Consider the following 56,486-nt stretch of genomic DNA (forward strand, 5'->3'; position numbering starts at 1 on the left):
TCAGCTCGCAGTGGTCGACATCGAGGATCTCGGTCTGACCCTGCCGCTGTTCGACATCTCCACCGGCACGGGCGACTTCATCGCCGACGGCGTGGTCAGTCACAACTGCTTCGCTCGTCACACGCACAGCTATCTCGACCTCGACACCGGCCACGACTTCGACTCCAAGATCGTCGTCAAGGTCAACGCCGGCGAGCTGATCCGCCGAGAGCTGGCGGCGCCACGGTGGTCGGGCGCGCCGGTAGCCATGGGCACCAATGTCGACGTCTATCAGCGCGCCGAGGGCCGTTATCGGCTGATGCCCGAGATCCTGGCGGCGCTGCGCGACCACGCCAACCCGTTCTCGATCCTCACTAAAGGCACGCTCATCCTGCGCGATCTCGAGCTGCTCACCCAGGCGGCCGAGGTGACCCGGGTCGGACTGTCGTTCTCGGTCGGCTTCGTCGACGAGGAGGTCTGGCGCGCGGTCGAGTCGGGCACTCCCAGCCCGCGCCGCCGGCTCGACGCGGTGCGCCGGCTCACCGACGCCGGCTTCGACGTCGGCGTGCTGATGGCTCCGATCCTGCCCGGCCTGACCGACACCGACGAGTCGATCGACGAGACGGTGGCGGCGATCGCGGCGGCCGGCGCCACCAGCGTGACGCCGCTTCCGCTGCACCTGCGCCCCGGCGCCCGGGAGTGGTATGCGGCGTGGCTGACCCGGACCCGTCCCGACCTGGCACCGCGCTATCGCGAGCTCTACGGCAACGGGTCCTACGCGCCTCAGGCCTACCAGCGCGAGGTCACCGCCCGGGTGCGCATCGCGGCCCGGCGGCACGGCCTGCACCGGGCCGAGCCCGGTGAGGCGCGGGCGATCAACCCGGTCCACGAGCGGGAGGCGGCGGAGGGCCCGCAGCGAGAGATGGCGGTGGACCCGCAGCGGGAGGTTGCGGTGGACCAGCAACTGACTCTGCTGTGACTACAGTCGATCGCATGAGGGATGCACAGCAGATCCTGGCCGAGGCGAACGTCATCGCGGTGGTCGGCGCGTCACGAGATCCGTTCAAGCCGGCCCACACGGTTCCGCTCCAGATGCTCCGGCACGGGTGGCGGATCATTCCGATCAACCCGTTCGTCGACGAGGTGTTCGGGGTCAAAACGGTCCCCACGCTGGCCGACCTCGACGAGCCGGTCGACCTGGTCAACGTGTTCCGGCCGTCCAGCGACGCGGTCGACGTGGTGCGGCAGGCGGTCGCCATCAAGGCGCCGGCGGTGTGGCTGCAGAGCGGCATCTTCTCGGCCGAGGCACGGCGCATCGCCGAGGAGGCCGGGCTCGACTATGTCGAAGACCGCTGCCTGGCGGTCGAGCGGGCCGTCGGAAGCCTGACCAAGCTGCCCTGACGATCGGGTCCGGTCGGTCCGATTACCGTCGCAACCTGCGGACACGTGCACCTATCGTGTTCCCTTCGGCTGCCCGGCTAGTACGGTGCCCGGGAACGAGGAGGACTTGATGACGTATCCACCCGGTGGCACACCGGATCCATATCAGCCGCAGCAGCCATATGGGCAGCAGCCGTACGACCCGACCGCGCCTTATTCGGCCGAGCCGTCGAGCGGCCAGCCGTACGGATCGCAGCCGGCCAGCGGCCAGCCTTACGGACAGCCGTATGGCACTCAGCCGTCCACCGGGCAGCCTTATGGCTCTCAGCCGTCCACCGGGCACCCTTATGGCTCTCAGCCGTCGAGTGGCCAGCCCTACGGGCAGCCGCCGCCCTACGGGCAGCAGGACGCGTACAAGCAGCCGTACGGACAGCAGCCGGGCTACGGCCAGCCCTACGCTCCGCCGACGACCAACACGATGGCCATCCTGGCGCTGGTGTTCGCGTTCATCTTCCCGCCCGCCGGGATCGTGATGGGGCACGTCGCCAAGAAGCAGATCCGTCGGACCGGTGAGCAAGGCGAAGGCCTGGCCACCGCCGGCCTGTGGCTGAGTTACATCTTCACCAGCATCTACGTGCTGATCTGCGCGTTCTACATCGTCATCGGGATCGTCGCCGCCGGCGCCTCCAGCACGAGCCCGTAACTCGCACACCGCGCCGGTCGGCCGGGCACCCGGCCGGCCGCGCGACGAAGATCAGCGGAACTCGGCCTCGCGGACACTGTTGCCGCCGTCGACGACCAGCATCTGGCCGGTGATGTAGGAGGCCGCGGGCGAGCAGAGGAATGCGATCGCCGCGGCGACCTCGTCCGGGGCACCGGGACGGCCGATCGGCGTACCCAGGCCCTGCTTGATCTCGGACACCGTGGAAGCGGCCGTGTAGATCGTGCCGGGGGCCACGCAGTTGACGTTCACGCCGTCGGCCACCAGCTCCATCGCGAGCGCGCGGGTCAGGCCGACGACACCGGCCTTGGCCGCCGCGTACGCCGCCTCGGTGGGCAGAGCGTTGACCGCGCCGGCCGTGGCGGCGAGGTTGACGATGCGACCCCAGCCCCGCTCGGCCATGCCGCCCTGGAAGGCCCGGCTGCACAGGAACGCCGTGCTCAGGTTGCGGTCGATCTCGGATTTCCACTCGTCGTACGTCAGCTGGGAGACCGGCCGCAGGATCTCGGGGCTGGCCCGGCTGGTGAGGCCGGCGTTGTTGACCAGCACCTCGACGTCGCCCAGCTGGTCGGTGATGGCGTCGGCCAGCGCGCCCACCTCGGCCTCGTCGGTCAGGTCGGCCACGAAGCCGGTGATGCCGAGCTCGGCCGCCCGCTCGTGAATGCGCCGGGTGGTGGACACGATCGCCACCCGCGCCCCGAGGTCGCGTAGCCGGCGCGCCGTCGCGTAACCGATCCCGTCCGGACTTCCGGCCCCCGTGACCAGGGCGACCTTTCCGTCCAGCCGTAACGTGACCGGCGCTTCCTGCGCTTCCTCAGCCTCCACCTGGACCTCCACCTCTGTCGCGACCCGGGTCCGTCTGCCGCCGCGGTGGTCGCTCCCGGCGCGGTGACCGGGGCCGACGTCGCAGCCGACGTGGCGCATCCCGGACCATCCTCTCAGCCCGGTTCCACCCGGGTTGCCCCAGGGACACCTTTCCCGTCGTGGGGCGAACCGCGGGAAACGGCGGTCAGTCGTTGCGCGGGGTCGCGGTGGGGTTGGTCAGCGGACGGACCGGGGCTTCCTGGATGAAGAGCAGCGGAGCCTCGGGGCCGTAGCGGGCGGGCAGCTCGGTGCGGGCCCGATCGAGGTCCTGGGTGCCGATCTCGACGCCGGCGCCGTCGTGGCGGGCACCGACCGAGACGATGCGGACGCCGGTGTGGGTCCAATAGTCCAGGTCGGCCAGCACCCGGTCGTGCCAGACGGCCAGGTCGGCGGCGGTGTGGGCGGCGTCGCGGACCACGATGCAGGTGTCCTCGGCGGTCTGCCGGATGAACTCGTCGAAGGCGGCCGAGGGCACCCGGTGCACGATCGCGCGGGTGTTCTCCTGATCGACCTCCAGGCCCGCGTAGCTGACGCCGAAGCGCTCGTGGCCGACGTGGTCGATCCGGTCGATGGCGGCCTGCAGTTTGGCCGGGGTCACCGGCATGGCCACCCCGGCGACGGCCATCCGCTCCGGCAGGCGCAGGAACTCGCAGCCCGCGGTGCTCCAGCCGCCGGTCAGACCGGGGTCGTCGGCGGGCTGGTCGCCGATCGCGTCGCCACAGCCGCCGATCACGAGGACCGCCGCGAGCACAGCCAGACAGCCGATTCGGAATCGAGACCCATACATCGCATTCCCCCTCTCTACCCGGCACCGGCTCGTGCCGCCAGGCGCGCGCCCGCCAAGGCTCAACGACCGAAAGGCGCGAACAGAACAAATGGGTACGAGATAGATGAGCCGCCCGCGCTCGGATGATCGGCCCGCGGGGGCACCGGGCGAGCGCGGGTATGGGGACGAGCGCGGGCATCGGGACGAGCGCGGGTGTCGGAGCGCGCACGGGTGTCAGGGCGCGCGGGGTGTCGGGGCACCCCGGGGTCAGCGGGTCAATCAGTCCGGGAGGGTGGGGTCGACCGCGGGGCTGGTCGAACGGGTGGCGCCGAGGATGAAGACGGCCACGCCGGCCAGCAGCAGCGCCAAGCCGGGCAGGGCGGCCGGCCGCGGTTGCTGGCCCAGCCACACCCAGGCCAGCAGGGCGGCGCCCGGCACCTCGAGCAGGATGAGGACGCTGACCGTGGTGGCCGACGTGTGCTCCAGCGCGTAGTTGAACATCGAGTGACCGAGCAGCTGGGCCCCCACGACGAGGCCCAGGACGGCAGCCCACGTGCGGTGGTCGTAGCCGACCAGGTCGAGCCCGGCGGCCAGGCACACCACCAGCAGGATCACCGCGCAGACGCCGTAGCAGATCCACGTGTACGTGGTCGTCCGCAACTCGGTCCGCGCCCGCTCACCCAGGGCGGTGTAGACGGCGGCGAAGACACCACCGAGAAGCGCCAGGACGTCGGCCAGCACCGCCTGGGTGGAGACGCCGATGTCGGCCCCGGTGGCCCAGGCGGCGCCGGCCACGGCCAGGCCGATGCCCACCCACCCGGCCGTCGAGGGGCGCCGCCCCTGAACCGCCGCGATCAGGCCCTGCCACACCGGCTGGGTGGCCACCAGTGCCGCCGAGGTCGCCACCGAGCCGAGCTGGACGCTGGGCATCCAGGTCGCGAAGTGGGCCGCGAGGGCGACGCCGGCGAGCACGCCGAAGACCTTCGCCCGGCGCGAGGCCCCGAGCATCTCGGCGCGCCGGGGCCCGTACGTGATGGGGGTGAGCGCCAGGGTGGCCAGCGCGTTCCGCCAGAACGCGAGGGCCAGGGCCGGAGCGGCCGCGAAGGCGATCAGCGGGGCCGAGGACGAGACGGCGAGGACCGCGACGATCAGCGCCAGAACAGTCGGCAAACGCGCCGATGAGCGCTCATTCATCCCTGGCAGTCGCTTCTTGCAGACGGATGCACCACAGTTTGCCGACCCCTATTGAACGGAGAGTGATGCTGTAGCTACTCTCACCGAGGTTTCCCGCCCCTTTCACCCCCCTCTATGTTTCCGGGAGGCGTTTCGCCATGTCCGCATACCGTGCGGTCGTGTTCGACTTTTTCGGCACCCTCACCCGATCTGTCCAACGGGGTCCCCAACATGCCGAGATCGCCCGGTCGCTCGGCGCCGACCCCGAGGCCGTCAAAGGGGTGCTCGACCGCACGTTCCGGGCCCGAGCCCGCGGACGGTACGGGTCCGCCGAGGCCACCCTACGGTGGGTGATCGAGCAGGCCGGTGGACGCCCCCGCACCGAGCAGTTGCGGGCGGGCGTGCCGGCCCGGGTCGACGCTCTCAAGGCCGACACCCGGCTGCGGGACGACGCGGTGAGCGCGCTCGGCGCGATCAAGCGGCGGGGTCTGGCCACCGCGCTGATCAGTGACTGCACGCATGAGCTGCCGGCCTTCCTGCCCAGTCTGCCGGTGGCGCCGCTGCTGGATGCCACCGTCTATTCCGTACGCCTGGGCGTCTGCAAGCCCGACGCCCGCATCTACCTCGCGGCGTGCGAGCAACTCGGCGTGCTGCCCCGCGAGTGCATCTACGTCGGCGACGGCGGCAGCCACGAGCTGACCGGCGCCGCCGCGGTCGGCATGACCCCGGTCCGGCTGGCCGCGCCCGACCTGGCCAACCACCTCGTCTTCGACGCCGACACCAACTTCGCCGGCCGTACGGTCCGCTCGCTCACCGAGGTCGTCGGCCTGGTCGACCGCTCCCGTATCGCCGACCGCCAGCACGCGGCAACCTGACCGCGCGGCGTGCGAGGATGGCGCGGTGACGTCCGCGGTGCTCGAAGAGGCGCTCAAGAAGGCCGCGCTGGCCTGGATCTCGGTCGGCGACGGCCCGGCCCTGGCGCTGTGGGTGATGCCGCTCGACGGCTCACTGATCGTGGTCACCGGCCCGGGCGAGCAGTTCGCCCCGGGCCTGGCCGAGTCGGCCCGGGCCACCGTTCGGCTGCGCGGTGACAACGGCGGCCTCATCGTGATCACCGAGGCCACGGTGACCCGGGTGGCCCCCGGCACCGACGAGTGGGCCGAGACCGCCCCCCAGCTGGCCGCCAAGCGACTGAACGCCTCGGGGACCGCCGATGAGGTGGCGGCGCGCTGGGCCGCCTCCGGCTGCGCGGTCGTCCGGCTGACCCCGGTCGACGACTCGCCGGTGTCCGCACCCGACCTGCCGACCGGCTCGGGAGCCGCCGAGCCGCGCGACACGCCGGCCCGCGTCGAGACTCCTCGCCCGTTCCGCCTGCACCGGGTCAAGCGCCGCTGAGGCATGTCCCAGAAGTGGAGCCGCCGACACGGCTCAGCCGATGAACGGCGGGACGATGATCTCGCCCTTGGCTATCGGGCAGACGTGGCCGGCCACGGTGGCCAGCGTGGCGGCTCCGGCGCTGGCAGTCACGGTGCAGTCGAGCAGGGACGGGCGCTTCATCTCGATGCCCTGGTGCACCCGGTAGGACGACACGCCGTCCGGCGGCAGCAGACCGGCGGCGACCAGCCAGATACCCAGGCCGAGGGCCGCCGAGCCGGTTGCCGGGTCCTCGGGCACCGCGCCGCCGGGCACGAAGACCCGGGAGTGCGCCTCGGCGTCCGACGGCGACCACGAGAACACGCACAAGTCGGTGACCCCGGCCCGCTCCGCCGCCGGCTGGTCGATCCGCACGCCGGCGAGCGCCTCCCGGCGTACGGGAAGGAAGACCCAATCGAGGCCGCACCCGGCCAAGCGGGGCGCACCCTCGGCGGAGTCGCCGGCCGTCAGCCCGGCCAGGGCCAGCAGGGGCGCGGGGTCGAGCGGGTCGCCGAGCCGGGGGACGCCACCGGTGAGCGTCGCCGCGCCCGGCTCGCGGACCGTGATCGGCAGCAGGCCCGCGCCGCACTCCTGCACCACCTCTCCCGGTGGAAAAAGACCGCGGCGCATCGAGGTGACCGCCGCGCCCACGCTGGGGTGGCCGGCGAACGGCAGCTCCGCCTCGGGCGTGAAGATGCGCGCCCGGTAGGTCGCCGCGGGATCGGTCGGCGGGAGGACAAAAACCGTCTCGGCCAGGTTGAACTCGCGGGCCAGGGTGTGCATCTGGTCGGTGGCCAGCTCGGTGGCGCCGTAGACCACCGCGAGCGGGTTGCCCGCGAAGGGCCGATCGGTGAACACGTCGACGATCTCGTACGCCACTCCTGACATGTCCGGACCCTAACCTAGGCTGGACCCGTGACCATGGGGACGAGGGTTTATCTGGCCCGGCTAGCCGGGCTGCCCGTGTTCGACCCCAACGGCGACCGGGTCGGGCGGGTCCGCGACGCCGTCGTGCGGCTGCGGACGACGAACCGGCCGCCACAGGTGGTCGGGCTGGTGGCCGAGATGGCGCTGCGCCGGCGCATCTTCCTGCCGATCGGCCGGGTGACGTCGATGGACGCCGAGGCGGTCGTGCTGGCCACCGGCGTGCTCAACCTGCGCCGCTTCGAGAAGCGGCCGAACGAGCTGCTCGTCGTGGAGGACCTGCTGGACCGCCGGGTCACCGTGACCCCCGAGACCGGCGACGGGCCCGCCCTGCCGAGCACGGTCGTCGACATCAGCATGGAGCTCAACCGCAACAACGAGTGGCTCGTGACCCGGGTCGCCGTGCGGGGGCAGACCGGTCGGCTGGCTCGCCGCGGGCACATCTTCCAGGCCGACTACGACCGGGTTCACGGGCTGATCGGGCCGACCGACACCCAGGGCACGTCCAACCTGCTGGCTCTGCTCGAGCAGATGAAGCCGGCCGACATGGCCAACGCCCTGCAGGACCTGCCGGACGCCCGCCGTAACGAGGTGGCCGCCGCGCTGAGCGACCGCACGCTGGCCGACGTGCTCGAGGAGCTGCCCGAGCACGACCAGGTCGAGATCCTGATCCGGCTCGATCGCGAGCGCGCGGCCGACGTGCTCGAGCGGATGGACCCGGACGACGCCGCCGACCTGCTCGGCGAGCTGCCCAAGGCCGAGCAGGCGGTGCTGCTCGACCTGATGGAGCCGGACGAGGCCGACCCCGTCCGCCAGCTGCTCGACTACCGCCCGGGCACGGCGGGAAGTGTGATGACCTCGGAGCCGGTGATCATGACGCCGGACGCCACGGTGGCCGAGGCACTGGCCCGGATTCGCGAGCCGGAGCTGTCCCCCGTGGTGGCGGCCCAGGTCTTCGTCGCTCGCGCGCCCTCGGCCACGCCGACCGGGAAGTATCTGGGCATGGTGCACTTCCAGCGGCTGCTGCGGGAACCGCCCGCGTCGCTGCTGGGTGGCCTGGTCGACTCCGACCTCGAGCCGTTGCGCCCCGAGACCACCCTGGCCGAGATCACCAAGCGGATGGCCACCTACGACCTGGTCGCCATTCCGGTGGTCGACTCGACCCACCGTCTGGTGGGTGCGGTGACGGTCGACGACGTGCTCGACCACTCGCTGCCGCGCGACTGGCGTGACCGCGACCTGAGCGAGGACGACGAGGTCGTGCTGTGACCGAGCCCCGTCGCGAGCCCCCGGCCCGCCTCGACCAGCCGGTGGAGCCGGGCCGGGTGCGGCTGCCCCGCTTCGACTCCGAGTCGTTCGGCCGGTGGTCCGAGAGCATCGCCCGTTACATGGGCACGGCCCAGTTCATCGTCTGGATGACGATGGTGATCGCCGCCTGGTTCGCGTGGAACACGCTGGCCCCGGCCGGCCTGCGGTTCGACCCGTACACGTTCACGTTCCTGACCTTGATCTTGTCGTTGCAGGCGTCCTACGCCGCGCCGCTCATCCTCCTCGCGCAGAACCGGCAGACCGACCGCGACCGCCTGGCCATGGAGGAGGACCGCCGGCGCGCCGCCATGCAGAAGGCGGACACCGAATACCTCGCCCGCGAGATCGCCTCGCTGCGGATCGCGATGGGCGAGGTCGCCACCCGCGATTTCCTGCGCTCCGAGCTGTCCCGCCTGGCCGACGAGCTGGACGAGGCGGCCCACCGGCGGGAGATAAGAGCACGGTCGGATCGCGACGACGAACGTAAGGACTGGGAAGAGGACCACTGACCGCCCCGACGTAGCATGGGCCTCATGTCCGCTCCCGCCTCCACCATCGAGGACGCGATCCAGGCCGCACTGGCCACCGTCGACGACCCCGAGATCCGCCGCCCCATCACCGACCTCGGCATGGTCAAGGGTTTCACCGTCTCCGCGAGCACGGTCCGGGTCGAGCTGCTGCTCACCGTGGCCGGCTGCCCGCTGCGTGACAAACTCAACAACGACATCACCGCCGCACTCACCACGATCCCCGGCATCACGTCGGTGACCGTCGACTTCGGGGTGATGGACGAGGAGCAGCGCAAGGCTCTGCAGGTCACCCTGCGCGGCGGCGGCCCGGCGGCGGCCGAGCCGGTCATCCCCTTCGCCCAGCCGGGCTCGCGCACCCGGGTCTACGCGGTGGCCAGCGGCAAGGGTGGCGTCGGCAAGTCCAGCGTCACCGTCAACCTGGCCGCGGCCCTGGCCAAGCGGGGCCTCTCGGTCGGCGTCGTCGACGCGGACATCTACGGTCACTCGGTGCCCCGCATGCTCGGCGTCGAGGGCCGCCCGACCCGGGTCGAAGACATGATCATGCCGCCGCAGTCGCACGGCGTGAAGGTGATCTCGATCGGCATGTTCACCGCCGGCAACGCCGCGGTGGTCTGGCGTGGCCCGATGCTGCACCGCGCGCTGCAGCAGTTCCTGGCCGACGTCTATTGGGGCGACCTCGACGTGCTGCTGCTCGACCTGCCCCCAGGCACCGGCGACGTGGCCATCTCGCTGGCCCAGCTCCTGCCCAACGCCGAGATCCTGGTCGTGACCACACCGCAGACGGCCGCGGCCGAGGTGGCTGAGCGGGCCGGCGCGATCGCCATGCAGACCCACCAGCGCCTGGTCGGCGTGGTGGAGAACATGTCGTGGCTGGAGCTGCCGGACGGCTCGCGCATGGAGGTCTTCGGCGCGGGCGGCGGGCAGAAGGTCGCCGATTCGCTGACCACCACCGTGGGCGCCTCGGTGCCGCTGCTCGGTCAGATCCCGCTCGACACCCGGGTGCGCGAGGCGGGCGACGCCGGCAACCCGATCGTGCTGGTCGCGCCCGACGCGCCGGCCGCCCGGGCCCTCGACGCGGTGGCCGACAAGCTCGCCGTCCGCCGCGAGTCCCTGGTCGGCAAGCCGCTCGGCCTGACAGTCAACGCGCGCCACTAGCCCGCTGAGCGAAGCGAAGCCATAAGTTACGTGGCGTCGAGGTCGAACTTCTGACTCGGCGCCACTGCCGTGGAGCTCGAGGTCGTCGACCGGTTGTTCTTGATGTCGGCGGCCTCGGCCACCTCGGTGAGGTCGGAGCGCACGCCGTTGAGGTCCTGCTTCACGTCGTCGAGCAGACCCTGGAGCGGCTTGCGGATCGCCGCCTCGTCCTCCTCGCTCAGCAGGTGCTTGCGGATGAACGCCTTCGGGTGCAGATCCTGCAGCTGAAGGTCGGTGCCCAGCTCCCGGTTGAGGTCGGTGGTCGCGTTCTGCGCCATCGCCCGCAGGCCCCGCAGCATGCGCAGGCCGTCGCCGATGACCTTGGGCAGCCGCTCACCGAAGATCAGCAGCGCCAGCATGAGGAGCGCGCCGATCTCCCACCAGTTCAGGTTCTCGAACATGTGGCCTCCCAGGTTCCCGCGCCCAAGCCTACGCACGCGAGGTGACCGATAGCAGTCCCCTCGGCGATCAGTTGGCGTCGGCGGCCAAGGTCACCGAGGCGGTCTGCGTCTTCGTCCCGCGACGGTACTCCACCGAGATGGTCTTGCCGGGGTCGTACTTGCGCACCAGGGCGATCAGATCGGTGCCGTCCTCGAGGACGTGACCGTCGAGCTTGGTGACGGTGTCACCGGCCTTCAGACCCGCCGCCCCGGCCGGACCGGACGGCTCGACCGAGCGCAGCCGGGCGCCCGTCGTGCTGGTGCCCCCGGTGGCCACCTCGGCGCCGATCACCGTCCGCCGGGCCTTGCCGTGGTCGATGATGTCGCCGGCCACCCGGCGGCCCTGGTTGATCGGGATGGCGAAGGCCAGCCCGATGTTGCCGGCCTCGGTCTCGCTGCCACCGACCGAGCGGATCACCGAATTGACCCCGATCACCTGGCCGGCCGCGTTGACCAGCGGGCCACCGGAGTTGCCCTGGTTGACCGCGGCGTCGGTCTGGATGGCCGCGTAGTAGCGGGGTGAGCCCGACTCGCCGGCCTCGATGGTGCGGTCGACCGCGCTGACGATGCCCGCGGTCACCGTGTTGACCAGGGCCAGCGGCGAGCCGAAGGCGAGCACCGGGTCACCGACGGCGATCGAGTCGGAGTTGCCGAAGGCGACCGGGGTGAGCCCGCGCTTGGCGACTTTGATCACAGCGATGTCGGAGTCGTGGTCGCGGCCGACCAGCTCGGCCTTGGCGGTGGAGCCGTCGGCGAACGACACCGACAGGGTCTCGTCCGCGCCCTCCACCACGTGGTCGTTGGTGATCACGTAGCCCTCGTCGGAGACCACGAAACCGGAGCCGATCGCCCCGGTGACGCGCACGGTCACGACGCTCGGCAGCACCTTCTCGGCGACGCCGGCCAGCGACTCGGGGGCCCGGTTGGCGGCGGCCGGCGGGTCCTCGGCGGTCGCGCCGAGCGCGGTGCCGCCGCCCGTGGCGACGCCCCCGCGGACCGCGAAGACATAGCCCAGCGTGCCGCCCAGACCGCCCGCCAGCAAGGCGGTGACCAGGCAGATGAGCAGGATCGGGGTATACGACCGACGAGGTGCGTCGGGGTCGGTCACGGGCTCGGGCGGCGGACCGCCGGTCGACTGTGCGCTCTGCACCACCACCGCGGTCGGCGCATACGGATCGCGCCAGGGGTCAGCGAGCGCGTCGGACCACCAGGGTGAACCTGGCGGGACGGGCTGACCATTCGCGGGCGGCGGCGTGGGACGCACATTCCAGCCGTCGGTCACGTCGGTGCCTCCACTCGATTCCTCCGGGCTCCCCCTCCAGGATGACACGGATCCTGAACAGCGCCCTGCCCCGGCCGGTTTATGCATCGACGGCCCAAATACTCTTCTATCCGATGTGCGCGGCTGAATCCACGTACGTCCGTCAACCGCCCCGGAGGTCGTCATCGTCCCCTCAGCCCGGCCTGGCCCGTCGACGGGCCAGGCGATGCAGTTCGCCGAGGCCTACGCGAGCGAGGACATCGTCCTGCAGACCGCCCGTAGTCTCGCCCACGAGCTCGGCCTCGACAGCGTCACCCCGGCTGCCGGGTCGGTGCTGCGCCTGCTCGCGGCGGCCGGCAGTGCCAAGGCGGTGGTCGAGATCGGCACCGGGGCCGGGGTCAGCGGCGTCTGGCTGCTGCGGGGGATGCGTCCCGACGGCGTCCTGACCACGATCGACGTCGAGAACGAGCATCAGCGGATCGCCCGCCGCATCTTCGTCGAGGCCGGGTTCGCGCCGTCGCGCACCCGCATCATCACCGGCCGGGCGCTGGACGTGCTGCCCCGGCTGGCCGACGGCGCCTACGATCTGGTCTTCGTCGACGCCGACGTGACCGAGTTCGGGGCCTGCGCCGACGCCGCCCTGGGCCTGCTGCGCCCGGGTGGTGTGCTGCTGGTGAACCACGCGATGGCCGGCGGGCGGATCACCGACCCGTCCGCCCGCGACGTAGACACGCTGACCATCCGCGAGACGCTGCGGGCGGTGCGCGAGTCCGAGGAGTGGATCCCGGCGATCGTGCCGTCCGGCGCGGGCCTACTGGCCGCCGTCAAGCGCTGAGAGGTAGCGGAGCAGCGTCCGCGCGCCCCAGCCGGTGCCGCCACGGGTGAACTCCGGCTCGTCGGTCCGGTCGGTCCAGGCCGGTCCGGCGATGTCGAGGTGGGCCCAGCGGTCCGCGTAGGCCGCGGTGAACTCGCGAAGGAAAAGCGCGGCCATGCCGCCACCGTGGGTGGGCGAGCTGTGCCGGTCGGCCACGTCGCTGCGCAGCAGCTCGCGGTAGTCGCCGGTGAGCGGCATCCGCCACATCCGCTCGCCGGCGCCCGCACCGGCCCGCTGGAGGGCCGCCGCGAGCTCGTCGCTGTCGCTGTAGAGCGCGGCGATGCTGGGCCCGAGGGCGACCGGGGCGGCGCCGGTGAGCGTGGCCAGGTCGATGACGGTGTCCGGTTCCAGCTCGGCCGCGTAGCCGAGTGCGTCGGCCAGCACGAGCCGGCCCTCGGCGTCCGAGTTGGTCGACTCGCTGGTGGTGCCGTCGTAGTGGGTGATCACGTCGCCGGGGCGGTAGGCCGAGCCGCTGACCGCGTTCTCGGCCAGCGGCAGCAGCGCGGTGACGCGGACCGGCAGCCCGAGATCGGCCGCGCCCAGCGTGGCCGCGGCGACCGCGGCCGCGCCGGCCATGTCGTTCTTCATCCGCTTCATACCCTCGCGGGTCTTGATCGAGATGCCGCCGCTGTCGAACGTGATGCCCTTGCCGACCAGCACCACGTGGGTGGTGGCACCGGGCGGCGACCAGGTCAGCTCGACCAGGCAGGGCCGGAACTTCGAGCCGCCGCCGACCGCGCGCAGCCCGCCGAAACGCGCCAGCTCGGCGCCGGACCGGACGCGTACGGCCGTCCCGGGACGATTGGCGGCGGCGCCGCTGATCTCCTCGGCGATCCAGTCGGGGTTCTTGATCGAGGGCGGCGTGTTGGTGAGGTCGCGGGCCAGCCACGTGGCCCGGGCGGCCACCTCGGCCTGGGTGAGGCCTCCGGCGTACGCCTGGGGAGTGCTCGTGACGAGCTCGACCTCAGCCGTCCGCGGCTCCTCACGGCCGTCGCGATAGCGATAGCCGCCGAGCCAGAGGCCTTCGGCCAGACCGCGTACGGCTTCCGGAGCGACCCCCGGGCTCAGCTGCACCTGAGCTGGTGTGTCCCCCGGGATCGCCCGCGCCGCCGCAGCCCCGGCGGCCCGCCAGCCGGCCTCGTCACCGGCCCCGACGTGCACCAGGAAGACCTGGGCCGGGCGCCGCAGCGGGCGGGGGAAGTCCTGCACGGTGCCCGCCGGTTGGCCCGCCGGGGCCAGAGCGGCGATCTCGGCACCGAGGTCGTCATCGGCATGCGACAGTGGACCCGGCGCGCCGATCAGCACGATGCGGGTCCGGTCGTCGTCGAGTCGATCGGTCAGGCGGATCGGATACACGAGAGCGTGACCTTTCTCGAAGACGTGGAAAGCCCGCCGGTCCGGGCGGTACCGTACCGGCGGGCTCGCGTGAAACGTCAGCCGGCGATCGACTTCAACGCGTCACCCAGCGCGCTGGCCTCGTCCGGAGTCATCTCAACGACGAGACGGCCACCACCTTCCAGCGGGACCCGCATGACGATGCCCCGACCCTCCTTGGTGACCTCCAGCGGACCATCGCCCGTCCGCGGCTTCATCGCCGCCATCTTGTCTCCCCTCAGACCTACATCAGGGTGTCGGTGGGTTGATCCCACAGCCACTTCTTACGCCGTGTGCTCAGCCCCACACGGCGTCATACCTCGTATCCGACCGGCGGCCGAGGGCCATTGCGCGTGCTGACGCGACCCGGCCCACCGTGCCGATCAAACATTTTCCCTGATGAACACCGGCGAACCCAAACCCAGCCCGGGCGGATGTGACAGCGTCTAGCATATCGTCTTTCCGGCTGTCACAATGTGCGGTCATGCAGGCGCGGTCGGCACTCTTCGACCTGTACGGCGACTACCTGCGCCCCAGGGGAGGGCGCGCACCCGTCGCGGCCCTGGTCAGACTGCTTGCGCCGATCGGCATAGCGCCGCCGGCGGTGCGCACGGCGATCTCCCGCATGGTGCGACAAGGCTGGCTGCACCCTATGCGCCTGGTCTCCGGACCCGGCTATCTGCTCACTCCCAAGGCGGCCCGCCGGCTCGATGAGGCGGCGGCCCGGATCTACCGCACCGGCCGTTCCGGCTGGGACGGGCGCTTCGACCTGGTCGTCCTGCGCGGTCCGCTGGGCAAGCGGGAGGCCGGGCGGCTCGCCTACCTCGGCTACGGCGCCCTGGGCGAGCACGCCTGGGTCGCGCCCCGGGCCGCCGACGAGGCCGATGCCGTGCTCCGCGAGGCCGGGATCGGGTACGAGCGGTTCAGCGCCAGCCACGCGGCCGGGTCACCGGGCGCGGCCGAGGTGGTGGGGCGGGCCTGGGACCTGCCCGAGCTGGCCCGGTCGTACGAGGAGTTCGTGGCCGACCTGCGGCCGGTGGTCACGGCGGTCAACGCCCGCAGCACCGACGAGGAGGCCTACGCGGCCCGCTTCCAGCTGGTCCACGCGTGGCGCTCGTTCCTGTTCCGCGATCCGCAGCTGCCCGCTTCGTTGCTGCCGCCGCGCTGGCCAGGTGCTTCGGCGGCCAGTTTCTTCGATCGCCACGCGACCCGGCTGCGCCCGGCCGCGGACCGCTACGTCGACCGATGCCTGCAGTCCGTGAGTCGTACCCGTATGGGATTCTCAGAGCCATGACGGCCATCCGACCACCCCACCCGCCGCCCTCAGACGGACTGAAGACTGAGTCCCTGCTCGTAGACCGCACCGGTGCGGTCGTCACGCTCACGCTCAACCGCCCCGAGGCCATGAACGCGCTCGACGTCGACCTCAAGGAGGCGCTGCGCGACACGCTGGCCTCGCTCGAGTCCGACCGGTCGTGCCGGGCGATCGTGCTGGCCGGGGCGGGCAAGGCGTTCTGCGTCGGGCAGGATCTGCGCGAGCACGAAGCTCAGCTGGAGTCGGGCCGCACCGACCTCGACACCGTGCGGCAGCACTACAACCCGATCGCCCAGCGCCTGGCCAGCATGCCCAAGCCGGTGGTGGCGGCGGTGCGCGGCACGGCGGCCGGGGCCGGTGCGTCGTTCGCGCTGCTGGCCGACTTCCGCATCGGCGGGCCGAAGACGACCTTCCTGATGGCCTTCGCCAACGTGGGGCTGGCCGGCGACAGCGGCGTCTCATGGTCGCTGCCGCGGATCGTCGGGCACGCCCGGGCGGTCGAGCTGCTGCTGCTGGCCGAGCCGGTGCGGGCCGAGCGGGCGTACGAGATCGGTCTGCTCTCGCAGCTGGCCGAGGACGACGAGCAGGTGCTGCCCCGGGCCCACGAGCTGGCCGAGCGGCTCGCGGCGGGGCCGACGGTGGCTTACGGAGCGATCAAGCGGGAACTCTCCATCGGTGACGCCGGGACACTGTCCGACGCGCTCGCGGCCGAGGCCCAGGCGCAGGCCATCTGTGGCGCCACGGCCGACCACAAGGCGGCCGTCTCGGCGTTCGTGGCCAAGCGGAAGCCGGTCTTCGAGGGCAAGTGATATGACCGCTTCGGGATCGTCACATCCATAGGGTTCGATGCCTACGCTCCTCCCCTACGCGTCCTACCGGGCGCGCTCGTTGGTGGGGAGGACCGGATGGTCAAGTGGCGGATCTTCGTGGGCACGGCGGTGGCCGCGCTCACCGTGGCGGCCTGGGGTGCGACCGCATCACCGGCCGTGGCGGCTCCGGCCGCGCCGGGCGACGGCGTGGCCGGCCCGTCGGTGGTCGGCGGCAGCCGGGCCGCGCAGGGGGAGTTCCCGTTCATGGTGCGGCTGTCCATGGGCTGCGGCGGCGCCCTCTACAGCCCCACCCTTGTGCTCACGGCCGCGCACTGCGTGAGCCGCACCGGCACCAACACGTCGATCACGGCCACGCTCGGGAACGTCGACCTGCAGTCGAGCAGCCGGGTCACCCGGACCTCGAACTACGTCTACCGGGCGCCGGGTTACAACGGCAACGGTGACGACTGGGCCTTCATCCGGCTCTCCAGCCCGGTGACGACGCTGGCCACCCTGCCCATCGCGACCAGCACGGCCACCGACTCGGGCACGTTCACGATCGCCGGCTGGGGTGCCGCCCGGGAGGGTGGGGGGCAGCAGCGCTACCTGCTCAAAGCCACCGTGCCGTTCGTCAGCGACAGCACCTGCAACTCGTCGTCCATGTACGGCGGTGAGGTGATCGCGGCCGAGGAGATCTGCGCCGGATACACCTCGGGCGGGGTCGACACCTGCCAGGGCGACTCGGGCGGCCCGATGTTCCGCCGCAACGCGAGCAACGCCTGGGTCCAGGTCGGCATCGTGAGCTGGGGCGACGGATGCGCCCGCCCCAACAAGCCGGGCGTCTACACCCAGGTCAGCTACTTCTCCTCAGCCATCCGCAGCGCGGCCACCTCGCTGGGCGGTTGATGCTCCGGCGGGCGCGGGTAGGCCTGATCGCTATCTGAGCCGCAGCGCTCGCCGGTTGCTCCGGGCGCCGGGACGAACACCGTCCCGGCGCCCGGCCCTGCCCTGCTCGGCGCGGGCGGGATCAGTCCTCGTCCTCTTCCTCCGGGTCCTGGTTGGCCTCCTGGCCGAGGACGAAGGCCTGCATGGCCAGCTCGTCGCCGGAGGGCCAGACGTAGGTCGGCAGCTCGGCCGGGCCCAGCTCGAGCACGTGGGACCAGAACTGGCGGACCGCCTCGGCCGGGGTCGCGGCCTCGATCGGGAGCGCGACGCTGACCAGCCAGGTCTTCTTCTCGGCGACGGCGGCCGGACCAGCGGCGGCGCTCGCCCGGCCGATGGCCCCGGCGAGCCGGTGGAACGCCTCGGGGCCGACCGGCGCGATGCGCACCTCGGTCTCGTCGAGGCCCAGCTCGGTGGCGGGCACCGGCTCGTCGAAGGCCCGCCGCTGGTAGGCCAGCACGAGGTCGTCGCCGTCGGCCTTGACCGCGTGGGCCAGGGCCACCACCTCACCGCCGACGACGAGCAGCACCTCGTCGTCGGGGTCGACCGGACCGGCGCCACCCGACACCGTCACCGTGTCGTGGTGGAAGAGCCGCTCGGTCGCCCACCGGTCCGCCGGAATGATCACCGCCCACTGCGCCATGCGGTCCATCTCATCACGCGGCCGGATCGGCCCCGAGCGGTGGGACCCAGCAGCCGGCCAGGTGATCGTCGACCATGCCGGTGGCCTGCATCAACGCATATGCCGTGGTGGGGCCGACGAAGCGGAAGCCGCGTTTCTTGAGGTCTTTGGCCATCGCCGTGGACTCGGCGGTCACGGCCGGCACGCCGGCCCGGGTGGCCGGGCGGGGCGGGCGCGGCGCGGGCGCATAGGACCACAGCAGGGCGGACAGTCCGTCGGGCAGGTCGGCCGCGACGCGGGCGTTGTGGAGCGCGGCGTCGATCTTCATCCGGTTGCGCACGATGCCGGTGTCGGTCATCAGGCGGGTCGCGTCGCTTTCGCCGAAGGCGGCCACCTTGTCGATCGAGAAGCCCGCGAAGGCGGCCCGGAACGCCGGGCGCTTGCGCAGGATGGTGATCCAGGCGAGGCCGGACTGGAACGCCTCGAGGGTCATCCGCTCGAACAGCCGGTCGTCACCGTGGACGGGACGGCCCCACTCGTCGTCGTGGTAGGAGACGTAGTCGGGCGTGCTGCCGCCCCAGAAGCAGCGGACCCGGCCGTCGTCGCCGACCACCAGGCCGGCCTCGAGCAGGTCGGCCGGGGACACACCGGGCTGTGCGGCCCCGAACGCCGAGGTGTCTGTCATGGCGACCACCGTAGAGGCGGCCTCCGACAGAAATCAGGGCAGGCGGCCCTCCTCGACCAACCGGCCGAACCGCTTCAGCGCGCCGGTGAAGCCCAGCTTCGATCCCGGCCAGACCACCGGCCAGGCCAGCTTGCCGACCGGGCCGGCCGGCAGGTGGAACCACTCGTGCAGCACAACCTGGGTGCGGTCGCCGGACATCGCCGTGCAGCGCATCGTGCCGGGCCCCCGCAGTACCGTGCCGCAGTGCACGACGCGTACCTCGTACGGTGGGTTGACCTTGACCACCCGCAGTTCGTCGCGGAGCGTCGCGGGACCCAGCGCGGTCACCGCCTCGACCAGACTGCCCTCACCGCCGTCACCCTCGACGACCCGGACCTTGGTCAGCGGGATCCAGTCGCCCTGCTTCTCCCAGCTGAGGAAGGCGGCGAAAACCCGCTCGGCGGGCGCGTTGACGATCACCGTGGCGGTGACCTCGCCGGAGCCGGGCCGGGCGGCGTCGTCACCGAACCCGTCGGCCGGTTCGGCCCCGCTCACCGCGGCTCCACCGGTTCACTCCGCGAGGCCGGCTCGCTGAGCGGAGCCGACTCGCCCCGCGCAGCCGACTCGCCCCGCGCAGCCGACTCGCCCCGCGCAGCCGACTCGCCCCGCGCAGCCGACTCGCCCCGCGGAACCGACTCGCCCCGCGGAACCGGCGTGTCGGAGGAGGAGGAGACGACGTCGGCCGGCGTGCCGTTGACCTCGATCTCCAGCTCACCCGGGGCGGGCACCACGGGATCGGCCGGGGCGATCGCGGCCTCGCGGGCCTTGCGGAGCACGTCGGCGTCCGCCGTCCGCCCCTCACGCAACGCGATGACCTCGGCCTCGAGCACGCCGATGAGCTCGCCCTTGTAACCGATGTCATAGGCGGCGCGCTGCAGAGCCTGGTCGACCTGGGCCATCCGGTAGCCGCGCCAGGCGGTGTCGAACTTCGTGCGGGAGATGTCCTCCTCGCCCAGCGGCCGGTCGCTGGGCAGGGGCACGGCGGCCCCGTCCGGCTCGACGGGCGTCAATGCGTTGTCGCCGCCGCCGATCATGACGGTCACGCCGAACACGATCGCGGCCACGACCAATGCCACGACGATGAAGAGGAGAAGCTGGCCCATGCGCTGAATGTTGGCATGTCGGACAGCGCGTGGCGAGCCCGCCACCCCGACACGCCCGGGGACGCGAACTCAGGTCCAGGTCAGGATCTTTTTGCGCCAGGCATAGAGGATGCCGAGCGCGAGGACGGCCACGAACACGCCCATCTCGGCCACGGTGGCCAAGCCGAACCCGGGCAGGTCGAAAACCACCGCCCACGGGAAGAGAAAAACGGCTTCCACGGCGAACAGCACATAGAGGTACGCGTAGACGTAGTAGCGGATCTGCGCCTGGGCCCAGTCGCCGCCGACCGGGTCGACACCGCTCTCGTACGACACATACTTGCCCGCGGGCTGCGCCGGAGACGCCGGACGCAGCAGCTTGTTGGCCCCGAAGGCACCCACGAAGACAAGCACGCCGGCCGCCGCCACCAGGCCCAGCGTCGCGTACGAACCCAGATACCCGTCCACGACCGGTCAGCCTAGCCGGATAGTGGACTCCTGTGGTTCAGGACAGCCTTACCTGGCTACTGTGGTCAACGGCCTGTCCCGGTCCGTAAGGAGCGGCGACGTAGGCTGGAAGTGACGACAGCGGGCCGGCCCATCGATGTGCTCCCCGCCGGCCGGCGCCCTTGGGAGGTTGCGAACGTGTCCGCTGGAGCGAAGCGAGTCGAACAGCTGGACCGGGTGGTCATCCGGTTCGCCGGTGACTCGGGCGACGGCATGCAGCTGACCGGTGACCGATTCACGTCGGAGACCGCACAGCTCGGCAACGACATCTCCACCTTGCCCAACTTCCCGGCCGAGATCCGCGCCCCCGCCGGCACCCTGCCCGGTGTGTCGAGCTTTCAGGTGCATTTCGCCGACTACGACATTCTGACGCCCGGCGACGCGCCCAACGTGCTGGTCGCGATGAACCCGGCCGCGCTCAAGGCCAACCTGGCCGACCTGCCGTCCGGTGCCGACATCATCGTCAACACCGACGAGTTCACCAAGCGCAACCTGGCCAAGGTCGGCTACGCGGTCAGCCCGCTCGAGGACGGCTCGCTGGCCGGCTTCGCGGTGCACCCGGTCGCCCTCACCTCAATGACCGTGGGCGCCCTGGCCGAGCTCGGCGTGGCCAAGAAGGACGGCGAGCGCGCCAAGAACATGTTCGCGCTGGGCCTGCTCAGCTGGATGTATTCGCGGCCCTTCGAGTCGACGCTGCGCTTCCTCGAGACCAAGTTCGCCAAGCGCCCCGACCTGGTCGCGGCCAACAAGGCCGCCTTCCAGGCGGGGTGGAACTTCGGCGAGACGACGGAGAGCTTCACCGTCCGGTACGAGGTCAAGCCGGCCAAGATGAAGCCGGGTACCTACCGCAACATCACCGGCAATCAGGCGCTCGCGCTGGGCCTGGTGGCGGCGAGTGTCCGCTCCAAGCTGCCGCTCTTCCTGGGCGCCTACCCGATCACCCCCGCCTCGGACATCCTGCACGAGCTGTCCAAGCACAAGAAGTTCGGCATCACCACGGTGCAGGCCGAGGACGAGATCGCCGCGATCGGCGCGGCGGTCGGTGCCTCGTACGGCGGAGCGCTCGGCGTCACCACGACGTCCGGCCCCGGCGTGGCGCTCAAGGGCGAGACCATCTCGCTGGCCATCGCGCTCGAGCTGCCGCTGGTCATCGTCGACGTGCAGCGGGCCGGCCCGTCCACCGGCATGCCGACCAAGACCGAGCAGGCCGACCTCAACATGGCGCTGTTCGGCCGGCACGGCGAGGCGCCGCTCGCGGTGATCGCCCCCAAGTCGCCGTCCGACTGCTTCCACGCGGCGATCGAGGCGGCCCGCATCGCGCTGAAATACCGCACGCCGGTCATCCTGCTGTCGGACAACTACGTGGCCAACGGCTCCGAGCCCTGGCTGCTGCCGTCGGCCGACGAGCTGCCGGACATCTCGGTCGAGTTCACCACCGAGCCCAACGGCGAGGACGGGCGATTCCTGCCCTACCTGCGCGACCCCGAGACGCTGGCCCGGCCGTGGGCCATCCCGGGCACGGCCGGGCTCGAGCACCGCATCGGCGGGCTGGAGAAGGCCGACAAGACCGGCGACATCTCCTACGACCCGGCCAACCACGAGTTCATGGTGCGGACCCGGGCGCAGCGCATCGAGACGATCGAGGTGCCCGACGTCGAGGTCGAGGACGCCGACGAGAACGCGCGCGTGCTGGTGCTGGGCTGGGGCTCGACGTATGGGCCGATCGGTGCGGCGTGCCGGGCGCTGCGGCAGCGCGGGCTCCCGATCGCGCAGGCCCACCTGCGGCACCTCTCGCCGCTGCCGCCCAACCTCGGTGAGGTGCTCGCGGCGTACGAAAAGGTTGTGATCCCGGAAATGAACCTGGGCCAGCTGGCCCACGTGATCCGCGCCCGGTTCCTGGTCGACGCGGTCCCCTTCAACCAGGTCAGCGGTCTGCCCTTCACGGCCGCAACGCTGGAGAACATGCTCGAGGACGTGGTCAAGAATGGCTAGCTCTACGATTCCGCTGACTCCGGTCAAGCTGACCGCCAAGGACTTCAAGAGCGATCAAGAGGTCCGCTGGTGCCCCGGCTGCGGTGACTACGCGATCCTGGCCGCCGTCCAGGGCTTCATGCCTGAGCTGGGCATCCCGCGGGAGAACATCGTCTTTGTCTCCGGCATCGGGTGCTCCTCGCGCTTCCCGTACTACATGAACACGTACGGGATGCACTCGATCCACGGACGGGCGCCGGCCATCGCCACCGGGCTGTCGGTCTCCCGCCCCGATCTGTCGGTCTGGGTCGTCACCGGCGACGGCGACGCGCTCTCGATCGGCGGCAACCACCTGATCCACGCGCTGCGCCGCAACGTCAACCTCAAGATCCTGCTGTTCAACAACCGGATCTACGGCCTGACCAAGGGGCAGTACTCGCCGACCTCGGAGCTCGGCAAGATCACGAAGTCGACGCCGGCCGGGTCGGCCGACTCGCCGTTCAACCCGATCTCGCTCGCGCTCGGCGCCGAGGCGACCTTCGTCGCCCGCACGATCGACTCGGACCGCAAGCACCTGCAGTCGGTGCTGCGCGCGGCGGCCGAGCACGAGGGTTCCGCGTTCGTCGAGATCTACCAGAACTGCAACATCTTCAACGACGGCGCGTTCGAGCTGATCAAGGATTCGACCACCCGGGAGGATCACCTGATCCGCCTCGAGCAGGATCAGCCGATCACCTTCGGCGCCGAGCAGCAGTTCTCGGTGACCCACCCGGCCGGCAGCTTCGGCCTCAAGGTGGAGGAGGGCGGCGAGGCGCTCGTCCACGACGCCACGGTGGACGACCCGGCGTACGCGTTCGCTCTTTCGCGCCTGTCCGGTTCCGACCTCGGGACCACGCCGATCGGTGTGTTCCGCAACGTGCGGCGGCCGTCCTACGACGAGCTGATCACCAAGCAGCTGGTCGACGCCAAGGCCCAGGCCGACGGCACCCCCGAGCAGATGCTCGACGGGCTGCTCGGCAAGGCCGACACCTGGACGATCCTCTAAGGACCTTCTGTCGCGGCACGACCCTCGGTAGGATGCACTCCTCATCGAGGCCGGGGGTCTGCCGTGACCGATCCAGCGCTCAACACCGAGGTCGCTCATTCGGCCCGGTTGTGGAATTACCTGCTCGGGGGCAAGGACAACTTCGCCGCCGACCGCGAGGCCGCGGAGTACGCACTGGCCCTGATGCCCGAGCTGGTCCAGTCGGCCCGGGCCAACCGCGAGTTCCTCGGCCGCGCGGTCCGTCACCTGGCCGTCGAGGCGGGCATCCGCCAGTTCCTCGACATCGGCACCGGCCTGCCCACCGCCGGCAACACCCACGAGGTGGCCCAGGCGGTCGCTCCCGACAGCCGTGTCGTCTATGTCGACAACGACCCCATGGTGCTGGTGCACGCCCGCGCCCTGCTGACCAGCACTCCCGAGGGCGCCACCGACTACATCGACGCCGACCTGCGCAACCCGGCGACCATCCTCGAGAGCGCGGCCCGGACGCTCGACTTCGACCAGCCGGTCGCGATCATGCTGCTGGGCATCGTCAACTTCGTGGTCGACGACGCCGAGGCGTACGCCGTGGTCCGCCGCCTGGTCGAGGCGGTGCCGGCCGGCAGCTATCTGGTCATGTCGCACCCGACCACCGAGGTCAACGGGCCCGCGGTGGAGGAGTCGATGCGCCAGTGGAACGAGAGCGGCGCGGCGCCGATCACCGCGCGCACGCGGGATGAGATCGCCGCCTTCTTCGACGGTCTCGATCTGCTGGAGCCGGGCGTGGTGACGTGCTCGGCGTGGCGGCCCGATCCGGCCCGCCCCGGCATCACCGACAAGGTCTCGGAGTTCGCCGGAGTCGGCCGGAAGCCTGCCTAGACGCTGACGTTGACGTCGCTGGTCTCGTCGCGGATGTAGACGATCATGTCGCCGGTCTCGATGGTGACGATCTGCTCGCCGCCGAGCGGGAGCACCTTGCCCCGGCGGATCAGGGCGACGACCAGCGTCCGCAGCTGACGGGGATTCTGACCCACCTCGGCCCGCTCGGCGCTGCGCATCGCCAGCGCCATGCCCTGACCGGGAGTCAGCAGATCTTCCACCACGTCGATCAGCGGCGGTGCGGTGGTCGTGAGACCCAGCAGCCGGCCGGCCGTGGCCGACGAGACGATCACGTGGTGGGCGCCGCTCTGCTTGAGCAGGGCGGCATTCTCCTGCTCGCGGACCGAGGCGATGATCCGCACCTGCCCGGCGGTCAGCTGGCGGACGGTCAGCGAGATCAGCACCGAGGCCTCGTCGGTGTCGGTCGCGATGATGACCGACTTGCAGTTCTTGACGTCGGCCTCGAGCAGCACCGCCGACCGGGTCGCGTTGCCCTCGATGGTGACCAGGCCGTTGGACTGGGCCTGGCGCACGCCGTCGGGACGGCTCTCGATGACGACGATCCGGTTCTTGGTGTAACCGGCCTCGAGCAGCGCGGCGACCGCGGCCCGGCCCTTGGTGCCGTAACCGCAGATGACGATGTGGTCCTTCAACTGTCGCCTCCACCGGCTGACAAGCAGGCTGTTGCGATATTGGTCGGTGAGCACCTCGAGGGTGGTGCCGACCAGGATGATCAGGAAGAGCACGCGGGCCGGGGTGATGAACAGGACGTTCACCAGCCGGGCGTGCGGGGTGAAGGGCGTGATGTCGCCGTACCCGGTGGTGGAGAGCGACACGACCGCGTAGTAGAAGCAGTCGAGCAGCGTCAGCCCGTCCTCGTTGACGTCCCGGTAACCGTCGCGGTCGAGGTAGATGACGGTCACCGTGGCCAGGACGAGCGCCAGCGCGAGCGCCAGCCGGATGCTCAGCGCACGAAGAGGGCCCTTCCGGACCCTCGGCAGATGGATCATGTGATGCCCCGCACGGTGACACCATAGCGATCGAGCCTGGGGCGACTATCCAGGACATCACATTAATCATCGTTCAGGAACATCAAGTTCGCGGTTCGGCACACTTCGGAAAAGCGGGATAGACGACCTTGTATGGGTCCGAACCGGGTTCGAAAACTGCTGAGATGACCCGACGCATCGCTCTCATCCTCGCCCTGGCGCTGGCCCTCGTGGCCCCCGCCGGGAGCGCCTGGGCCACCGCCACCGCCAAGCCGGACGTCCTGCTCAGCTGGACGCAGCCCACGGCGGCCAGCTACGCCTCCTGGAACGCGGCCCGGCTCGACCGTGGCCCCTGGCAGGAGTACGGCTTCGACTGGTCGACCGACGACTGCTCGGCCAGCCCCGAACGCCCCCTGGGCTTCAATTTCACCGTCGCCTGCCGGCACCACGACTTCGGCTACCGCAACTACAAGGAGCTGGGGACGTTCCGGGCCAACAAGGCTCGCGTCGACGACACTTTCTATGCGGACATGAAGAGGGTCTGCGCGCGGCACCACATCGCCGTGCGGGCGGCCTGCTACACCGTGGCCTGGACCTACTACCAGGCCGTCCGCGTTTTCGGCTCGGTCGGCTCGGTGCGTCAGGCCGAGCTCGACCGGGCGGCCGCGATGATCCGGGAGAATTAGCCGCGCAGGGTCTGGGCGAAGCGGGCGGCGCCGTCCTGGAGGTCGGGGTGCTCGACGGCCAGCGCCATCGCGACGATCCGGTCGAACCCCAGACCGACCCCGTCGGCGTACGCGACGTCGAAGGCGGCATCGCCCAGAGCCGTACGCAGGGAGAGCTGCTGGGCCGACCAGAAGCGCCCGAACATCTCCGTCCGGCGGGCTCCGCGCGCCGCCTCGGCCCCGCCGAACAGCACCGCGGCGGTGGCCGGGTCGCCGCCCATCGCGCAGCGCACCGCGATGGCCGCCACCGCGTCGGCTGCGGCACCGCTGAAACCGTGCCGCAGCCGCGAGCGCAGCGCCACCACGAGGTGGTCGTGCGCGGCCACCAGGTCACCGCGACGCAGCGCGACCATGCCGAGCAGCCAGTCGACCGTGCGCCGGCCACGGTGCTCGGGGCAGCTCGCCTCGGCCTGCCGGGCCCCGCCGAGCAACTCGGCCGCCCCGGTCAGCTCATCGCGATGCCAGAGCAGCTCGGCCAGCGCGATCACGGCCGGCAGCGCCGACTCGGCCACCCCGCAGCGCTCGGCCTCGGCGATCACCTCACGGCACAGGCGCTCGGCCTCGTCGTACCGCCCGGCCTCGATCAACGTGCTGCGGTGCCCGGCCAGTGAGCGCACCAGCAACGCGTGGTCCTCCTCGGCGCGGGCGATCCGCTCGGCCCGGTCGAGGAAACGGGTGCGCTCGGTGCGGTCGTCGGCCAGACCGGCGTGCACCAGGTGGGCGTAGGCCAGCATGACCGGCTCGACATGCACCCCGTCGAGCCGCTGGTAAAGACGGGAGAGCAGGTCACGTCCTTCGGCGGCGCCGCCGTGCTCACGCCACCACGGGTCGAGGGCCAGAGCCAGGCGCAGACCGGAGCGGACACTCCCCCGGTCGGCGGCCCAGCGCAGGGCGGTCTCCCACTCGGCCACGTACGGGGCCAGCTCGGTCAGTGAGGTCGTCCGGGGCTGGCCGTCGGTGTCCACCACCACGGTGTCCAAGGTGTGCAGCGACCAGGCGACATGCCGGTCCCGGGCGGCGCGTTCGTCACCGGCCGCGGTGAGACGCCGGGATGCGTACGCCCGCACCTGACCCGAAAGGCGGTAACGGGGCCCCGGCACGAGCTCGATGAGCGACTTGTCGGTCAGCTCGGAGAGCGCGCCGATGGCCTCGACCCCGCACCACTCGACCGTGCCGAGGTCAACCGTGCTCGCGAAGACGGCGAGGCGGCGCAGCAGACCGGCGGCCGGGTTGCTGAGTGTCCGATAAGACCAGTCCAAGTTGGCGGTCAGGCTCTCGTGCCGGTCGCCCGATCCGTCCCCGATGGGGTCGAGGGCCGCGAGCGGGTCGTCGAGGCGGGCCGCCAACTGCGCCGCCGAGAGCGAGCGCAGCCGGATCGCGGCCAGCTCCACCGCCAGCGGCGAGCCCTCCAACCGGGCGGCGACCTTGGCCAGGTCGGCGTGGTCCTCGATCGGGGCCGCCCGGCCGCCGCGCGCCTCGGCGGTGCGCTCGGAGAGCAGAGCGAAGACGTCCGCGGGCGACAGCGACGGGATGTTCCAGACGAGTTCGCCGGGCACGTTGAGCGGCACCCGGCTGGTCACCAGCACGTCGAGACGGGGGCAGCGGGCGAGCAGCCGGCGGATGAGGGTCGCGCACGCCGCCGGCGCGGCGTCCGCGGTCTGCAGGACAAGGAGCATCTGCCGCTGCCCGCAGTGCTCGAGCAAGGTGTCGAACACGGGACGGCCGGGCTCGGTCCGCACGCCCACGGCCGCGGCCATCGCGGCGGCCAGGTCAGCCGGGGCGGCTTCCGCGTCGAGGGTCCAGACCCCGTGCGGGTACGCGTCCAGGAGCTGCTCGGCCGCGGCGAGCGCCAGCCGCGTCTTGCCGGACCCGCCGGGCCCCGCCACGGTGACGACCCGGCGGTTGCGCATCAGGGTGGTGAGGTCGGCCAGCTCGGTCCGGCGGCCCAGGAAGGCGGTCAGCGGGACCGGAAGGTTGTGGACGGCGGCGCCCGGGGCGCGCGGCGCGGGAAAGTCGCGTTCCAGGCCGGAGGCGAGGATCTGGAAGAGACGCTCGTCGTCGTCGAACCCGCGCAGGCGATGCGGACCCAGGTCGAGCAGCTCGACATCGGAACCCGGCGTCGGTGGCGCGGGCTCGCCCAGACGCGGCCGCGGCACGGTCAGCGCGAACGGGACAGGCGCGCCGGAGGTGAGGACGGCCAGCATCGTCGCGCCGGAGCAAAGGATCTGTCCGCCATGCGCAGCCGAGGCGACCCGCGAGGCCCGGTGGACCTCGGCGCTGGCGTACTCGCCCCCGACCGGCCGGGCCGGGCCGGTGTGCATGCCCATGCGGACCTTCGGCGCGACCTCCACGCTGGGCCAGTCATGTGCGGACAGTTGCCGTTGAGCCTCCACACAGGCCGCGATCGCGTCAACCGGGTCCGAGAAGGCGATGAAAAAGCTGTCACCCTCGGTGAAGAGTTCGACACCGCCGAAGTCACTCAACGCGGATCTCATCACGGAGCGGTGATCACCGAGAATCGAGCCGTAGTCGTCACCGAGCATCCGGGCCAAGCGAGTCGAGCCTTCAATGTCGGTGAACACAAAGGTCACCAGGCCACTCGGTAGCACGGTCGGTCCCGACACGGTTGAACCTCCGCCCCCTTTGGGAAGTCGCGTATCATGCTGACGTATCACAGCGTCACCGGCCATCGTAGGAACGGACAGTGACCGTCGACCCGCCACGGCCGACCCCGGACGAAGGAACTGTCCGGTTGCGTACAGCACTACGCGTGACGTAACGAAATGGATCGAGCTGAGTCACGCCGCAGTCGGCCAGTTCCGGCCACCCTTTCGGCGGTCCCCGCAGGGGGCCACCTGTGCGACGCCCCGGACCGGTAGACCGAGTCGCTTGTCTAGCCGTTTCGCGCAGCTAGATCATCATATTTCCGACGGTCCTGCCGGAGGTCGCACCAGCGGTCCGCCAAAGGAGAAAGATCAGCCTCGCGATGACGTCATCCCACGATCCGGGAGACCGCGCGCGAGTCCCCTGGCGTCGGCCCGGGCGGTGGCCGTCCGGGCTGGGTGTCAGGGCATGCGCCGCCGGACAATGGGGGACGTCGGGCCGGCTGACCCTCCCGCGGGTGACCCGGCGAAGCTGTGGGTGCGGCTTGCCGGGTGCGTGAGGGACGGGGTGCCCGGGCGGCTTGATCGGTCCGTGACCGGGCGGCTCACCGGGTGCGTGCCGATCTGGTCGGCCGGGTGCGTGACCGAATAGGTCGGCCGCGTGCCTGCCAAGCAGCTCAGTTAGATGCGTGACTAAGCAGGTCGGGGCGGGTGCGATGACCGAGCAATTGGGTCAGGGACGATCACCGAGCAGGCTGTCAGTGGCGTGACCGAGCAGTCCGGCCAGAAGCGATCACCCAGCAGTCCGGCCAGAAGCGATCGCCCAGCAGCCCGACCGGTGGCGTGACCGGCAGTCCGGCCAGAGGCGCCACCAGCAACTCACCCTGGAGCGTGACCGAGCAACTCAGACGCGTGCGTGAGCGAGCATTTTGGGTGGGTGCGCTCAACCGAAAGAGCCGGCCAGATGCGTGACCGAGCACTGTGCCGATGCGATGACCGAGCAGTCCGGCCGGATGCGTGACCAAGCGGCATGCCGGGTCAGCAGCAGGCGCCACCGCCACAACAACCGCCGCCCGCGGCCGGGGCGGCCGGGCCGGACGCGGCGGCACCGCCGCGACCGGTCACAGAGACGGCCGACAGCAGCTTCACCGTGTCGGCATGACCCTGAGGGCACGCCGAAGGGGCGGAAGCCTCGCTCATCGGCCGGTTGACCTCGAACGTGTCGCCGCACGCGCGGCAGCGGAACTCGTAACGCGGCATGGGAGCAGCGTAGGGCCTCCGACCGGCGGTGGGACAACCAGCCGGTGCGTTCATGCGCCAGTTATCCACAGGCGTCAACACGGGCCCCTCCTCGCGGGCCCCGGTTGGGTAGTGTCGTCCGCGTGGTGGAGCGGCAGGAGAAACCGGTGGCAGGGCCCGAGCTGAGAGCTGCGGCCCCACATGAGGGCGGCCCGCTGGCGAGCTCAGGCGCGGCTCCTCTCGAAAGCGCAGCACCACCGCCCGACGCCGACAAAAAGCCTGCCGCGCTAGCTGGTGACACCAAAGAATCAGCCACGTCGCCGACCGACAGCAAACAGCCAGCCGCGTCTCCGACCGACAGCAACAAGTCGAGCGCGTCGCCGACCAACAGCGACCAGTCGAGCGCGTCGCCGACGTACGGCAGAGAACCAGCCGCATCCCCGGCCGTGCCGGCGGCTGACGGTGAAGAGCCGGCACTTCCTGCTGCCGACGGTCACGAGAAGGAAGCCGCGGAATCGCCCGCCAAGGCCGCTGACAGTGCGAGCGACTCAACGAACAAGCAGGCCGCGATTCCACCGGTCGCCACTCCCGCAAACGCGACCCCCACGAACGCGAACCCTGCGAACTCAACTCCCACGAACGCGAGCCCTACGAACGCGAACCCTGCGAGCTCAACTCTCACGGGCGCGCCCCCTACGAACGCAAATCCTGCGAGCTCAACTCCCACGGGCGCGCCCCCTACGAACGCAAATCCTGCGAACTCAACCCTCACGGAGGCGAGCCCTGCGAACTCACCTCAGACGGGCACGGCGGCTTCTGGCGCTGACTCGAGCAGCAGCAAGTCGCTGCATGACCCGGCACAAAGGACCGGCGACAGCCTGACGTCCACCAATGCAACACCGGGAACTCAGACGGGCCCGCCGCCAAGCGGGCCGGCGAAGCTTGGCGCGGCCGGATCTGATGCGACGGCGGCGGCGGGAACGACGGCGGCCGGGACAGCACCGGCGGGAACGACGGCGGCCGGGACAGCACCGGCGGCGGGAACGACGGCGCCTGGGACAGCTGCGGCGGGAACGACGGCAGCCGGGACAGCGGCGGCGGGAACGTCGGCGCCCGGGACAGCGGCAGCAGGAACGACGGCGGCCGGGACAGCGGCGGCTACTGCTGTGGCTGTGCGGAGGCCGGGGCGGTTGCGGCGGGCTGCGCCGGTTCGGGCGGTGGGGCGTGTGGGGCGCAGCACTGCGGCCTGGGCCAAGCGCCCGAGTGGGCGGCTCATCGTCCCCGCGGTCATCGCCGTTTTGTTGCTGGGGGCGGCGGGCACGGCCGGGGCCTATCTCGTGCCGGAGGCCCTTCAGTCGGCGCCCTCACCGAGTGCCACGCCCGGGTTCCCACTCGATGCCGCCGGTGGCCTGCCCACGGCGGGCCAGTCCGGCGGGGCCCCCGGTGGATTGCCGGGCGGGCTGCCGGGCGGGCTGCCGGGGACCGTGGGCGGCGGGCAGCCAGGCGATCCGGGGGCGGTGCCGGGCGGCGTCACGGGTGGACTGCCGGGCGGCACGGGCGGGGTCACCGGCGGGCTGCCTGGTGCGACCGTTCCCACCGGGGCGGTGGGTGCGACCGGTGGGCCGGCGACCGGGGTGCAGACGGGTGCTCGGCCGGCCGATGCGATGGCCAACTGGGCCGGGCCGATGGGCACCCGGCTCGGTATCCCGGTGGTTGCCATCCAGGCGTACGGCTACGCCGAGCTGGTCCTGCAGCGCACCACCCCCGCCTGCCGCCTGAGCTGGACGACCCTGGCCGCGCTGGCCAAGATCGAGTCGTCGCACGGGGCGGCCAACGGGGCTGTTCTCTCCACCGACGGCACGGCTCTTCCGCCGATCTACGGGCTGCCGCTCGACGGTAAGGGCGGCCGGCAGTTGATCCCGGACACTGATCGGGGCGCGCTCGACCAGGACACCACCTATGACCGGGCCGTGGGGCCGCTGCAGTTCATCCCGGCGACCTGGAACTCCTACAAGGTGGACGCCGACAACAACGGTGTGGCCGACCCCAATGACATCGACGATGCGTCACTGACCGCAGCCACTTATCTGTGCCAGGGCGGGCGCGACCTCACCAAGCCCGATGCCTGGTGGGATGCGATCCTCTCGTACAACGCGGTGCGGCCGTACGCTCAGAAGGTGTTCGACGCGGCGAACGACTACGGGCGCCGGTCGCGGAGTTGATACCGATTCATGCACGCAGAGTTACCGATCCTACACATTTACGGTCGGAGCACTTCCCAGACGCTGCGCTTACCGGCAAGCTGTACGGGTGAGGGTGCGTGAATGGGATCCCCGGGCCGCCTCGGCGGCGGAGATCCGGTCGCTCGTGGAGACGGTGAACACCGTGCTCGCCGCCGACCTCCCCGACGACCCCCCGTGGGTGGACGGTCAGGTCCGCGACTATCTCGCCGAGACGATGCCCGGTGAGCGGCGGATCAGCTGGGTGGCCGAGGACGATCGGCTCCCCGAGGGCGAGAGCGAGATCTTCGCTCACATCAGCATGCTGCTGCTCGGTGACATCGGCGTGCTCGAGGTCATCGTGCAGCCCCGCCTGCGACGGCGCGGGCTCGGCCGCCAGCTCATCGCCGTGGCGGCCCGCCGGGCCTACCTGGAGGGTTTCTCCACCATCGGTGTCGAGGCCATCGGCGGCACCCCGGCCATCGCGTTCTACGAGGCGCTCGGGTTCGAGCGGGAGTTCATCGAGACCCGCAGCGTGCTGACGCTGTCCAACGTGGACTGGCCGGCGCTGACCGTCATGTCCACCAGCATCGGCGCCGGCTATCGGGTCGAGTTCCACCCCGGCGGCCCGCCCGAGCACCTGCTCGAGGCCTATGCGCAGGCCAAGCTCGAGGCGCCCGACGACGAGGACGACCTCGACCTGGCCCCTCGCTCGTCCGACCCGCAGCGGCTGCGCGACTCGCTCGACACGCTGCACAAGCGCGGCCTGAAGCCCTACATCGTGCTCGCCCTGCACGACGAGACCCAGGTCGTCGCCGGCCTGACCGAGGTCGTCGTCCCGGCCCATCACCCCGAGCGGGCCGACCAGTACGACACGATCGTCGTGCGCGACCACCGCGGCTACGGCATCGACCGGGCGATCAAGGCCCGCATGCTGTTCGAGCTGCGATCGGCCGAGCCCGGCCTGCGTGAGGTGCAGACCTGGAACGCCCAGCACAACGAGTCGATGCTCAAGGTCAACGCTGAGCTGGGTTATCAGGCCGACCGCGACTGGTACGAGTACGGTGCCGACGTCGCGCAACTGGTTCAAAGCTTGGAGTCCATCGACTAAGCTCAACCTCCTGCGACCGGACGCCCGACCGCCGGTCCGCCGTGGAGGCGCCGTGCTGGGTCACCGGATGTTGCCGCTGCTAGCTGTGGCCGCCCTACTCGTTCCCGGCACCGCCCACGCCGCCGCGGCGGACGACCCGCTCACCGTCGGCGCCGTGCAGGGCCCGACCGCCCGATCCCCGTACGCCCCGGCCACCGGCAACGGCTCGAGCGCCGCGAAATATCAGGTGCGCGGCGTGGTCACCCAGCTCACGCTGGCCCACACCAGCGCCGGCGCCGAGCAGCACGGGTTCTTCCTGCAGAGCCGCCGGAGCCTGACCGACGGCGATCCGGCCAGCTCCGACGGCGTCTTCGTCTTCCTCGGCACCTTCACGACGCTGATCGGCGGCTACACGCCCCGGGTGGGCGACGAGATCGTCGTCAGCGCGCGGGTCGCCGAATACTTCAACCTCACCCAGCTGACCAGTGCCGAGTGGGTGTCGACCATGGCCACCGGCCTCGACGTGGCGGCCGAGGTGCGCATCGACGACGCTGTCCCGCCGGCCGACCGGGCGGCGGCCGACGCCTTCTGGGAGCAGCACGAGGGCGCCCAGCTCCGGGTGCGGGCCGGCGCCGGCGTCGTCTCGAACACCAAGACGTACGCCTCCACCCAGGACGCCGAGGTGTGGCTCGTCGACCGGGACGACCCGTTGCTGAAGCGGGCCGACCCGTACGCCCGGCGGGTCTTCCGCGACGCCCATCCACTCGACGACGTGCCCGGTGCGGCCGACAACGGCAACGGAAACCGGATCATGCTCGGCCCGCTGGGCGTCAAGTCCGCCGGCCGGGCGCTACCGCCGGCGCGCACCTTCGACACGACCACCGGCGACGCGATCGGCGGCGTCTATTACGCCTTCAACAAGTACGGCATCCAGGTCGCCGGCGTCGCCTTCCGGGCCGGCGCCGACCCGGCCGCCAACCAGCCGCCGCGCGCCGCCGACCGCCGGCGCGAGGTGGCGATCTCGACGTTCAACGTGGAAAACCTGTACGACTTCCGCGACGACCCCCACGACGGCTGCGATTTCACCGGCAACAGTGGCTGCCCGGGCGTCAACCCGCCGTTCGACTACGTGCCCGCGAGCCAGGCCGCCTACGACACCCGGCTCGCCCGGCTGGCCCGGCAGGTGACCGCCGACCTGCACAGCCCCGACCTGATCCTGGTGCAGGAGGCCGAGGACCAGGACATCTGCCGGGTGGTGAGCAAGACCCTGACCTGCGGCCCGGCCGACAACGCGGACGGCCGGCCGGACACGTTGCAGGAACTCGCGCTGACCATGAGCAAGACCGGCGGCCCGGCGTACGAAGCGGCGTTCGACCGTAGCGGCGCCGACGCCCGCGGCATCGTGTCGGCGTTCCTCTACCGCACCGACCGCCTGTCCCTCGCCCCGGCCGCCCCGACCGACCCCGTGCTGGGCTCGTCACCGCAGGTCGCCTATCGCGGGACGGCTCTGCCGGGCAACACCGACGTCGCCAATCCGAAGACGCTGAACGCGGTGCTGCCGGCCGACGTCGACCGCTCGACCGGCGTGGACGGCGAGAATGTCTACACCCGAGCGCCGCAGGTCGGTCTGTTCGACGTGCGGGCGGCGCCCGGCGCGTCCGACACCTACCAGCTGTGGGCGGTCAGCAACCACTTCTCCTCGGGTCCCGACACCCGGGTCGGGCAGCGGCGCGAGCAGGCGGCGTACGGGGCGGCGATCACCGACGCGATCGAGGTGGCCCATCCGAACGCGCGGGTGGTGCTCGGCGGCGACCTCAACGTCTTCCCGCGGCCCGACGACCCGACGCCGGCCGAGCCCGGTGATCAGCTCGGCCCGCTCTATGCGACCGGGCTGCACAACCTCTGGGACGACCTGGTCGCCGACGCGCCGTCGTCGGCCTACTCGTATGTCTTCGAGGGGCAGGCTCAGACGCTCGACCAGCTCTTCGTCAACGACGGGCTGCACGGCGACCTGATCGAGATGCGCTCGGCCCACGTCAACGCCGACCACTCGGAGACCGACACGCGGGGGCTGAGCGACCACGACCCGCAGGTGGCGCGGTTCGAGTCGCGAGCCGGGCTGACGGCCGGGGACGCGAGCGTCGTCGAGGGCGACACCGGCCGGGCTCCGCTGATCTTCCCGGTCACGCTCACCCGGCCGCTGACCACGGCGTTGACGGTCTGTGCGGCGACCGTGCCCGGTCCGGCGACCCTGCCCTATGCCGACTACGACCCGTACCTGGGCTGCCGGACCATTCCGGCCGGCGCGACCAGCGTCGGCTTCCCGATCCAGGTGCGCGGCGACCGCCTGCGCGAGCGCGACGAGCAACTCACGCTCGAGGTGGCCGCGCTCTCTCCCGTACGCGTTCTGGACGGCACCGGAACCGGCACCATCAAGAACGACGACTAGAAACGGTTGCGCAGCATCTGAGCCACTTCGGTGGCCCAGTAGGTCAGGGTGATCTGGGCCCCGGCCCGCTTGATCGAGGTCAGCGACTCGATCATGACGCGCTCGCGGTCGATCCAGCCGTTGGCCGCGGCCGCCTCGACCATCGCGTATTCGCCGGAGACCTGGTAGGCCGCGACCGGCACGGTGACCCGCTCGCGGATCGCCGCGATGACGTCCAGATAGGGCAGAGCCGGCTTGACCATGACGATGTCGGCGCCCTCGGCCACGTCGAGGTCGACCTCGCGCAGCGCCTCGCGCAGATTCGGCGGGTCCTGCTGGTATTGCCGGCGGTCGCCCTGCAGGGTCGACTCGACCGCCTCGCGGAACGGGCCGTAGAACGCCCCGGCGTACTTGGCCGAGTAGGCCAGCACCGAGACGTCCTGATAACCGGCCTGGTCGAGGGCCTTGCGGACCACGCCGATCTGGCCGTCCATCATGCCCGACGGCCCGACCATGTGGACGCCCGCGTCGGCCTGGGCGACCGCCATCTGCGCATAGAGCGCAAGGGTGGCGTCGTTGTCGACCGACCCGTCGGCGGCCAGGACACCGCAGTGCCCGTGCGAGGTGAACTCGTCGAGGCACAGGTCGCCCATGACAACCGTGGAGTCGCCCACCTCGGAGATCAGGTCACGGATGCCGACGTTGAGGATGCCGTCCGGGTCGAGACCGCACGAACCGGTCTCGTCCTTGTTCGCGTTCTCCGGCACGCCGAAGAGCATCAGACCACCGACCCCGGCGCTGACCGCCTCGTGGGCGGCCTTGCGCAGCGACTCCCGCGAGTGCTGCACGACGCCGGGGAGCGAGCTGATCGCCCGCGGCTCGGTCAGCCCCTCCTTGAGGAAGAGGGGCAGGACGAGCTCGGCGGGCGCCAGCCTGGTCTCCTCGACCAGGCGGCGCATCGCCGGGCTGCGCCGCAGACGACGCGGACGGACATCCGGGTACGACATGACAATCCCCAAAGGGTCAGCGGAAGCGGAGTGCTGTGGGGCCCTGCACCTTGGAACCGCGACGCTGCTTGGCCGGCATGGCGGCCAGCTTCTCGCGCAGCTCCACCGCGTACGACGCCAGTGCCTCGACCAGATCCGGCACGCTCGCGTGCTGGGGCTGGACGTCGACGCGCAGGCCGAACTCGGTGGCCGTCTCGGCGGTCTTGGGGCCGATCACCGCGACGACCGTGCGGGCGTGCGGCTTGCCGGCGATGCCGACCAGGTTGCGGACCGTCGAGGACGAGGTGAAGAGCACCGCGTCGAAGCCACCCGACTTGATCGCGTCGCGGATCTCGGCCGGCGGCGGCGCGGCCCGCACCGTGCGGTACGCGGTCACGTCGTCCACCTCCCAGCCCCGCTCGATCAGGCCGGCGGCCAGCGTCTCGGTGGCGATGTCGGCCCGCGGCAGCAGCACCCGGCCGACCGGGTCGAGGATCTCGTCGTGCGGCGAGAACTCGGCCAGCAGACCCTCGCTGGACTGCTCACCCTGCGGGAGCAGCTCGGGCTGGATGCCGAACGACCGGACCGCCTCGGCGGTGGCCTCACCGATGCAGGCGATCTTGACGCCACCGAAGTGGCGGGCGTCGAGACCGTGCTCGTCGAATTTCTCCCAGACCGCGCGGACCGCGTTGACCGAGGTGAAGACAACCCAGGCGTAGCGGCCGTCAACCAGGCCCTTGACCGCGCGCTCCATCTGCGCCGGGGTGCGCGGGGGCTCGACCGCAATGGTCGGCACCTCGCACGGGATGGCGCCGTAGGCCCGCAGCCGGGCGCTCATCGCACCGGCCTGCTCCTTGGTCCGGGGCACCAGGACCTTCCAGCCGTAGAGCGGGCGATTTTCCCACCAGCTCATCGTGTCGCGCTCGGAAACCTCGGAGCCGACGGTCAGCACCACGCGGCCGGTGAAGCCGAGCGCGGCGGCGACGAAGCTGTCGACCGTGGACGTCGTCGTGTACTGGGTCTCGCCGGTGCCGTCGCCGGTCACCGCGACCGCGGTGCCGGGCTCGACGCCCGCGGCGAGCAGTCCGTCGCGGACCGCGGCCAGGTCACCGGCGTCGACCGCGACCGCGAACGACCCCTTGAGGGCGGCCGTGGCGAGCGCGTCGAAGTCGAGGGCGGTGATGTCGCCGACGTCGGCCGTGACACGGACGCCGGGCAGCGGCACACCGGCGTAGGTGGCCACCCCCTCGGCCTGGCCCAGACCTGGCACGACCTCGAAGTGCACGGCGGTGCGGGCCACGGCCTGCACCTCCTTGACCACGGACTCGTGACCGAACGGGTCGCCGGCCACCAGGTGGACGGCCGACAGACCCGACTTGGCCGCGGAGAGCAGCACCTTGGCGACGTCGCCCGGAGCGCCCTCGGCCGGGCTGAACTGAGCGTCCTGTTTGGCCTCCGACCGGATGGCGGAAAGCAGGGACTCGGGCACCCCGCGGTCGTAGACCACCTGGTCGGCATCGGTGAGCGCGGCGTGCGCGCGGCGGGTCAGCAGTTCCGGGTCGCCTGGTCCGGCGCCGACGAACGCAATGCGTCCTGCTGGCTTGCGGGCGGTGCGGGTGGTCATTCTGTGCTCCCGATCAGGGTGTCGGCGCCGGCGTCGAGGAGATCGGCGGCGAGCGCCTTGCCGATCTCCGCCGCGTCGGCGGGCGTTCCGGTGCGCGACAGCCGGATGGCTCGAACCCCATCCGGGCTGATCACCGCACCGCGCAGGTAAATCTCGTCGCCTTCCTCGCCCTCGGCGAGTTCGGCGTGTGCCGCGACCGGTGCGGAGCACCCGGCCTCGAGCGTGGCGAGCATCGCCCGTTCCGCCGTGACGGCGGCCCGGGACGGTGCGTGGTCGAGCGCGGCCAGCAATTCGACCAGGTCTGCGTCGTCGGCCCGGCACTCCACGGCCAGCGCGCCCTGGGCGGGGGCCGGCAGCATGAGCATCGGGTCGAGCGTCTCCGCGATCTCGGCGACTCTGCCGATCCGCGCCACCCCGGCCCGGGCCAGAACCACCGCGTCCAGATCGGCCTCGGGTCCGTGAACCCGGGCGATCCGGCTGTCGATGTTCCCGCGGATCGGCGTGACCTGCAACTCTAGGCCCAAAGCACGCAGTTGCGCGATTCGGCGCACCGCGCCGGTGCCGATCACGGAGTGCGGCGGGAGCTCGGCCAGCGTCCGGCCACCCTTGGCGATCAGCACATCGCGCGGGTCCTCACGGACCGGGATGGCGGCGATGTGCAACCCCGGGTGGGTGGCGGTGGGCAGGTCCTTGTACGAGTGCACGGCGAAGTCGATCTCGCCGCCGATCAGCGCGTCGCGCAGCGCCGACACGAAGACACCGACACCGAGCTGGGCCACCGGGGCGGCCGAGCGGTCGCCGGTGGTGACGATGCGCACCAGCTCGACCGGGCGACCGGTGGCCGCGGTCAGCGCGTCGGCGGTCTGCCGGGACTGGGCGAGTGCCAGCGTGCTGCCTCGCGTGCCCAGGCGCAGGGGCGTACTCACGCCTGTCCTCCGATCTCAGGAACCGCATTCGCCGGTGTGGCGTGCGGCACGTCCAGGTCGAACAGCTCGCGCAACAGGGCGGCGTACTGGTCTCCGCCGGGCTCGGCGGCCAGCTGGCGCACCCGTACGGTCGGCGAGTGCAGCAGCTGCTGGACGACGCGATGCAGCGTACGGGAAACGTCGGCTCGTTGCTCCTCGCTGAATTCCGACCGGCGCGAGTAGAGCTTGCGCAGCTCGGCGGCGACCACGTCCTCGGCCCGGCTGCGCAGCGCGGCCACCGTCGGCGCGATGTCGGAGCCGCGCAGCCAGGCCAGGAAGTGATCGACCTCGCCGGCGACGATCTGCTCGACCGCGGCCGTCTCGGCGGCGGCCGGCATCGAGCGACGGGTGGCGGCCAGGCTGTCGATGTCGATCACGGTGACGCCCGGGACGTCGGTCGCGTCCGGGGCCACGTCGCGCGGCACGGCCAGGTCGAGCACGACCAGCGGCGCGGCGGCTTCAAGCCGCTCGCGGGTGAGCACCGGCTCGGTCGAGGCGGTGGCCGAGACCACCAGGTCGGCCTCGCTCAGCGCCTGGTCCAGTTCGTCGTACGGAACGGCGACCGCGCCGTAGGCCTCGGCCAGCCGATCGGCCCGGCCGGCGCTGCGGTTGGTGATCCGCAGCGGGCCGACGCCGGCCCGGGTCAGGGTGGCCACCGACAGGGCGCCCATGGCACCCGCGCCGACGACCAGCGCGCGCCGGCCGGTGAGATCGCCCAGCTCGGCCTCGGCCACGTCGAGCGCGGCGGTCACCACGCTCTGCCCGGCCCGGTCGATCCCGGTCTCGGCGTGCGCGCGCTTGCCGACCCGCAGCGCCTGCTGCATCAGCTCGTGCAGCAGCCGGCCGGCCGAGTCGGCCTCGGTCGCGGCGTGATAGGCGTCGCGCAGCTGGCCGAGGATCTGCGACTCGCCCACGACCATCGAGTCGAGACCGCTGGAGACCTTGAACGAGTGCAGCACCGCTGCCTCGTCGTAGTGCACGTACAGGTGGCCGGCGAGCTCGGTGGCGGGGATGCCGGAGACCTCGGCCAGCACGTTGCAGATGTCGCCGAGGCCGCCGTGGAACGTGCTGACCGCCGCATAGATCTCCACCCGGTTGCAGGTGGAGAGGACGACCGCCTCGCCGACGAACGGCTGCGCGACGAGTTTCTCGAGCAACCCGGGCACCGCGTGATCGGCGATGACGAGTCGTTCGAGCGTGGCGACATCGGCGGTGCGGTAGGACGCACCGACGCTGAGGAGATTCACGACCCGACCGCCTCCTGATTGCCCGCCGCCGCGGCGGACCGGCCGCCCGGCAGCGCCGTCAGCGATGCCTTGCGGTGTTCGTGGAAAGAGAGAATCTGCAGTTCGATGGCCAGATCGACCTTGCGGACGTCGACGCCGCTGGGCACCGAGAGCACGCACGGGGCGAAGTTCAGGATGCTGGTGACCCCCGCGTCGACCAGCACGTCGGCGACCGCCTGGGCGGCGCCGGCCGGGGTGGCGATCACGCCGATGGCGATGTTCTCCTCGACGGCGACCCGCCCCAGGTCCTCGATGTGACGCACGATCAGGCCCTGTATCTCTTCGCCGACCTTGGACGCGTCGGCGTCGAAGAGCGCCACGATCTTGAAGCCGCGGCTGGCGAAGCCGTCATAGCCGGCCAGCGCGTGACCGAGATTACCGAGACCGACCAGGCAGACCGCCCGGCGCTGGTCGAGGCCGAGGACATACTCGATCTGCTCGATCAGCAGCGCCACGTCGTAACCGACGCCACGGGTGCCGTACGACCCCAGATGCGAGAGATCCTTGCGCAGTTTGGCCGAGTTGACCCCGGCGGCGGCCGAGAGACCCTCGCTGGAAACGGTGTCGGCACCCGCCTCACCGAGGTTGTGCAGGGCGCGAAGATACTCGGGCAGTCGCGCGATGGTCGCCTCCGGAAGATCCGGAAAGGCGGTGACGGAACCGGCGCGGTCGCCTGGGGCGTTGCCGGGCGTGCTTCCGTGACGCTGCTGACTCATCTGACTCCGTGCCGACGAGGTGGCTAACCTGCGAACCCTCGGGCGCCTGGCTGAACCGGCTGTGCTATCGGGGTTCTCCGAAACCAAAGAGTAGGCGCTTGTGAAGGCGTGCACAAATCGCGATCTTGGTGATGCGGGTGGACAAAGATCATCGGGCGTGTTAACAGCCCCTATTGGAGTATGCCCGGTTCACGACCGCACCGACCACCTTGCTACAGGGTACGGGCGATCGTGACCGCTTCGACCAGACTGTCCGCGACCGGACGACCCGAGGCGCGCAGGCGGGACGGATCGGTGAAGCCGCCGGTATAGAGGACGATCGCCGCGCCCACCGAGTCGGCCGCCGCGGCGTCGTCGAGCGAGTCGCCGATCAGCACGACCTGGGCACCGGTCAGCCCCAGCTCGGCCAGGTGCTGAGCCAGATGACCGGCCTTGAGGTGCCCGCCCATCTCGGTGCGCAACCCGTCGACCCGGGTGAAGACACCGGCCAGACCGTACGTCTCGACGGCCGGCACCAGCTCGTTGTGGAACCACATCGACAGCAACGACTGCGATCCCGGCCACTCCTTCAGCGCCGCCGAAGCGTCCGCGGCCAGGGCCATGCTGGTCAGACCCATCCGGTACGCGTCGTGGAAGATCCGGTCGAGCCGGCCGAACTCCTCGTCGTCGACCGATCGCTCGAGCATCTCGGCGTAGAACTCGGCCACCGGACGGCGGAACCGGCTGCGGTGCTCGTCGGCGTCGACCGCTCGCCCGCCCACCGCCGCGAAGGCCTCGTTCGTCGACGAGACCACCAGGCTCAAGTCGTCGAGGAGGGTGCCGTTCCAGTCCCAGACCAGGTGAGTGCGTGCCACGGCGAAGAACTTACAGCCGGGGCTCCCCGGGCTGTCGAGCCAGATCGCCCAGCAGCCGGGACTCCTCAACCCGCCAGTAGCCGTGCTCGGCTCCGTCCAGCAGCACGACCGGCACCCGGTCGCCGTAGTCGCGCTCGAGGTCGATCGACGAGTCGACGTCGACCCGCACCCACTGGCCAGGAAGGATCCGGTCGAGGACGGCCTCGGCCTCTTCGCACAGGTGACAGCCGTCCCGGCTGATCAGTGTCACTCGGCTCATGCCGACAAGTCTCTCTTGCGCACCTTGCCGGTGACCGAGTGGGGAAGCTCACGCACCAGCTCGACACTCGGCAGCTTGAACCGGGCGAGCTGGGCCGCGCAATAGACCTGCAGCTCGGCCGGGGTGGGCGGCGGGTCGATGGCGGCCACCACGAAGGCGTGCGGCCGCTGCCCGGACTCCTCGTCGGGCACGCCGACCACGGCCGACTCGGCCACCCCCGGGTGCGAGCCGAGCACCCGCTCGATCTCGGCCGGATAGACGTTGAAGCCGTGCACCAGGATCAGGTCGTCGACCCGGTCGACCAGGTGCAGGTCGCCGTCGCCGTCCGCGTACGCGATGTCGCCGGTGGCCCACCAGCCCTCGGCGTCCGGACCGCCCTGCCCGCCGGGCCAGTAACCGGAGAAGAGGTTGGCCCCGCGCACCACGATCTCGCCCGGGTCGGTGCCGGCCACATCCTCGACGGAGAGGTCGAGCTCGGCCAGGTCCTCCTCCGGTGAGGCGGTGCCGTCCTCCCAGAGCACCTGACCGGCCGGGGAGCGCAGCCGCAGCGATACGCCGGGCAGCGGCCGCCCGATCGAGCCTGGCTTGCCCCGATCACTGACCGCGGTCGTCGTGAGCACCGGCGCGGTCTCGGTCAACCCGTAGCCGACCAGGATGCTCCGGCCGGTCGCCGCACCGAAACGGGCCATCTCGTCCGGCGGCATCGGGGCCGCTCCGCACACGGCCGTACGCACGCCGCGCAGCGCCGGCTCCACGCCGGGCTGCCTCGACCAGGCCGCATACATCCCGGGCACACCGACCACGACGGTCACCCCGCGCTCGGCGATCACGGCGAGGGAGGCGACCGGGTCGAACCGGTCGATCAGCACCCCGGTCGCCGCGTGGTGGGCGACCGAGCCCAGCCCGGTGTTCAACCCGTACGCGTGGAACAGCGGCACCCCGAGCAGCACGGTGTCGTCCGGACCGACCACCGGCGGGTCGATCGCGTCGAGCTGGTCATGGTTGGCGGCGAGCGCGGCGTGGGTGAGCATCGCGCCCTTGGGCCGGCCGCTCGTCCCCGACGTATAGAGCAGCACGGCGAGGCCGGACGCCGCGACCGGCGGCAGCTCGGCGGCCGGCGCGGCCGGATCCGGATCGAAGTCCGGGCGTACGTGATCGGGGCCGCCGTCCTCGGCGATGACCAGGGTCGCACCGGAGTCGGCGATCGCATGGTCGAGCTCGGCGGGCGAATAGCCCGGGTTGAGCGGTACGGCCACCCGCCCGGCCCGCAGGACCCCGAAATAGGTCACCACGAAGTCGGCCGACGTGGCGAGCACGATGGCGACCCGCGCGCCCGGCGGCACCAGCGCCGCGATGCGATGCGCCGCCGCGGTCACCCGCCGATCGACGTCGGACCAGGACAGAGTGATCTCACCGGTGATGATCGCGGGGCTGTCGGGCCGTCGCCGGGCGGCCACGGCGACCGGGTCCCGGGCTGCTTCGTCCACGAGGCACGAGTCTGGCACACCATCCACGGAAGTGGACGGCGGACATCTTGTCCGTCGCGCGGGTACCCGTGTCGGTCATCGTGTCAGACGTTCCTTGTGTCGCCTCTGCGCCACTTCGTACACTTTTCGCGCAGCGCACACATTGTGCGACTCCGCGTATCCGGAGTCCGTGATACTTCGCGTCTGAGTAACGGACTCCAAAACCCTGGGTGAGGTCGGTCGGCAGTATCGCGGGCCACTTCACCCCTTTTGCTATGAGTGATCACCCCTCATCCCGAGGAGGCCGCTGTGCCACAAGCACGAAGAAACTGCGTATCCCTGTCTGGCGGGACGGATCTGCAGTCGGAGCAGAGCCGCCGGGTCGAGGAGGCGCAGTGAGTCATGTTCACGCCGGGGATCCGTACAACAGCTCCCTCTCCGACGGGCTGACCGGCCTGCGCCAGTCGGTCGACGACATGATCGTCAACACCATCCGCGGCGACGGTCCCAAGCGGACCCGCAACCGCCCGCACATCAACGAGTCGCCGGGCCAACGGCTTCCACCGACCGGCAACGCCAAGCCGATGAGCGGAGGCGGCCGGGTGGCCGTACCCGGTCGTCCGCAGATGCCCGCGCAGCCCACCGCGGGCCAGCGCAGCAACCTCCCCGAGGCCTCGGGAGTGGGTGAGCAGACGGTCGTCGTCCCGGCGCAGAGCACCACCGGCCCGCAGCGCGACTCCGAGCCGCCCAAGTATCCGGCCCGCCCCGACCCGGGCGACGCCGCGGCCGAGGTGTGGGCGCTGGTCGAGCGGGCCCAGGCCGGCGAGTCGGAGGCGTTCGGCCTGATCTACGACCGGTACGTCGACACGGTCTTCCGTTTCGTGTATTTCCGGGTCGGCAACCGCCAGCTGGCCGAGGACCTCACCTCGGACACGTTCCTGCGCGCGCTCAAGCGCATCGGCAGCTTCACCTGGCAGGGCCGCGACCTCGGCGCCTGGCTGGTGACGATCGCCCGCAACCTGGTCGCCGACCATTTCAAGTCGGGCCGCTACCGGCTCGAGGTGACCACCGGCGACGTGCTCGACGCCGATCGTGAGGCCCGCGGCCCCGAGGGCAGCCCGGAAGCCTCGGTGGTCGACCACATCACGAACGTCGCCTTGCTGACCGCGGTCAAGCAGCTCAACCCGGAACAGCAGGAGTGCATCGTGCTGCGGTTCCTGCAGGGCTTCTCGGTGGCCGAGACGGCCCAGACGATGGGCAAGAACGAGGGCGCCATCAAGGCGCTCCAGTACCGCGCGGTCCGAGCTTTGGCGAGGCTTCTCCCCGAGGGGTTCCAGGCGTGATCGCCTGCACCGAGTGGCAACCACCCGCCACCAACGGACGGCCTCGCCGACGAGGGCCAGGAGAGCACGCCATGAAATACAGCGTGACCGGATGGGGGCTCAGCGTGACGGGGCTCTCGCCCCATACCCGATGCGGGGCGTCCGTCCCCGTAACCGGGGACGCGTGTCGCGCGTTTGTCCGAGTGCGACCCCGGGCGGCTTCTTCGGCCTCCCGCTTCGTCGCGACCGCCGGCGATGCAGCCGGCGAGACATTCACGAGCGAGGGGAGGTGCCCGCGGTGAACTTCGATCTCTTCGACCGGCGGAGCGCCGAGCGCTTCGCGGAGCTTCTCGACGAGAGCACCGGCGGCCGCCGGCACCATAGCCGAGGCCCGGCCGACGAGCAGCTCGCCGAGCTGGTCGCCATCGGCAGCAGCCTGTCCTCCGCACGTCCGGGGGCCCGGGTCGAGCCCGAGTTCCGCACCGGACTGCGGGCCATGCTGGTCGCCACCGCCGAGCGGGACGGCATCGGCCGCACCGCGACGGCCGTCGAGGAAGCACCCGCCCGATCCGCGGCCGACCGCACCGGCCGGCTGCGGCACAGCATTCTCGGCCACGGCGGCCGCATCCGGGCCCGAGGCGCCATCGTCATCGGAGTCGCGGCCGGCGCGCTCGCCGTCTCCGGGATCTCCGCGGCCAGCGAGAACGCATCACCGGGGGACGCCCTGTACGGGGTGAAGCGCTCGACCGAACGCGCCCAGCTGGCGATGGCCGGCTCGGACGTCACGCGCGGCCAGCTGTCGCTGGACTTCGCGAGCACGAGGCTCGCCGAGGCGGCGGCCATGCCGGGCAACGACGCCAGCTTCGGCGGCGTGCTCGACGACATGGACGCGGACACCCGCAAGGGCGTCAAGCTGCTCACCACTTCGGCGGTGGCCCGCAAGGACATCAAGCCGCTGGCCACGATCGACACCTTCGTCGAGCGGCAGCGCCAGACGTTGTCGCCGGCACTCGACCGGCTGTCCGCCGGAAACCAGGAGCGGGCACAGGCGTCGATGGGCCTGCTCGAGACGGTGAGCAAGCGGGCGGAAAGCCTGCGTACCGGCCTGGCCTGCGACACCGTGGTCTCGGCGGGTTCCGACAAGCTCGGGCCGAAGCTGAAGAACTGCGCCGCGGACGACGACCAAAGCAAGCGGTCCACGCCGTCGCGCCCGTCCGGGCAGGGCAAGCAGGCACCCCGGCCCGGCGGCTCGACAAGCGTGAAGGTGCCGCGCCAGAGCAAGCCGGCCGTCGTGCCGACGATCACGGCCGACGCCCAGGAGCCGGCTCAGCAGCGGATTCCTTCACTCGCGCCCGACCTGCCGCTGGGCGGAACCCCGCTGCGGACATCGCCGTCGGCCGACGAGGTGCCGCAGAACCGTCAGCAGCAGCAGCAGCAGCAACAGCAGCAGCAGCTGGACGAGCCGGAGCCGGCCGAGGGTGAGGACGACGGCATGCTGGACGGTCTGTTCGGCGGGATCTTCGGCAGCGACTGATCCACGGAGCATGGCGAGGGGCGGTGCCGGGATATACCCGGGGCCGCCCCTCACTTTTGACTATAAACGCCCGAGCCGTCACTCAAAAGCACCATTGCCTCAGAGGCCGAACGGGTCGGGCCGCTTCTCCAGCAACTCCAGCAACGTGGCCTGGATGGTCTCGCGCACCTGATCGGCGAGGTTGTAGACGACCATCGGGTCGTCGGCCAGATCGGTCAGGTGCTCGGTCGGGATCGGCGGGCAGAACTGGATCAGCCACTTGCTCGGCAGCGGCACCAGACCCAGCGGGCCCAGCCACGGGAAGGTCGGCGTGACCGGGAAATACGGCATGCCGAGCAGCCGGGCCAGCGGCTTGATGTCGGCCAGGATCGGATAGATCTCCTCGGCGCCGACGATCGCCACCGGGACGATCGGGGTGCCGGTGCGCAGTGCGGCCGAGACGAATCCGCCCCGGCCGAAACGCTGGAGCTTGTAACGGTCGGTGAACCGCTTGCCGATCCCCTTGAACCCCTCGGGGAAGACGCCGACCAGCTCGCCCGTACTCATCAGCCGTTCGGCATCCGGGTTGCAGGCCACGGTCGCGCCGGACTTGCGGGCCAGCTCGCTCACCACCGGCATGCGGAAGACCAGGTCGGCGCCGAGCAGGCGCAGATGCCGTTCCTGCGGGTGCTGGTCGCGGATGGCCACGCCGAGCATCAGCGCATCGAGCGCGAGCGTGCCCGAGTGGTTGGCGACGACCAGGGCGCCGCCGTCCTTGGGCACGTTCTCGATGCCGTACACCTCGGTGCGGAACCAGTCGTGATAGAGCACCCGCAGCAGGGGCTGGAACACGGCGTCGTTGAGCTCGACGTCGAAGCCGAACTCGTCGACCTCGTAGCTGCCGGCGAGACGGCGGCGCAGGAACGCGAGCCCGCGGGCCACGCGCTGATCCCACACGTCGAGCGGATCAGGCTCGACCTCGGGGGCGGGATGGTGGCCGTTCCCGTTCATCGACGGCACCTCCGGAATCGGGCGTCGGCCGTTGACCCGCACCGGCTCGGCCGGGCGGGGCAGGGTGAAGTCGGCGTGCCCCGGCAGCATGCCCCGGAATTCGTCCTGACTCAACGCCGGTCACCTCCCGCCGTGGCTCCGGCCCGCACCCGGCGGATGCCGTCGAGGATGGCGCGCTCGGCCGCGGCGAGGCGATCGGCGGTGATCGACGAACCGTTGGCGTGGCCCTTGATGAAGTCGTCGAAGGCCTCGGCCGTGGTGCGCGGCGTGAAGCCGAACTCGCTCACCAGGCGGGTCGTGTCGACCACCCGGCCGTGCACGAAGAGGTCGATCTGGTCGAAGCCGATCTGGCCGACCCCGACGTTGCGGGCCACCCCGGCGAGGGTGGAGAGCGTGCCCTCGGGCAGCGGCACCGAGATGCGCCCGGCCCGGCGGATCGCCTGGGAAAGCGCGAGGATGCCGGCGCCGGCCACGTTGAAGGTGCCCGCGTGCTCCTCGATGACCGAGCGGTGCAGGATCTCGAGGGCGTCGTCGACGTGGACGAACTGCAGCCGGGCGTCCCGGCCGAGCACGGTCGGCACGACGGGCTGCGCGAAATAGCGGGTCAGCGTCGTGTCGGCGGTCGAGCTGATGAACGGCGCGAAGCGCAGCACAGTGGCCGCCACCTCAGGGCGGCGGCGACGGAAGCCGCGCACGTAGCCCTCGATGTCGAGGATGTCGCGCGCGAACGAGCCTCGCGGCACGGCCCGCGGCTCGGTGTCCTCGGTGAAGACCCCGGGATCGCGGAAGGACGCGCCGTAGGCGGCCGTGGACGAGCGCACCACGAGCTTGCGCAGACGCGGCGCGGCCTGAGCGGCCGCGAGCAGCTGCATCGTGCCGATGACGTTCTGCTCTTTCATCGCCGCACGGCCGTGCTGAGCGTCGGGCGCACTGGTCACCGAGAGGTGCACGATGGCCTCCGCGCCCAGGTCGGGCAGGGCGACAGAAGCCGCGCGGGCGTCGGCCCGGATCAGCTCGACGTCGGCCAGCAGCTCACGCAGAGCTGTGGGCGGTTCGTGCGGATCCAGGCCGACGACGCGGTCGATCCGGGAATCTGCGGCGAGACGAGCGGCCACCCGGGCGCCGAGATATCGGCTGACTCCGGTGACCACGACGACGCGGGGCGGAGAGGTCACGTCGGGCGCACCTTCCGATGCGTGCGGATGCGGTGCGTGGGCAAGAACCTGCCCGGTCGGGTCAGAGACCCGACCGCAGGCTACTTGCCCAATTTGCGACGCTGGACGCGGGTCTTGCGCAGCAGCTTGCGGTGCTTCTTCTTCGCCATACGCTTGCGGCGCTTCTTGACCACGGAGCCCATACGAAATGCCTCTCGAAACCTGGTGGCTCGGAGCGGGCGTGCCGTGCGGCGCAACCCGTTTCCGATCTGAGTCGACGGCCCCGGCGCTCATCGCGGCCGGGAGCCAACCGCACCAGCGTACCGGCCCGGCCGAGGCCGGGCCAAAACGGCCCCAGGCCTGTGTTACGCCGTCTGGGAGAACGCGCCGCGCAAATACTCGTGAACAGCGTGCTCGGGCACCCGGAACGACCGCCCGACGCGGACGGCCGTGAGGTCACCCCCGTGCACCAGCCGGTAGACCGTCATCTTGGAGACCCTCATCAGGGCGGCCACCTCGGCCACGGTCAGGAACCGCACCTCCGAGAGCCGTTCCTCGGTCTGGGCTGGACCCGTCATGTCGTCGCACCTTTCGGGGCACATGCCACGGCGGCCGAGGGGGCCGGCGACGCGGCGGAGAACGTGCGTGTCATCAGAACGGTATCGATACGTCTGTGACCAACGCGATACGTTCCGTGAAAATGACCCGAAAAAGTCAAGGCCGACACGCCGGTTCTGGTGCGTTTTAGACCTAATTGTTGCTCTTGAGGCGACTACCGGCCCAGGAGAGAGCGGCCGAGGACGGTCACGGTGCGCGGACGCTCGGCCAGGCGGCGCATCAGATAGCCGTACCACTGCTCGCCGTACGGCAGATACACCCGCACCACGTTGCCGCCGGCGGCCAGGCGAGCCTGCTCCGCCACCCGCAGGCCGTGGAGCATCTGGAACTCGTACTCGTCGGCTGTGCGGTCGAACCAGCGGGCCCGGTCCTCGGCGATGGCGATCAGCCGGGGGTCGTGGGTGGCGACCATCGGATAACCGTCGCCCGACATCAGGATGGTGAGGCAGCGCACGAACGACTTGTCGATGTCGAGGGCCGACTGGAAGGCGACCGACTCCGGTTCGGCATACGCGCCCTTGCAGAGCCGCACCCGCGACCCGGCCGTGGCCAGTTCGCGGCAGTCACCCTCGGTGCGGCGCAGGTAGGCCTGCAGCACCGCACCGGTGCCCGGGTGGTCCTTGCGCAGCTCGGTGAGGATCTCAAGGGTGGAGTCGGTCAGCGTGTGATCCTCGGCGTCCAGCGTCACCGTCGTGCCGGCCTCGGCCGCGGCCGCACAGACGGCCAGGGCGTGCTCGTAGGCGAGCCGCTCGTCGAGCCGCTGACCCAGGGCCGAGAGCTTGACGCTGACCTCGGCCACCGGCGCCAGACCGGCACTCTTGAGCCGGCCGAGCAGGTTGCGGTATTCGTCGCGGACCGCCACCGCCTGCTCCACGCTGCGGGTCTCGGCCGACAGGTGCTCGAAAGTGAGCGCGAGACCGTCGTCGGCCAGAGCCCGGCCGGTGTGCAGCGCCGCGTCGGCGTCGGCCCCCGCGACGAGCCCGCGAGCGACGTTTCCGCTGAGGGGCGCGGAGGTGGCGAGCCGCCCGAGACGGTCCGAACCGGCGGCGGTAAGGAGCAGGTGACGGAGCATGACCCGAGCGTATCGTCCGGAACACCCGGTATCGCGCGAGTGCCACGGGCGCAGTCAGCCACAACGCTTATGTTCCCGGGGCTCGGGGGCGGCTACCTTTGTCGGGTGAACTTCGATGCGTACGCCCGTACCGCGGTCGACCTCGTCAACGCGGAGCTGGCCGATCTCGCCGGGCTGCGGGCCCTGTTCGGCGACGAGCAGGCCTGGATGCGCGACGAGGTCGTCGACAAGGACGTGGCGGTGTTCCGCCGCGCCCAGCGGCGCCTGCGCGACGTCTTCGAGTACGGGACGTCCGGCCGCGACGGTGACGCGGTCAAGGAACTCAACGCCCTGCTCGAGGTGTTCCCGGTGCAGCCGCGAATCTCGGGGCACGACGCGGCCGACTGGCACATGCACGTGACCAGCCGCGGCTCGTCGGTCAGCTCGGAATATCTGGCCGGCGCGGCCTGGGGCCTCTCGGTGTGGCTCTGCGAGTTCGGCAGCGCCCGCTTCGGCATCTGCGCCGACGAGCGGTGCGGCAACGTCTACCTCGACACGTCGTCCAACAACTGCCGGCGATTCTGCTCGGAGCGGTGCGCCACCCGCTCACACGTCGCCGCCCACCGCGCGCGCAAGCGCGCTGAGCTTGCCGGCTCCGCTTCGCTCCGCGGGGCAATCGCCGTTTAGGTCATTGAGATGGCAGTCGACTTCCCCACACGTGATGGGGCGGGGCCACTGAGCTCACGCGCGGGTGATTGCGGGGGTGGCCGACTCGGCCGGGGCCAGGTGCTTGCGGGCGAACTCCAGGGACTCGCGCAGGTCGGCCTCGCGGACGGCCCGGCTCGCGGCCTTGCGGGTCGAGACCTCGAGCGCGACCGAGCCGGTGAAACCGCGAGCCGACAACGACCGCAGCAGCTCGGCGCACGGCTGATTGCCCCGGCCGGGCACCAGGTGCTCGTCGCGGCCCTCGCCGGTGCCGTCGCCCAGGTGCACGTGCTTGAGGCCGGCCCCCATCTTGTCGGCCATGCCGAGCGCGTTGATGCGCGACGCCGCGCAGTGCGACAGATCCAGCGTGTAGGCGTCGAAGCCGGTCTCGGTCGGATCCCAGCCCGGGGTGTAGGGCACGAACCAGCGGCCGGCCATCTTGACCGGGAACATGTTCTCGATCGCGAAGGACAGGTCGGGGTGCCGCTCCTGGACCTTGGCCAGGCCGGCGGCGAAATTCTTGGCGTAGTCACGCTGCCAGCTGAACGGCGGGTGCACCACGACGGTGGGAGCGCCGAGCGTCTCGGCCAGCTGGGCAGCCCGGTTGAGCCGCTCCCACGGGTCGGGGCTCCAGACCCGCTGGGTGACCAGCAGGCAGGGCGCGTGCACCGAGAGCACCGGCAGGTTGTAATGGTCGGACAGACCCTTCAGCGCACCGGCGTCCTGGCTGACGCGGTCGGTCCACACCATGACCTCGAGGCCGTCGTAACCGGTCGTGGCAGCCAGTTCGAACGCAGCGGCCGTCGGCTCGGGGAAGACCGACGAGCTGGACAAGAGCACGGGGACGCGGGAACTCACGAGGTCAAGGGTAGACCCGTTTGTCGCGTACGCCTTCTCCTCGACCGGGTATATGCCTGCATACCGGGCGTCGGCTCGGGCTTTGCCGTACCGCGCGCGTACGCTGTCGCAGGTGAGCCGCCGTGACCAGATCCGCATCACCCTGGCCCCCGCGGCAGCCGCCCGCGCCGCCGAGGTCGACCTGGACTTTCCTCGTGAGTGGATCGAGTTCCTCGACCCCGACGACGAGAAGCACCTGGTGCGGGCCGACCTGACCTGGTTGCTGTCCCGGTGGACCTGCGTCTTCGGCTCCGCCTGCCACGGCATCGTCGCCGGTCGGGCGCAGGACGGCTGCTGCTCGCACGGGGCGTTCTTCACCGACGCCGACGACGAGAACCGGGTGAAGGGCGCCGCCGCGAAGCTGACCCCGGAGACGTGGCAGCACTACCGCAAGGGCTTCAAGAACTACACCGAGCTCGACACGATCGACGGCGCGAAACCCGCCCGCCGGACGGCGATCCAGTCCGAGGACGGCCCGTGTGTCTTCCTCAACGACGCGAGCTTCGCCGGTGGTGGTGGGTGCGCTCTGCACGCCCAGGCGCTGCGGGACGGCGTCCACCCGCTGGAATACAAGCCCGACGTCTGCTGGCAGCTGCCCGTGCGCCGCGAGCAGGACTGGATCAAGCGGCCGGACGGGACGAAACTGCTGCAGTCGACGCTGACCGAGTTCGACCGGCGGGGCTGGGGACCGGGTGGGCACGACCTCGACTGGTGGTGCACGTCGTCTCCGGAGGCCCACGTCGGCAGCGATCCGATGTACATCTCGTACGCCCCGGAGCTGACCGCGCTGATCGGCAAGGGTGCCTACGGCCGGCTGGCCGAGCTCTGCGACGCCCGGGTCAAGTCGGGCCTGATCGCGGTGCACCCGGCGACCGTCGCGGCCGCCGCCGCCGCGATCCCCCAGAAGCGCGGCGGACGTGAGCCCGCCGCGCCGCCTGGTTCCTAGGGCTCGAATTTGTAGCCGAGGCCGCGGACCGTGACGATGTAGCGCGGCGTCGACGGCTCCGGCTCCACCTTGGAACGCAGCCGCTTGACGTGCACGTCCAGGGTCTTGGTGTCACCGACGTAGTCGGCCCCCCAGACCCGGTCGATCAGCTGGCCACGGGTCAGCACCCGGCCGGCGTTGCGCAGCAGCAACTCGAGCAGCTCGAACTCCTTGAGCGGGAGCTGCACGCCGGCACCGTCGACCGTGACCACGTGACGCTCGACGTCCATCCGCACCGGACCGGCGGCCAGCGTCGGCGTCGTGACCTCGGCGGCCTCGGCACCCTGGCGGCGGAGCACGGCGCGGATGCGAGCCACCAGCTCGCGCGGGGAGTACGGCTTGGTCACATAGTCGTCGGCGCCGATCTCGAGACCGACCACCTTGTCGATCTCGCTGTCCCGGGCGGTCACCATGATGATCGGCACGGCCGAGCGCTGCCGCAGCTGGCGGCAGACCTCGGTGCCGGACATCTCGGGAAGCATGAGGTCGAGCAGCACGATGTCGGCACCGGTCCGGTCGAACTGCGTCAGCGCCGAGGTCCCGGTCGGGGCGACCGACACCTCGAAGCCCTCCTTGCGCAGCATGTACGACAGGGCGTCGGAGAACGACTCCTCATCTTCGACCACGAGCACGCGGGCCAATGTGGTTCCTTCCATCTTCCGGCTGCCGGGACTCAACGTCCGGCCGCACCGGACTCGATCTCAATTGCCGTCGGTAACGGCAAGGGGGCTTCGGGGGGGACGGGCCGGTAGGCGCAGGGTGAACGTCGAACCGTCACCCAGGGTGCTGGTCACATCGACCCGGCCGCCGTGGTTGGTCGCGATGTGCTTGACGATCGCCAGGCCCAGGCCGGTGCCGCCGGTCGACCGCGAGCGGGCCTGGTCGGCCCGGTAGAACCGTTCGAAGATGCGGTCGACGTCGTGCGGGGCGATGCCGATGCCCTGGTCGGCCACGTCGATCTCGACCCAGTCGTCGCCCTGGCGCAGCGTGATCTCGACCTTGGTGTCCTCGCCCGAGTAGGCGATCGCGTTCTCCACCAGGTTGGTCACCGCGGTGGCGACCTGACTGTCGCTGCCATAGACCATGGCACCCTTGGGCCCGCTGTAGACCACCTCGATGCCCTTGGCCGAGGCCGTGGTGCGGGTGCGGTCGACGACCTCGGCGATGACCCAGTCGGCGGCGACCGGCTCGGGAGTCGGCAGCGGCTCGGCGCCCTGCAGGCGGGTCAGCTCGAGCAACTCGCTCACCAGGCGGCCCATCCGGGCCGACTCGTGGTGGATCCGCTCGGCGAACCGGCGGGCGGCCAGCAGGTCCTCCGACTGCTCCTCAGCGGGGCCGGCCACCTGCAGCTCGGTCGCGTCGAGCAGGGCCTCGGCGAGCAGTTGCAGCGCGCCGATCGGCGTCTTGAGCTCGTGGCTCACGTTGGCCACGAAGTCGCGCCGCACCCGGGCCAGCCGGTGCGACTCGGTGACGTCGGCCGCCTCGATCGCGACGTGAGTGGAGTTGAGGGCGACCGCGCGCAGGTGCAGCCCGAGCGGGGCCGCGGCGGCGCCGGCCCGGCCGCGGGGCAGGTCGAGCTCCACCTCGCGGCGGACACCGGTGCGGCGCACCTGGCCGGCCAGCGTCCGCAGGATGGGGTGGGCGGCGATTGTGCCCGGCGCCCCACCGGAGCGCAACAGGCCCATCGCCCGGGCGGCCGGGTTGACCAGCACCGGGTGGTCCTCGGCGTCGAGGACCACCACGCCGACACGCAGCGAGTCGAGGCTCTTGCGACCCAGCCCCTTCATGCCGTGCTTGCCGGTGCGCTGCTCGTCCGTGTCGATGGCGCGTCCCCCCTTGAGCGATCCGTCCCCGGCCGGCGGCGCCGGCGACCTGCGTCCCCGGACGGCCAGCGCCCCGACGAGCGCGCCGACGACGAGCGCGACAACGATCAGGGGGATGCCGTACACCAGGTCCACGCAGCGATCGTAGGGTCATTGTTTACCTGGCTACTACCATCAGACGGACAAAACGGGCGGGCGTCGAAGAATGTTCACCACTGCGCCCGGCGTCGTTCATTACCGTTCACGCGACCGCCGCCAGGCCCGCATAGTTTGTAGACCGACCACGGTCGTGCCCTGCCCTGGGAACGGCCCCACCGAACCCCGGGACGAAAAACATGCGCGAGGAGTTCCAGTCCGACCTCAACGAGGTCAGTCGCCTGCTGGTGACGATGGCGGAGGCCGTGCGGGAAGCGCTGCGCAAGGCCACGACCGCCCTGCTCACCGCCGATCTCAAAGCCGCTCAGTCGGTCATCGAGCGCGACCAGGAGGTCGACGAGATCTACAGCCAGGTCGAGGCCAAGGTGGCCGACACCATCGCCCGCCAGGCGCCGGTCGCCTCCGACCTGCGGATGGTCATCACCGCCCTGCACATCTCGGCCGACCTCGAGCGGATGGGTGACCTGGCCGAGCATGTGGCCAAGACGGCCCAGCGGCGGCACCCGTCGCCCGCCGTGCCGGCCGAGCTGCGCCCGGTCTTCAAGGACATGGCCGACGTGGCCGACCGGATGGCCGGCAGCATCGCGGGCCTGCTGGCCAAGCCCGACGCCGAGCTCGCGGCCAAGCTCGAGCACCAGGACGACGACATCGACGAGCTGGAGCGTCAGCTCTTCAAGATCATGCTGGACGACGACTGGCCGTACGGCGCCGAGACGGCGATCGACGGCGCGCTGCTGGGCCGCTTCTACGAGCGGTACGCCGACCACGCCGTCAACGTGGGCGAGCAGCTGGTTTACCTGATCACCGGAGAGCCGGTGGGCGACCAGAGCTGAGCTGACGCTCGCCTGGCCGGCAAAGGGGCCGGGACGCCACGGGGGCGTCCCGGCCCTTTTGCAAGTGTCAGCGACCCTGGTTGGCGACCGCGGCGGCGGCTTCCTTGGCCGCCTCGGGGTCGAGATACTCGCCGCCCGGCTTCAGCGGGCGCAGGTCGTCGTCGAGGTCGTAGCGCAGCGGGATGCCGGTCGGGATGTTCAGCTTCGAGATCGCCTCGTCGGAGATGCCGTCGAGGTGCTTCACGAAGGCGCGCAGCGAGTTGCCGTGCGCGGCGACCAGCACGGTCTTACCGGCGCGCAGGTCCGGCACGATCTCGTCATACCAATAGGGCAGAGCCCGCACCAGCACGTCCTTCAGGCACTCGGCCGTCGGCTTGGCCTCGGACGGCAAGAAGGCATACCGCGGGTCGTCGAACTGCGAGAACTCCGAGTCCGGCTCGATCGGCGGCGGCGGCACGTCGTAGGAGCGCCGCCAGAGCATGAACTGCTCCTCGCCGTACGTCTCGAGGGTCTGCTTCTTGTCCTTGCCCTGCAGGGCGCCGTAGTGGCGCTCGTTGAGCCGCCACGACCGCTTCACCGGAATCCAGTGCCGGTCGGCGACGTGCAGGGCGATCTCGCTCGTGCGGATCGCGCGGCGCAGGACGCTGGTGTGCACCACGTCGGGCAGCACCCCGCTCTCCTTGAGCAGCTCGCCGCCGCGCCGGGCCTCGCCCTCACCCTTGGCGTCGAGATCGACGTCGACCCAGCCGGTGAAGAGGTTCTTGGCGTTCCACTCGCTGTTGCCGTGCCGCAGCAGCACCAAAGTCCCTGTCATGACCTCCATCCTGCCGCAGCCGCCTGAACGCCGGGTGGGGACCCTCAAGTGGCGACCACCACGTGGAAACCAACTTGCG

Annotated in this window: 55 protein-coding genes and 3 pseudogenes (1 of these 58 cut by a window edge); 24 read left to right on the plus strand and 34 right to left on the minus strand. The window is 71.1% G+C overall.

Annotation, left to right across the window (positions count from 1 at the left end):
* From NAG42_RS03825 to NAG42_RS43900, 3 genes are all read left to right on the plus strand, one after another.
* Positions 1-958: the final stretch of an intein-containing Rv2578c family radical SAM protein gene (locus NAG42_RS03825; RefSeq protein WP_250027909.1), read on the plus strand. The gene continues 1,049 nt to the left of window position 1, outside the view; only the last 958 of its 2,007 coding nucleotides appear in the window; its start codon lies off the left edge, out of view; the stop codon is at positions 956-958.
* Positions 959-972: 14 nt separating this feature from the next.
* A complete protein-coding gene (locus NAG42_RS03830) occupies positions 973-1,380 on the plus strand; it encodes a CoA-binding protein (protein ID WP_250027912.1) in 408 nt (135 codons plus the stop codon).
* A gap of 109 nt (positions 1,381-1,489) precedes the next feature.
* A complete protein-coding gene (locus NAG42_RS43900; protein ID WP_284044703.1) occupies positions 1,490-2,062 on the plus strand; it encodes a DUF4190 domain-containing protein in 573 nt (190 codons plus the stop codon).
* Between the two features lie 51 nt (positions 2,063-2,113).
* Here NAG42_RS43900 and NAG42_RS03840 read toward each other — a convergent pair whose 3' ends face one another.
* The 3 genes from NAG42_RS03840 to NAG42_RS03850 all read right to left on the minus strand — a co-directional run bounded on the left by NAG42_RS03840 (position 2,114) and on the right by NAG42_RS03850 (position 4,904).
* A complete protein-coding gene (locus tag NAG42_RS03840) occupies positions 2,114-2,905 on the minus strand; it encodes an SDR family NAD(P)-dependent oxidoreductase (RefSeq protein WP_308201105.1) in 792 nt (263 codons plus the stop codon).
* Positions 2,906-3,089: 184 nt separating this feature from the next.
* Positions 3,090-3,731 (minus strand): hypothetical protein, encoded by a 642-nt coding sequence (locus tag NAG42_RS03845; protein ID WP_250027914.1) that lies wholly within the window; start codon positions 3,729-3,731, stop codon positions 3,090-3,092.
* A gap of 258 nt (positions 3,732-3,989) precedes the next feature.
* Entirely contained in the window at positions 3,990-4,904 is a 915-nt protein-coding gene (locus NAG42_RS03850; protein WP_250027917.1) for a DMT family transporter, read from the minus strand.
* Between the two features lie 137 nt (positions 4,905-5,041).
* Here NAG42_RS03850 and NAG42_RS03855 point away from each other — a divergent pair, with 137 nt between their 5' ends.
* Positions 5,042-5,758, plus strand: a complete 717-nt coding sequence (locus NAG42_RS03855) for an HAD family hydrolase (RefSeq protein ID WP_250027920.1) — start codon at positions 5,042-5,044, stop codon at positions 5,756-5,758.
* A 25-nt stretch (positions 5,759-5,783) separates the two neighbouring features.
* Positions 5,784-6,278: a hypothetical protein gene (locus NAG42_RS03860; protein ID WP_250027922.1), complete on the plus strand. Its 495-nt coding sequence runs from the start codon at positions 5,784-5,786 to the stop codon at positions 6,276-6,278.
* A gap of 33 nt (positions 6,279-6,311) precedes the next feature.
* Here NAG42_RS03860 and NAG42_RS03865 read toward each other — a convergent pair whose 3' ends face one another.
* Positions 6,312-7,184 (minus strand): PhzF family phenazine biosynthesis protein, encoded by an 873-nt coding sequence (locus NAG42_RS03865; protein ID WP_250027925.1) that lies wholly within the window; start codon positions 7,182-7,184, stop codon positions 6,312-6,314.
* 27 nt (positions 7,185-7,211) lie between these two features.
* Between NAG42_RS03865 and NAG42_RS03870 the strand changes: the two genes are divergently transcribed.
* From NAG42_RS03870 to NAG42_RS03880, 3 genes are read left to right on the plus strand one after another with little or no spacing between them, the layout of a single operon-like run.
* The gene (locus NAG42_RS03870) at positions 7,212-8,489 is read left to right on the plus strand and encodes a magnesium transporter MgtE N-terminal domain-containing protein (protein WP_250027927.1); all 1,278 of its coding nucleotides are present in this window, start codon (positions 7,212-7,214) and stop codon (positions 8,487-8,489) included.
* On the plus strand, positions 8,486-9,037 hold the full coding sequence (locus tag NAG42_RS03875; RefSeq protein ID WP_250027928.1) for a DUF1003 domain-containing protein: 552 nt from the start codon (positions 8,486-8,488) through the stop codon (positions 9,035-9,037). The genes NAG42_RS03870 and NAG42_RS03875 overlap by 4 nt, the downstream gene beginning before the upstream one ends.
* A gap of 24 nt (positions 9,038-9,061) precedes the next feature.
* Entirely contained in the window at positions 9,062-10,213 is a 1,152-nt protein-coding gene (locus tag NAG42_RS03880) for an Mrp/NBP35 family ATP-binding protein (RefSeq protein WP_250027931.1), read from the plus strand.
* 26 nt (positions 10,214-10,239) lie between these two features.
* On the opposite strand, the gene NAG42_RS03885 is transcribed toward NAG42_RS03880, so the two are convergent.
* Both NAG42_RS03885 and NAG42_RS03890 read right to left on the minus strand, forming a co-directional pair.
* Positions 10,240-10,653 (minus strand): twin-arginine translocase TatA/TatE family subunit, encoded by a 414-nt coding sequence (locus NAG42_RS03885; protein ID WP_250027933.1) that lies wholly within the window; start codon positions 10,651-10,653, stop codon positions 10,240-10,242.
* Positions 10,654-10,720: 67 nt separating this feature from the next.
* Positions 10,721-11,974, minus strand: a complete 1,254-nt coding sequence (locus tag NAG42_RS03890; protein ID WP_250027935.1) for a trypsin-like peptidase domain-containing protein — start codon at positions 11,972-11,974, stop codon at positions 10,721-10,723.
* A gap of 205 nt (positions 11,975-12,179) precedes the next feature.
* On the opposite strand from NAG42_RS03890, the gene NAG42_RS03895 reads away from it, so the two are divergent.
* Positions 12,180-12,788, plus strand: coding sequence for an O-methyltransferase (locus tag NAG42_RS03895; RefSeq protein ID WP_250027938.1), 609 nt, complete (start codon positions 12,180-12,182; stop codon positions 12,786-12,788).
* Here the strand turns inward: NAG42_RS03895 and NAG42_RS03900 are convergent.
* Complete coding sequence (locus tag NAG42_RS03900) at positions 12,765-14,183, minus strand: leucyl aminopeptidase family protein (protein WP_250027939.1); 1,419 nt, start codon at positions 14,181-14,183, stop codon at positions 12,765-12,767. The two genes, NAG42_RS03895 and NAG42_RS03900, sit on opposite strands and share 24 nt — an antisense overlap.
* A gap of 77 nt (positions 14,184-14,260) precedes the next feature.
* Complete coding sequence (locus NAG42_RS03905) at positions 14,261-14,428, minus strand: DUF3117 domain-containing protein (RefSeq protein ID WP_014694782.1); 168 nt, start codon at positions 14,426-14,428, stop codon at positions 14,261-14,263.
* Positions 14,429-14,685: 257 nt separating this feature from the next.
* On the opposite strand from NAG42_RS03905, the gene NAG42_RS03910 reads away from it, so the two are divergent.
* The 3 genes from NAG42_RS03910 (at position 14,686) to NAG42_RS03920 (ending at position 17,231) form a co-directional block, all read left to right on the plus strand.
* The gene (locus NAG42_RS03910; RefSeq protein ID WP_250027942.1) at positions 14,686-15,495 is read left to right on the plus strand and encodes a PaaX family transcriptional regulator; all 810 of its coding nucleotides are present in this window, start codon (positions 14,686-14,688) and stop codon (positions 15,493-15,495) included.
* Positions 15,492-16,325, plus strand: coding sequence for an enoyl-CoA hydratase/isomerase family protein (locus NAG42_RS03915; protein WP_250027945.1), 834 nt, complete (start codon positions 15,492-15,494; stop codon positions 16,323-16,325). The genes NAG42_RS03910 and NAG42_RS03915 overlap by 4 nt, the downstream gene beginning before the upstream one ends.
* A 96-nt stretch (positions 16,326-16,421) precedes the next feature.
* Positions 16,422-17,231 (plus strand): S1 family peptidase, encoded by an 810-nt coding sequence (locus NAG42_RS03920; RefSeq protein WP_250027947.1) that lies wholly within the window; start codon positions 16,422-16,424, stop codon positions 17,229-17,231.
* A gap of 121 nt (positions 17,232-17,352) precedes the next feature.
* On the opposite strand, the gene NAG42_RS03925 is transcribed toward NAG42_RS03920, so the two are convergent.
* The 5 genes from NAG42_RS03925 to ndhC all read right to left on the minus strand — a co-directional run bounded on the left by NAG42_RS03925 (position 17,353) and on the right by ndhC (position 20,163).
* Positions 17,353-17,910, minus strand: a complete 558-nt coding sequence (locus tag NAG42_RS03925; protein WP_250027949.1) for a hypothetical protein — start codon at positions 17,908-17,910, stop codon at positions 17,353-17,355.
* 13 nt (positions 17,911-17,923) lie between these two features.
* Positions 17,924-18,502 carry a DNA-3-methyladenine glycosylase I gene (locus tag NAG42_RS03930; RefSeq protein WP_438872362.1) on the minus strand — a complete coding sequence of 193 codons (579 nt, stop codon included), beginning with the start codon at positions 18,500-18,502 and terminating at the stop codon, positions 17,924-17,926.
* Between the two features lie 105 nt (positions 18,503-18,607).
* Complete coding sequence (locus tag NAG42_RS03935; RefSeq protein WP_250027952.1) at positions 18,608-19,108, minus strand: SRPBCC family protein; 501 nt, start codon at positions 19,106-19,108, stop codon at positions 18,608-18,610.
* Positions 19,105-19,716 carry a DivIVA domain-containing protein gene (locus NAG42_RS03940; protein WP_250027954.1) on the minus strand — a complete coding sequence of 204 codons (612 nt, stop codon included), beginning with the start codon at positions 19,714-19,716 and terminating at the stop codon, positions 19,105-19,107. The genes NAG42_RS03935 and NAG42_RS03940 overlap by 4 nt, the downstream gene beginning before the upstream one ends.
* A 69-nt stretch (positions 19,717-19,785) precedes the next feature.
* Positions 19,786-20,163, minus strand: a complete 378-nt coding sequence (gene ndhC / locus NAG42_RS03945; protein ID WP_250027955.1) for an NADH-quinone oxidoreductase subunit A — start codon at positions 20,161-20,163, stop codon at positions 19,786-19,788.
* Positions 20,164-20,340: 177 nt separating this feature from the next.
* On the opposite strand from ndhC, the gene NAG42_RS03950 reads away from it, so the two are divergent.
* The 3 genes from NAG42_RS03950 (at position 20,341) to NAG42_RS03960 (ending at position 24,076) form a co-directional block, all read left to right on the plus strand.
* A complete protein-coding gene (locus tag NAG42_RS03950; protein WP_308201106.1) occupies positions 20,341-22,194 on the plus strand; it encodes a 2-oxoacid:acceptor oxidoreductase subunit alpha in 1,854 nt (617 codons plus the stop codon).
* On the plus strand, positions 22,187-23,218 hold the full coding sequence (locus tag NAG42_RS03955) for a 2-oxoacid:ferredoxin oxidoreductase subunit beta (RefSeq protein ID WP_250027957.1): 1,032 nt from the start codon (positions 22,187-22,189) through the stop codon (positions 23,216-23,218). Before NAG42_RS03950 ends, NAG42_RS03955 begins: the two co-directional genes overlap by 8 nt.
* A 63-nt stretch (positions 23,219-23,281) precedes the next feature.
* Complete coding sequence (locus tag NAG42_RS03960) at positions 23,282-24,076, plus strand: SAM-dependent methyltransferase (protein ID WP_250027958.1); 795 nt, start codon at positions 23,282-23,284, stop codon at positions 24,074-24,076.
* On the opposite strand, the gene NAG42_RS03965 is transcribed toward NAG42_RS03960, so the two are convergent.
* Complete coding sequence (locus tag NAG42_RS03965) at positions 24,073-25,086, minus strand: potassium channel family protein (RefSeq protein WP_250027961.1); 1,014 nt, start codon at positions 25,084-25,086, stop codon at positions 24,073-24,075. The genes NAG42_RS03960 and NAG42_RS03965 overlap by 4 nt on opposite strands.
* Before the next feature lie 164 nt (positions 25,087-25,250).
* On the opposite strand from NAG42_RS03965, the gene NAG42_RS03970 reads away from it, so the two are divergent.
* On the plus strand, positions 25,251-25,751 hold the full coding sequence (locus tag NAG42_RS03970; RefSeq protein WP_250027963.1) for a phospholipase: 501 nt from the start codon (positions 25,251-25,253) through the stop codon (positions 25,749-25,751).
* Here the strand turns inward: NAG42_RS03970 and NAG42_RS03975 are convergent.
* The 3 genes from NAG42_RS03975 to NAG42_RS03985 form a co-directional block, all read right to left on the minus strand.
* Complete coding sequence (locus NAG42_RS03975; protein WP_250027965.1) at positions 25,748-28,414, minus strand: ATP-binding protein; 2,667 nt, start codon at positions 28,412-28,414, stop codon at positions 25,748-25,750. The genes NAG42_RS03970 and NAG42_RS03975 overlap by 4 nt on opposite strands.
* A 1,017-nt stretch (positions 28,415-29,431) precedes the next feature.
* A complete protein-coding gene (locus NAG42_RS03980) occupies positions 29,432-29,653 on the minus strand; it encodes an FmdB family zinc ribbon protein (protein WP_250027967.1) in 222 nt (73 codons plus the stop codon).
* A 472-nt stretch (positions 29,654-30,125) separates the two neighbouring features.
* Complete coding sequence (locus NAG42_RS03985) at positions 30,126-30,404, minus strand: hypothetical protein (protein ID WP_250027969.1); 279 nt, start codon at positions 30,402-30,404, stop codon at positions 30,126-30,128.
* Between the two features lie 703 nt (positions 30,405-31,107).
* On the opposite strand from NAG42_RS03985, the pseudogene NAG42_RS44795 reads away from it, so the two are divergent.
* The 3 genes and pseudogenes from NAG42_RS44795 to NAG42_RS04000 form a co-directional block, all read left to right on the plus strand.
* Positions 31,108-31,854, plus strand: a pseudogene (locus tag NAG42_RS44795) (lytic transglycosylase domain-containing protein); the annotation flags it as partial.
* 88 nt (positions 31,855-31,942) lie between these two features.
* Positions 31,943-32,962, plus strand: coding sequence for a GNAT family N-acetyltransferase (locus NAG42_RS03995; protein WP_250027974.1), 1,020 nt, complete (start codon positions 31,943-31,945; stop codon positions 32,960-32,962).
* Positions 32,963-33,101: 139 nt separating this feature from the next.
* Positions 33,102-35,390: pseudogene (locus tag NAG42_RS04000) on the plus strand (lamin tail domain-containing protein); the annotation flags it as partial.
* On the opposite strand, the gene hemB reads toward NAG42_RS04000, so the two are convergent.
* The 8 genes from hemB to NAG42_RS04040 form a co-directional block, all read right to left on the minus strand.
* A complete protein-coding gene (gene hemB / locus NAG42_RS04005; protein WP_250027977.1) occupies positions 35,387-36,376 on the minus strand; it encodes a porphobilinogen synthase in 990 nt (329 codons plus the stop codon). The pseudogene NAG42_RS04000 and the gene hemB sit on opposite strands and share 4 nt — an antisense overlap.
* Positions 36,377-36,392: 16 nt before the next feature.
* Positions 36,393-37,979 carry a bifunctional uroporphyrinogen-III C-methyltransferase/uroporphyrinogen-III synthase gene (locus NAG42_RS04010; protein ID WP_250027979.1) on the minus strand — a complete coding sequence of 529 codons (1,587 nt, stop codon included), beginning with the start codon at positions 37,977-37,979 and terminating at the stop codon, positions 36,393-36,395.
* Entirely contained in the window at positions 37,976-38,905 is a 930-nt protein-coding gene (hemC, locus tag NAG42_RS04015) for a hydroxymethylbilane synthase (RefSeq protein WP_250027982.1), read from the minus strand. The genes NAG42_RS04010 and hemC overlap by 4 nt, the downstream gene beginning before the upstream one ends.
* Positions 38,902-40,191, minus strand: coding sequence for a glutamyl-tRNA reductase (locus tag NAG42_RS04020; protein ID WP_250027985.1), 1,290 nt, complete (start codon positions 40,189-40,191; stop codon positions 38,902-38,904). The genes hemC and NAG42_RS04020 overlap by 4 nt, the downstream gene beginning before the upstream one ends.
* A complete protein-coding gene (locus NAG42_RS04025) occupies positions 40,188-40,946 on the minus strand; it encodes a redox-sensing transcriptional repressor Rex (protein ID WP_250027987.1) in 759 nt (252 codons plus the stop codon). Before NAG42_RS04025 ends, NAG42_RS04020 begins: the two co-directional genes overlap by 4 nt.
* Before the next feature lie 212 nt (positions 40,947-41,158).
* The gene (locus tag NAG42_RS04030) at positions 41,159-41,800 is read right to left on the minus strand and encodes an HAD family hydrolase (protein ID WP_250027989.1); all 642 of its coding nucleotides are present in this window, start codon (positions 41,798-41,800) and stop codon (positions 41,159-41,161) included.
* Between the two features lie 10 nt (positions 41,801-41,810).
* Positions 41,811-42,059, minus strand: a complete 249-nt coding sequence (locus tag NAG42_RS04035) for a glutaredoxin family protein (protein WP_250027992.1) — start codon at positions 42,057-42,059, stop codon at positions 41,811-41,813.
* A complete protein-coding gene (locus NAG42_RS04040) occupies positions 42,056-43,546 on the minus strand; it encodes a class I adenylate-forming enzyme family protein (RefSeq protein WP_250027993.1) in 1,491 nt (496 codons plus the stop codon). The genes NAG42_RS04035 and NAG42_RS04040 overlap by 4 nt, the downstream gene beginning before the upstream one ends.
* A 374-nt stretch (positions 43,547-43,920) precedes the next feature.
* On the opposite strand from NAG42_RS04040, the gene NAG42_RS04045 reads away from it, so the two are divergent.
* Positions 43,921-44,868: an ECF subfamily RNA polymerase sigma factor, BldN family gene (locus NAG42_RS04045; RefSeq protein WP_438872354.1), complete on the plus strand. Its 948-nt coding sequence runs from the start codon at positions 43,921-43,923 to the stop codon at positions 44,866-44,868.
* Positions 44,869-45,145: 277 nt separating this feature from the next.
* Complete coding sequence (locus NAG42_RS04050; protein WP_250027996.1) at positions 45,146-46,381, plus strand: DUF5667 domain-containing protein; 1,236 nt, start codon at positions 45,146-45,148, stop codon at positions 46,379-46,381.
* Between the two features lie 99 nt (positions 46,382-46,480).
* Here NAG42_RS04050 and NAG42_RS04055 read toward each other — a convergent pair whose 3' ends face one another.
* From NAG42_RS04055 to NAG42_RS04075, 5 genes are all read right to left on the minus strand, one after another.
* On the minus strand, positions 46,481-47,485 hold the full coding sequence (locus NAG42_RS04055; RefSeq protein ID WP_250027999.1) for a lysophospholipid acyltransferase family protein: 1,005 nt from the start codon (positions 47,483-47,485) through the stop codon (positions 46,481-46,483).
* Positions 47,482-48,546, minus strand: coding sequence for an NAD-dependent epimerase/dehydratase family protein (locus NAG42_RS04060; protein WP_250028000.1), 1,065 nt, complete (start codon positions 48,544-48,546; stop codon positions 47,482-47,484). The genes NAG42_RS04055 and NAG42_RS04060 overlap by 4 nt, the downstream gene beginning before the upstream one ends.
* An 80-nt stretch (positions 48,547-48,626) precedes the next feature.
* On the minus strand, positions 48,627-48,728 hold the full coding sequence (locus NAG42_RS04065) for a 30S ribosomal protein bS22 (protein ID WP_020520584.1): 102 nt from the start codon (positions 48,726-48,728) through the stop codon (positions 48,627-48,629).
* Positions 48,729-48,890: 162 nt separating this feature from the next.
* Positions 48,891-49,103 carry a helix-turn-helix domain-containing protein gene (locus NAG42_RS04070; protein ID WP_203784881.1) on the minus strand — a complete coding sequence of 71 codons (213 nt, stop codon included), beginning with the start codon at positions 49,101-49,103 and terminating at the stop codon, positions 48,891-48,893.
* A 194-nt stretch (positions 49,104-49,297) separates the two neighbouring features.
* On the minus strand, positions 49,298-50,215 hold the full coding sequence (locus NAG42_RS04075) for a proline dehydrogenase family protein (protein ID WP_250028002.1): 918 nt from the start codon (positions 50,213-50,215) through the stop codon (positions 49,298-49,300).
* 105 nt (positions 50,216-50,320) lie between these two features.
* On the opposite strand from NAG42_RS04075, the gene NAG42_RS04080 reads away from it, so the two are divergent.
* Complete coding sequence (locus tag NAG42_RS04080; RefSeq protein ID WP_250028004.1) at positions 50,321-50,881, plus strand: CGNR zinc finger domain-containing protein; 561 nt, start codon at positions 50,321-50,323, stop codon at positions 50,879-50,881.
* A gap of 54 nt (positions 50,882-50,935) precedes the next feature.
* Here the strand turns inward: NAG42_RS04080 and NAG42_RS04085 are convergent, their stop codons facing one another.
* On the minus strand, positions 50,936-51,757 hold the full coding sequence (locus tag NAG42_RS04085) for a sugar phosphate isomerase/epimerase family protein (RefSeq protein WP_250028006.1): 822 nt from the start codon (positions 51,755-51,757) through the stop codon (positions 50,936-50,938).
* A 112-nt stretch (positions 51,758-51,869) separates the two neighbouring features.
* Here NAG42_RS04085 and NAG42_RS04090 point away from each other — a divergent pair, with 112 nt between their 5' ends.
* Positions 51,870-52,742 (plus strand): DUF3109 family protein, encoded by an 873-nt coding sequence (locus NAG42_RS04090; protein WP_250028008.1) that lies wholly within the window; start codon positions 51,870-51,872, stop codon positions 52,740-52,742.
* Here NAG42_RS04090 and NAG42_RS04095 read toward each other — a convergent pair.
* Together NAG42_RS04095 and NAG42_RS04100 are read right to left on the minus strand one after the other, a co-directional pair.
* Positions 52,739-53,422: a response regulator gene (locus tag NAG42_RS04095; RefSeq protein ID WP_250028009.1), complete on the minus strand. Its 684-nt coding sequence runs from the start codon at positions 53,420-53,422 to the stop codon at positions 52,739-52,741. The two genes, NAG42_RS04090 and NAG42_RS04095, sit on opposite strands and share 4 nt — an antisense overlap.
* Positions 53,423-53,454: 32 nt before the next feature.
* Positions 53,455-54,721, minus strand: a pseudogene (locus NAG42_RS04100) (sensor histidine kinase).
* A gap of 218 nt (positions 54,722-54,939) precedes the next feature.
* Between NAG42_RS04100 and phoU the strand changes: the two are divergent.
* Positions 54,940-55,593, plus strand: a complete 654-nt coding sequence (gene phoU, locus NAG42_RS04105; RefSeq protein ID WP_250028013.1) for a phosphate signaling complex protein PhoU — start codon at positions 54,940-54,942, stop codon at positions 55,591-55,593.
* A 67-nt stretch (positions 55,594-55,660) separates the two neighbouring features.
* Here the strand turns inward: phoU and NAG42_RS04110 are convergent, their stop codons facing one another.
* On the minus strand, positions 55,661-56,407 hold the full coding sequence (locus tag NAG42_RS04110) for a phosphoglyceromutase (RefSeq protein WP_250028015.1): 747 nt from the start codon (positions 56,405-56,407) through the stop codon (positions 55,661-55,663).
* Positions 56,408-56,486: the final 79 nt, after the last annotated feature.

The sequence above is a fragment of the Paractinoplanes maris genome (assembly GCF_023544465.1).
Taxonomy (GTDB): domain Bacteria; phylum Actinomycetota; class Actinomycetes; order Mycobacteriales; family Micromonosporaceae; genus Actinoplanes; species Actinoplanes maris.

Excerpts from the sequence above, each read along its gene's own strand:
- NAG42_RS03850 (WP_250027917.1), bottom strand. The coding sequence starts at position 4,904 with ATGAATGAGCGCTCATCGGCGCGTTTGCCGACTGTTCTGGCGCTGATC.
- NAG42_RS03865 (WP_250027925.1), bottom strand. The coding sequence starts at position 7,184 with ATGTCAGGAGTGGCGTACGAGATCGTCGACGTGTTCACCGATCGGCCC.
- NAG42_RS04075 (WP_250028002.1), bottom strand. The coding sequence starts at position 50,215 with ATGCTCCGTCACCTGCTCCTTACCGCCGCCGGTTCGGACCGTCTCGGG.
- NAG42_RS04110 (WP_250028015.1), bottom strand. The coding sequence starts at position 56,407 with ATGACAGGGACTTTGGTGCTGCTGCGGCACGGCAACAGCGAGTGGAAC.
- NAG42_RS03830 (WP_250027912.1), top strand. The coding sequence starts at position 973 with ATGAGGGATGCACAGCAGATCCTGGCCGAGGCGAACGTCATCGCGGTG.
- phoU (WP_250028013.1), top strand. The coding sequence starts at position 54,940 with ATGCGCGAGGAGTTCCAGTCCGACCTCAACGAGGTCAGTCGCCTGCTG.
- NAG42_RS03885 (WP_250027933.1), bottom strand. The coding sequence starts at position 10,653 with ATGTTCGAGAACCTGAACTGGTGGGAGATCGGCGCGCTCCTCATGCTG.
- NAG42_RS03880 (WP_250027931.1), top strand. The coding sequence starts at position 9,062 with ATGTCCGCTCCCGCCTCCACCATCGAGGACGCGATCCAGGCCGCACTG.
- NAG42_RS04070 (WP_203784881.1), bottom strand. The coding sequence starts at position 49,103 with ATGACGGGTCCAGCCCAGACCGAGGAACGGCTCTCGGAGGTGCGGTTC.
- NAG42_RS03905 (WP_014694782.1), bottom strand. The coding sequence starts at position 14,428 with ATGGCGGCGATGAAGCCGCGGACGGGCGATGGTCCGCTGGAGGTCACC.
- NAG42_RS03895 (WP_250027938.1), top strand. The coding sequence starts at position 12,180 with ATGCAGTTCGCCGAGGCCTACGCGAGCGAGGACATCGTCCTGCAGACC.
- NAG42_RS03965 (WP_250027961.1), bottom strand. The coding sequence starts at position 25,086 with ATGATCCATCTGCCGAGGGTCCGGAAGGGCCCTCTTCGTGCGCTGAGC.
- NAG42_RS43900 (WP_284044703.1), top strand. The coding sequence starts at position 1,490 with ATGACGTATCCACCCGGTGGCACACCGGATCCATATCAGCCGCAGCAG.
- NAG42_RS03955 (WP_250027957.1), top strand. The coding sequence starts at position 22,187 with ATGGCTAGCTCTACGATTCCGCTGACTCCGGTCAAGCTGACCGCCAAG.
- NAG42_RS03920 (WP_250027947.1), top strand. The coding sequence starts at position 16,422 with ATGGTCAAGTGGCGGATCTTCGTGGGCACGGCGGTGGCCGCGCTCACC.
- NAG42_RS03970 (WP_250027963.1), top strand. The coding sequence starts at position 25,251 with ATGACCCGACGCATCGCTCTCATCCTCGCCCTGGCGCTGGCCCTCGTG.
- NAG42_RS03940 (WP_250027954.1), bottom strand. The coding sequence starts at position 19,716 with ATGGGCCAGCTTCTCCTCTTCATCGTCGTGGCATTGGTCGTGGCCGCG.
- NAG42_RS03845 (WP_250027914.1), bottom strand. The coding sequence starts at position 3,731 with ATGTATGGGTCTCGATTCCGAATCGGCTGTCTGGCTGTGCTCGCGGCG.
- hemB (WP_250027977.1), bottom strand. The coding sequence starts at position 36,376 with ATGTCGTACCCGGATGTCCGTCCGCGTCGTCTGCGGCGCAGCCCGGCG.
- NAG42_RS03855 (WP_250027920.1), top strand. The coding sequence starts at position 5,042 with ATGTCCGCATACCGTGCGGTCGTGTTCGACTTTTTCGGCACCCTCACC.
- NAG42_RS03915 (WP_250027945.1), top strand. The coding sequence starts at position 15,492 with ATGACGGCCATCCGACCACCCCACCCGCCGCCCTCAGACGGACTGAAG.
- NAG42_RS04035 (WP_250027992.1), bottom strand. The coding sequence starts at position 42,059 with ATGAGCCGAGTGACACTGATCAGCCGGGACGGCTGTCACCTGTGCGAA.
- NAG42_RS04025 (WP_250027987.1), bottom strand. The coding sequence starts at position 40,946 with ATGAGTCAGCAGCGTCACGGAAGCACGCCCGGCAACGCCCCAGGCGAC.
- NAG42_RS03980 (WP_250027967.1), bottom strand. The coding sequence starts at position 29,653 with ATGCCGCGTTACGAGTTCCGCTGCCGCGCGTGCGGCGACACGTTCGAG.
- NAG42_RS03925 (WP_250027949.1), bottom strand. The coding sequence starts at position 17,910 with ATGGCGCAGTGGGCGGTGATCATTCCGGCGGACCGGTGGGCGACCGAG.
- NAG42_RS03910 (WP_250027942.1), top strand. The coding sequence starts at position 14,686 with ATGCAGGCGCGGTCGGCACTCTTCGACCTGTACGGCGACTACCTGCGC.
- NAG42_RS04065 (WP_020520584.1), bottom strand. The coding sequence starts at position 48,728 with ATGGGCTCCGTGGTCAAGAAGCGCCGCAAGCGTATGGCGAAGAAGAAG.
- NAG42_RS04010 (WP_250027979.1), bottom strand. The coding sequence starts at position 37,979 with ATGACCACCCGCACCGCCCGCAAGCCAGCAGGACGCATTGCGTTCGTC.